Annotated in this window: 55 protein-coding genes, 1 tRNA gene and 2 pseudogenes (1 of these 58 only partly in view); 11 read left to right on the top strand and 47 right to left on the bottom strand. The window is 61.3% G+C overall.

Features of this window, described 5'->3' with window-relative positions:
- The 3 genes from ACMGGN_RS01310 to ACMGGN_RS01300 all read right to left on the bottom strand — a co-directional run.
- A protein-coding gene (locus ACMGGN_RS01310; RefSeq protein WP_414156399.1) for a TonB-dependent siderophore receptor crosses the window boundary here: on the bottom strand, positions 1 to 2,237 show its 5' portion. 193 nt of this gene lie to the left of the window's left edge; only the first 2,237 of its 2,430 coding nucleotides appear in the window; it begins with the start codon at positions 2,235 to 2,237; its stop codon lies off the left edge, out of view.
- Between the two features lie 108 nt (positions 2,238 to 2,345).
- On the bottom strand, positions 2,346 to 3,308 hold the full coding sequence (locus tag ACMGGN_RS01305) for a FecR family protein (protein WP_115273925.1): 963 nt from the start codon (positions 3,306 to 3,308) through the stop codon (positions 2,346 to 2,348).
- A 17-nt stretch (positions 3,309 to 3,325) separates the two neighbouring features.
- On the bottom strand, positions 3,326 to 3,814 hold the full coding sequence (locus tag ACMGGN_RS01300) for a sigma-70 family RNA polymerase sigma factor (RefSeq protein WP_115275494.1): 489 nt from the start codon (positions 3,812 to 3,814) through the stop codon (positions 3,326 to 3,328).
- Positions 3,815 to 4,321: 507 nt separating this feature from the next.
- On the opposite strand from ACMGGN_RS01300, the gene ACMGGN_RS01295 reads away from it, so the two are divergent.
- On the top strand, positions 4,322 to 5,485 hold the full coding sequence (locus ACMGGN_RS01295) for a type III PLP-dependent enzyme (protein WP_046784472.1): 1,164 nt from the start codon (positions 4,322 to 4,324) through the stop codon (positions 5,483 to 5,485).
- A 45-nt stretch (positions 5,486 to 5,530) separates the two neighbouring features.
- Here the strand turns inward: ACMGGN_RS01295 and ACMGGN_RS01290 are convergent, their stop codons facing one another.
- Both ACMGGN_RS01290 and ACMGGN_RS01285 read right to left on the bottom strand, forming a co-directional pair.
- A complete protein-coding gene (locus ACMGGN_RS01290) occupies positions 5,531 to 6,280 on the bottom strand; it encodes a tetratricopeptide repeat protein (RefSeq protein WP_119687739.1) in 750 nt (249 codons plus the stop codon).
- 3 nt (positions 6,281 to 6,283) lie between these two features.
- Entirely contained in the window at positions 6,284 to 6,964 is a 681-nt protein-coding gene (locus ACMGGN_RS01285; RefSeq protein ID WP_039602751.1) for a Fe2+-dependent dioxygenase, read from the bottom strand.
- Between the two features lie 221 nt (positions 6,965 to 7,185).
- Between ACMGGN_RS01285 and ACMGGN_RS01280 the strand changes: the two genes are divergently transcribed.
- Both ACMGGN_RS01280 and ACMGGN_RS01275 read left to right on the top strand, forming a co-directional pair.
- The gene (locus tag ACMGGN_RS01280) at positions 7,186 to 9,468 is read left to right on the top strand and encodes a TonB-dependent receptor (protein ID WP_414156398.1); all 2,283 of its coding nucleotides are present in this window, start codon (positions 7,186 to 7,188) and stop codon (positions 9,466 to 9,468) included.
- Positions 9,469 to 9,570: 102 nt separating this feature from the next.
- Positions 9,571 to 12,126, top strand: coding sequence for a sulfite reductase flavoprotein subunit alpha (locus tag ACMGGN_RS01275; protein WP_119687741.1), 2,556 nt, complete (start codon positions 9,571 to 9,573; stop codon positions 12,124 to 12,126).
- Between the two features lie 163 nt (positions 12,127 to 12,289).
- Here ACMGGN_RS01275 and ACMGGN_RS01270 read toward each other — a convergent pair whose 3' ends face one another.
- The 21 genes from ACMGGN_RS01270 to trmJ form a co-directional block, all read right to left on the bottom strand.
- Complete coding sequence (locus tag ACMGGN_RS01270; protein WP_046784476.1) at positions 12,290 to 13,081, bottom strand: amidohydrolase; 792 nt, start codon at positions 13,079 to 13,081, stop codon at positions 12,290 to 12,292.
- Entirely contained in the window at positions 13,069 to 14,217 is a 1,149-nt protein-coding gene (locus tag ACMGGN_RS01265; protein WP_119687742.1) for a pyridoxal phosphate-dependent aminotransferase, read from the bottom strand. The genes ACMGGN_RS01270 and ACMGGN_RS01265 overlap by 13 nt, the downstream gene beginning before the upstream one ends.
- A gap of 119 nt (positions 14,218 to 14,336) precedes the next feature.
- Complete coding sequence (gene der, locus ACMGGN_RS01260; RefSeq protein WP_012316132.1) at positions 14,337 to 15,800, bottom strand: ribosome biogenesis GTPase Der; 1,464 nt, start codon at positions 15,798 to 15,800, stop codon at positions 14,337 to 14,339.
- A gap of 117 nt (positions 15,801 to 15,917) precedes the next feature.
- Positions 15,918 to 17,060, bottom strand: a complete 1,143-nt coding sequence (gene bamB, locus ACMGGN_RS01255; protein ID WP_046784478.1) for an outer membrane protein assembly factor BamB — start codon at positions 17,058 to 17,060, stop codon at positions 15,918 to 15,920.
- Between the two features lies 1 nt (position 17,061).
- Positions 17,062 to 17,703 carry a tetratricopeptide repeat protein gene (locus ACMGGN_RS01250; protein ID WP_039602044.1) on the bottom strand — a complete coding sequence of 214 codons (642 nt, stop codon included), beginning with the start codon at positions 17,701 to 17,703 and terminating at the stop codon, positions 17,062 to 17,064.
- A gap of 39 nt (positions 17,704 to 17,742) precedes the next feature.
- Positions 17,743 to 19,032: a histidine--tRNA ligase gene (hisS, locus tag ACMGGN_RS01245; RefSeq protein ID WP_012316135.1), complete on the bottom strand. Its 1,290-nt coding sequence runs from the start codon at positions 19,030 to 19,032 to the stop codon at positions 17,743 to 17,745.
- A 24-nt stretch (positions 19,033 to 19,056) separates the two neighbouring features.
- Complete coding sequence (gene ispG / locus ACMGGN_RS01240) at positions 19,057 to 20,166, bottom strand: flavodoxin-dependent (E)-4-hydroxy-3-methylbut-2-enyl-diphosphate synthase (protein ID WP_012316136.1); 1,110 nt, start codon at positions 20,164 to 20,166, stop codon at positions 19,057 to 19,059.
- A 3-nt stretch (positions 20,167 to 20,169) separates the two neighbouring features.
- Positions 20,170 to 21,201: a RodZ domain-containing protein gene (locus ACMGGN_RS01235; RefSeq protein ID WP_115273920.1), complete on the bottom strand. Its 1,032-nt coding sequence runs from the start codon at positions 21,199 to 21,201 to the stop codon at positions 20,170 to 20,172.
- A complete protein-coding gene (gene pilW, locus ACMGGN_RS01230; RefSeq protein WP_046784481.1) occupies positions 21,198 to 21,959 on the bottom strand; it encodes a type IV pilus biogenesis/stability protein PilW in 762 nt (253 codons plus the stop codon). The genes ACMGGN_RS01235 and pilW overlap by 4 nt, the downstream gene beginning before the upstream one ends.
- 13 nt (positions 21,960 to 21,972) lie before the next feature.
- A complete protein-coding gene (gene rlmN, locus ACMGGN_RS01225) occupies positions 21,973 to 23,118 on the bottom strand; it encodes a 23S rRNA (adenine(2503)-C(2))-methyltransferase RlmN (RefSeq protein ID WP_012316139.1) in 1,146 nt (381 codons plus the stop codon).
- Positions 23,119 to 23,146: 28 nt separating this feature from the next.
- Entirely contained in the window at positions 23,147 to 23,572 is a 426-nt protein-coding gene (gene ndk, locus ACMGGN_RS01220; RefSeq protein WP_033701183.1) for a nucleoside-diphosphate kinase, read from the bottom strand.
- An 89-nt stretch (positions 23,573 to 23,661) separates the two neighbouring features.
- A complete protein-coding gene (iscX, locus tag ACMGGN_RS01215; protein ID WP_003248529.1) occupies positions 23,662 to 23,862 on the bottom strand; it encodes a Fe-S cluster assembly protein IscX in 201 nt (66 codons plus the stop codon).
- Positions 23,863 to 23,872: 10 nt separating this feature from the next.
- The gene (gene fdx, locus ACMGGN_RS01210; RefSeq protein WP_039604293.1) at positions 23,873 to 24,214 is read right to left on the bottom strand and encodes an ISC system 2Fe-2S type ferredoxin; all 342 of its coding nucleotides are present in this window, start codon (positions 24,212 to 24,214) and stop codon (positions 23,873 to 23,875) included.
- A gap of 3 nt (positions 24,215 to 24,217) precedes the next feature.
- Positions 24,218 to 26,080, bottom strand: coding sequence for a Fe-S protein assembly chaperone HscA (hscA, locus tag ACMGGN_RS01205; RefSeq protein ID WP_115273919.1), 1,863 nt, complete (start codon positions 26,078 to 26,080; stop codon positions 24,218 to 24,220).
- A gap of 42 nt (positions 26,081 to 26,122) precedes the next feature.
- Positions 26,123 to 26,644 carry a co-chaperone HscB gene (hscB, locus tag ACMGGN_RS01200; RefSeq protein WP_046784483.1) on the bottom strand — a complete coding sequence of 174 codons (522 nt, stop codon included), beginning with the start codon at positions 26,642 to 26,644 and terminating at the stop codon, positions 26,123 to 26,125.
- An 8-nt stretch (positions 26,645 to 26,652) separates the two neighbouring features.
- Positions 26,653 to 26,976 carry an iron-sulfur cluster assembly protein IscA gene (gene iscA, locus ACMGGN_RS01195; protein WP_008092567.1) on the bottom strand — a complete coding sequence of 108 codons (324 nt, stop codon included), beginning with the start codon at positions 26,974 to 26,976 and terminating at the stop codon, positions 26,653 to 26,655.
- A 42-nt stretch (positions 26,977 to 27,018) separates the two neighbouring features.
- Positions 27,019 to 27,405 (bottom strand): Fe-S cluster assembly scaffold IscU, encoded by a 387-nt coding sequence (gene iscU, locus ACMGGN_RS01190; protein ID WP_007929523.1) that lies wholly within the window; start codon positions 27,403 to 27,405, stop codon positions 27,019 to 27,021.
- A gap of 46 nt (positions 27,406 to 27,451) precedes the next feature.
- Positions 27,452 to 28,666, bottom strand: coding sequence for an IscS subfamily cysteine desulfurase (locus ACMGGN_RS01185; RefSeq protein WP_012316144.1), 1,215 nt, complete (start codon positions 28,664 to 28,666; stop codon positions 27,452 to 27,454).
- 51 nt (positions 28,667 to 28,717) lie between these two features.
- A complete protein-coding gene (iscR, locus tag ACMGGN_RS01180) occupies positions 28,718 to 29,209 on the bottom strand; it encodes a Fe-S cluster assembly transcriptional regulator IscR (RefSeq protein WP_046784484.1) in 492 nt (163 codons plus the stop codon).
- 179 nt (positions 29,210 to 29,388) lie between these two features.
- Positions 29,389 to 30,174, bottom strand: coding sequence for a serine O-acetyltransferase (gene cysE, locus ACMGGN_RS01175; RefSeq protein ID WP_046784485.1), 786 nt, complete (start codon positions 30,172 to 30,174; stop codon positions 29,389 to 29,391).
- 3 nt (positions 30,175 to 30,177) lie between these two features.
- Positions 30,178 to 30,933, bottom strand: coding sequence for a tRNA (cytosine(32)/uridine(32)-2'-O)-methyltransferase TrmJ (gene trmJ / locus ACMGGN_RS01170; RefSeq protein ID WP_115273918.1), 756 nt, complete (start codon positions 30,931 to 30,933; stop codon positions 30,178 to 30,180).
- A gap of 150 nt (positions 30,934 to 31,083) precedes the next feature.
- On the opposite strand from trmJ, the gene suhB reads away from it, so the two are divergent.
- Positions 31,084 to 31,902, top strand: a complete 819-nt coding sequence (suhB, locus tag ACMGGN_RS01165; RefSeq protein WP_012316148.1) for an inositol-phosphate phosphatase — start codon at positions 31,084 to 31,086, stop codon at positions 31,900 to 31,902.
- Between the two features lie 58 nt (positions 31,903 to 31,960).
- Here suhB and ACMGGN_RS01160 read toward each other — a convergent pair whose 3' ends face one another.
- The 6 genes from ACMGGN_RS01160 to queA form a co-directional block, all read right to left on the bottom strand.
- Positions 31,961 to 32,506 carry a glycine zipper 2TM domain-containing protein gene (locus ACMGGN_RS01160; protein ID WP_046784487.1) on the bottom strand — a complete coding sequence of 182 codons (546 nt, stop codon included), beginning with the start codon at positions 32,504 to 32,506 and terminating at the stop codon, positions 31,961 to 31,963.
- A 120-nt stretch (positions 32,507 to 32,626) separates the two neighbouring features.
- Entirely contained in the window at positions 32,627 to 33,535 is a 909-nt protein-coding gene (secF, locus tag ACMGGN_RS01155; protein ID WP_115273917.1) for a protein translocase subunit SecF, read from the bottom strand.
- A 10-nt stretch (positions 33,536 to 33,545) separates the two neighbouring features.
- Entirely contained in the window at positions 33,546 to 35,408 is a 1,863-nt protein-coding gene (gene secD / locus ACMGGN_RS01150; protein WP_115273916.1) for a protein translocase subunit SecD, read from the bottom strand.
- A gap of 62 nt (positions 35,409 to 35,470) precedes the next feature.
- Positions 35,471 to 35,806 (bottom strand): preprotein translocase subunit YajC, encoded by a 336-nt coding sequence (gene yajC, locus ACMGGN_RS01145; protein WP_008092587.1) that lies wholly within the window; start codon positions 35,804 to 35,806, stop codon positions 35,471 to 35,473.
- A 44-nt stretch (positions 35,807 to 35,850) separates the two neighbouring features.
- Positions 35,851 to 36,966, bottom strand: a complete 1,116-nt coding sequence (gene tgt, locus ACMGGN_RS01140; RefSeq protein WP_162144435.1) for a tRNA guanosine(34) transglycosylase Tgt — start codon at positions 36,964 to 36,966, stop codon at positions 35,851 to 35,853.
- A 14-nt stretch (positions 36,967 to 36,980) separates the two neighbouring features.
- Positions 36,981 to 38,030: a tRNA preQ1(34) S-adenosylmethionine ribosyltransferase-isomerase QueA gene (gene queA, locus ACMGGN_RS01135; RefSeq protein ID WP_039602792.1), complete on the bottom strand. Its 1,050-nt coding sequence runs from the start codon at positions 38,028 to 38,030 to the stop codon at positions 36,981 to 36,983.
- A gap of 108 nt (positions 38,031 to 38,138) precedes the next feature.
- On the opposite strand from queA, the gene ACMGGN_RS01130 reads away from it, so the two are divergent.
- A tRNA-Leu gene (locus ACMGGN_RS01130) sits at positions 38,139 to 38,223 on the top strand.
- A gap of 116 nt (positions 38,224 to 38,339) precedes the next feature.
- On the opposite strand, the gene ACMGGN_RS01125 is transcribed toward ACMGGN_RS01130, so the two are convergent.
- Positions 38,340 to 39,671, bottom strand: a complete 1,332-nt coding sequence (locus ACMGGN_RS01125; RefSeq protein WP_174141569.1) for a Fic family protein — start codon at positions 39,669 to 39,671, stop codon at positions 38,340 to 38,342.
- A gap of 325 nt (positions 39,672 to 39,996) precedes the next feature.
- Between ACMGGN_RS01125 and ACMGGN_RS01120 the strand changes: the two genes are divergently transcribed.
- Positions 39,997 to 40,644 (top strand): trypsin-like peptidase domain-containing protein, encoded by a 648-nt coding sequence (locus ACMGGN_RS01120; protein ID WP_042112114.1) that lies wholly within the window; start codon positions 39,997 to 39,999, stop codon positions 40,642 to 40,644.
- Between the two features lie 199 nt (positions 40,645 to 40,843).
- A complete protein-coding gene (locus ACMGGN_RS01115; protein ID WP_125923427.1) occupies positions 40,844 to 41,767 on the top strand; it encodes a bestrophin family protein in 924 nt (307 codons plus the stop codon).
- On the opposite strand, the gene phnE is transcribed toward ACMGGN_RS01115, so the two are convergent.
- The 4 genes from phnE to ACMGGN_RS01095 are packed head-to-tail and all read right to left on the bottom strand — an operon-like array spanning position 41,739 to position 44,969.
- Complete coding sequence (gene phnE, locus ACMGGN_RS01110; protein WP_204918842.1) at positions 41,739 to 42,506, bottom strand: phosphonate ABC transporter, permease protein PhnE; 768 nt, start codon at positions 42,504 to 42,506, stop codon at positions 41,739 to 41,741. The genes ACMGGN_RS01115 and phnE overlap by 29 nt on opposite strands.
- Entirely contained in the window at positions 42,503 to 43,330 is an 828-nt protein-coding gene (locus tag ACMGGN_RS01105; RefSeq protein WP_115273913.1) for a PhnE/PtxC family ABC transporter permease, read from the bottom strand. The genes phnE and ACMGGN_RS01105 overlap by 4 nt, the downstream gene beginning before the upstream one ends.
- Complete coding sequence (locus ACMGGN_RS01100) at positions 43,324 to 44,118, bottom strand: phosphonate ABC transporter ATP-binding protein (protein WP_115273912.1); 795 nt, start codon at positions 44,116 to 44,118, stop codon at positions 43,324 to 43,326. The genes ACMGGN_RS01105 and ACMGGN_RS01100 overlap by 7 nt, the downstream gene beginning before the upstream one ends.
- On the bottom strand, positions 44,115 to 44,969 hold the full coding sequence (locus ACMGGN_RS01095; protein ID WP_115273911.1) for a putative selenate ABC transporter substrate-binding protein: 855 nt from the start codon (positions 44,967 to 44,969) through the stop codon (positions 44,115 to 44,117). The genes ACMGGN_RS01100 and ACMGGN_RS01095 overlap by 4 nt, the downstream gene beginning before the upstream one ends.
- A gap of 123 nt (positions 44,970 to 45,092) precedes the next feature.
- On the opposite strand from ACMGGN_RS01095, the gene selD reads away from it, so the two are divergent.
- Together selD and mnmH are read left to right on the top strand one after the other, a co-directional pair.
- Positions 45,093 to 46,127, top strand: a complete 1,035-nt coding sequence (gene selD, locus ACMGGN_RS01090) for a selenide, water dikinase SelD (RefSeq protein WP_115273910.1) — start codon at positions 45,093 to 45,095, stop codon at positions 46,125 to 46,127.
- Positions 46,127 to 47,224 carry a tRNA 2-selenouridine(34) synthase MnmH gene (gene mnmH, locus ACMGGN_RS01085; protein ID WP_046784495.1) on the top strand — a complete coding sequence of 366 codons (1,098 nt, stop codon included), beginning with the start codon at positions 46,127 to 46,129 and terminating at the stop codon, positions 47,222 to 47,224. The genes selD and mnmH overlap by 1 nt, the downstream gene beginning before the upstream one ends.
- Before the next feature lie 117 nt (positions 47,225 to 47,341).
- Here the strand turns inward: mnmH and ACMGGN_RS01080 are convergent, their stop codons facing one another.
- The 6 genes and pseudogenes from ACMGGN_RS01080 to ACMGGN_RS01055 form a co-directional block, all read right to left on the bottom strand.
- Positions 47,342 to 47,728: a lysozyme inhibitor LprI family protein gene (locus ACMGGN_RS01080; protein WP_125923424.1), complete on the bottom strand. Its 387-nt coding sequence runs from the start codon at positions 47,726 to 47,728 to the stop codon at positions 47,342 to 47,344.
- Positions 47,729 to 47,747: 19 nt separating this feature from the next.
- Positions 47,748 to 48,287 carry a hypothetical protein gene (locus ACMGGN_RS01075; protein ID WP_414156397.1) on the bottom strand — a complete coding sequence of 180 codons (540 nt, stop codon included), beginning with the start codon at positions 48,285 to 48,287 and terminating at the stop codon, positions 47,748 to 47,750.
- Positions 48,284 to 48,847 (bottom strand): GNAT family N-acetyltransferase, encoded by a 564-nt coding sequence (locus ACMGGN_RS01070; RefSeq protein ID WP_012316174.1) that lies wholly within the window; start codon positions 48,845 to 48,847, stop codon positions 48,284 to 48,286. Before ACMGGN_RS01070 ends, ACMGGN_RS01075 begins: the two co-directional genes overlap by 4 nt.
- Before the next feature lie 143 nt (positions 48,848 to 48,990).
- On the bottom strand, positions 48,991 to 49,242 hold the full coding sequence (locus ACMGGN_RS01065; protein WP_012316175.1) for a DUF3077 domain-containing protein: 252 nt from the start codon (positions 49,240 to 49,242) through the stop codon (positions 48,991 to 48,993).
- Positions 49,235 to 49,489, bottom strand: a complete 255-nt coding sequence (locus tag ACMGGN_RS01060) for a hypothetical protein (RefSeq protein ID WP_125923423.1) — start codon at positions 49,487 to 49,489, stop codon at positions 49,235 to 49,237. Before ACMGGN_RS01060 ends, ACMGGN_RS01065 begins: the two co-directional genes overlap by 8 nt.
- Before the next feature lie 456 nt (positions 49,490 to 49,945).
- A pseudogene (locus ACMGGN_RS01055) lies at positions 49,946 to 50,041 on the bottom strand (YkgJ family cysteine cluster protein); the annotation flags it as partial.
- A gap of 87 nt (positions 50,042 to 50,128) precedes the next feature.
- On the opposite strand from ACMGGN_RS01055, the gene tnpB reads away from it, so the two are divergent.
- A complete protein-coding gene (gene tnpB / locus ACMGGN_RS01050) occupies positions 50,129 to 50,488 on the top strand; it encodes an IS66 family insertion sequence element accessory protein TnpB (protein WP_033697337.1) in 360 nt (119 codons plus the stop codon).
- An 18-nt stretch (positions 50,489 to 50,506) separates the two neighbouring features.
- Positions 50,507 to 52,087 (top strand): IS66 family transposase, encoded by a 1,581-nt coding sequence (gene tnpC, locus ACMGGN_RS01045; RefSeq protein WP_414156366.1) that lies wholly within the window; start codon positions 50,507 to 50,509, stop codon positions 52,085 to 52,087.
- Between the two features lie 30 nt (positions 52,088 to 52,117).
- Here tnpC and ACMGGN_RS01040 read toward each other — a convergent pair whose 3' ends face one another.
- The 4 genes and pseudogenes from ACMGGN_RS01040 to ACMGGN_RS01025 form a co-directional block, all read right to left on the bottom strand.
- Positions 52,118 to 52,426 carry a YkgJ family cysteine cluster protein gene (locus ACMGGN_RS01040; protein ID WP_414156396.1) on the bottom strand — a complete coding sequence of 103 codons (309 nt, stop codon included), beginning with the start codon at positions 52,424 to 52,426 and terminating at the stop codon, positions 52,118 to 52,120.
- A gap of 153 nt (positions 52,427 to 52,579) precedes the next feature.
- Positions 52,580 to 53,787: pseudogene (gene alaC, locus ACMGGN_RS01035) on the bottom strand (alanine transaminase).
- A gap of 249 nt (positions 53,788 to 54,036) precedes the next feature.
- Positions 54,037 to 55,245, bottom strand: coding sequence for an MFS transporter (locus tag ACMGGN_RS01030; protein WP_414156395.1), 1,209 nt, complete (start codon positions 55,243 to 55,245; stop codon positions 54,037 to 54,039).
- Positions 55,246 to 55,290: 45 nt separating this feature from the next.
- On the bottom strand, positions 55,291 to 56,262 hold the full coding sequence (locus ACMGGN_RS01025) for an amidinotransferase (protein ID WP_414156394.1): 972 nt from the start codon (positions 56,260 to 56,262) through the stop codon (positions 55,291 to 55,293).
- Positions 56,263 to 56,370: the final 108 nt, after the last annotated feature.

The following is a 56,370-nucleotide window of genomic DNA, read 5'->3' as shown; positions in this document are numbered from 1 at the left end:
TCGCCATACTGCCCATCAGCGCTCGGCTCGGTGATGTAGTCGCCATTGAAGCTCCCGTCGGCATTGATCCCCGTACCCGGCGCGCGCTGCTTGGATTGGGCGTAGGCGTCCAGGTTCCAGGTCCAGTGGTTGACCGCGTAGCGCAGGCCGGCGGTGGCCACTTGGCGTGAGTAGAACGGTAGGTCGCGCCCCTTGAAGCCGGGAATCTCCCCTTCATAAGTCGCGCGGGTGTAGGTGTAGCCACCATTCACCGACAGCCCTTCCAGGCGCGGGTCCAACCCGGCCAGGTCGTAGCGCACCGACGCCTCGATACCCTGGTGCTTGGTTGCACCCAGGTTGGTCCAGCCCACGTCGTTGCTGATGTATTGCAGCTCGTCGTCAAAGTCGATGTAGAAGGCCGTCAGCTCCCCGGCGAAAGCACCATTGTCATAGCGCGTACCCAGCTCGTAGGTCTTGGCCTTTTCCGGCTCCAGGCCGTTAGCCGTGCTGTTACCGGTACCGCCTTGGCCCAGCTGGAAGTACTGCAGGCTGCCGAACGACGTTTCGTAGTTGGCAAACACCTTCCAGGCATCGGAGATGTGATACATGACGCTCAGCGCAGGCAGCGGTTCATTGCTGGTGATGCTGCGCTTCTTCTCGGCCACCGGGCGGTTGTTGGCGCCCAGCACCGGGCGGTCGCGCCAGTCAGTGTTGATGTGCTCGAAGCGCACACCCGGGGTGATGGTCCAGTTGCCGACGTCGATCTTGTCATCGATGTAGTAGGCGCTGGCCTCGGTGCCGCCGCTGCGGTCCTGGAATACATGGCCGTCGGACGTCGGGGTAGGCGTCGGAACGTTGTCGATCAGCGCCAGGCGGGTCGACTGTTCGCGCATGGCTTCTTTGAGGTAGCGGTAACCGACACTGACTTCCTGGGTGGTGGGGCCGGCGAAGAAGATCCGCGAAACGCGCGGCTCGATGGCGAAGGTGTGGTAATTGCGCGGGTAGGACGACAGGGTCTTCATGTCACGCGAGGCAATGGTGCTGCCGCGGAAGCTGTCTGTGTAGTACGTCAGCACTTCGAACTGGGTGGCCTCGTCGAGTTGGCGCTGCCATTTGAACGACACGTCCTTGCGACGCCCGGCGAAGTAATCGTAATCACGCAGTGACTGGTACGGATTGCTGTCGTACTGGGCCTGGGTCAGGCCACCGGGCATGTCGGCACGGCCATCGTAGTAATGGAAGTTGAGCCAGAACTCGTCAACGTCGGTCGGTGCCCAGTGGGTCTTGAGGATGACGTCGTCGATGTCATTGCCGTTGTTGCTCTGCCGGTAGCCGTTGCCGTTCACCCCGGTGTACAGCAGCGCCACACCCATGCCGTTGTCGGCAGTGCCGCCGACGAAGGCCGACTCGGTGTGCTTCCAACCGCCGTGCTGCGAGGTCTCCAGGGTGGTGGAAAGCTCCGCCGAAGCCTGCTGCGGGATCGCCCGGGTGACGAAGTTGATCACCCCACCGACGTTCTGCGGGCCATAGCGCACCGAACCGGCACCACGCACCACATCGATGCTGTCGAGGTTGCCCGAGGAGATCGGCGCCATGGACAGCTGCGGCTGCCCATAAGGGGCGAAAGCGGCCGGGATGCCATCGATCAGCACGGTAGAGCGAGGCGACAGGCGCGACGTCAGGCCGCGTACACCTACGTTGAGCGACAGGTCGCTGCCACCTGTGCCGTTGGAGTCCTGCACTTGCACGCCCGGGATGCCACGCAGTGCGTCGCGCACGTTCATCGTGCCCTTTTCCACCATGGCCTCACGGCGCACCACGGTGCGCGCACCGGGGTGGTTCTGCACAACGGCCTGATCGGCATCACCCAGCCAGTCACCCACCACGTTGATATCGGTGGGCGCCAGTTCCAGGCTACCGCTGCCCAGGTCGAGGGTGGTCGGCAGCGGCTTTACCACCACGGTATCCTGGGACATTTCGAAGGTCAGCCCGCTGCCCTGCAGCAACTGTTGCAGGGCCTGCACCGGCGCCAGCTTGCCGGACACCGCCGGGGCCTGCTTGCCGGCCACAAGCTCAGGGTTGTAGAACAGCTGCAGGTGGGTTTGCTGGCCCAATTGGCTGAGCGCCGAAGCCAAAGGTTGAGCCTGGATCTGGATGGCGGTGTCGGCCTGTTCGGCATGGCTGTTGACGGCCACGGCACTGACCGCCAGGGCCAGCGCCATAACGCGCAAGCGTGGCAAAGGTTTGTTGTTGTTCACGTCGTCAAGACATCCTGAAGTTCGGGATAAACGCCAACTGCATGCAAATGGAAATGCTTGGCAGTTGCAGCTGGCGAGGAAGACGAACGAGCCGAAAAAAACCTGAATCTATTTCGCAATTATTTCGCGAGAGCCGTCTTCACGGGTTTTGATCGCCACCGGCAGGATGCTCGGCAAGGCGCGCAGCAGTGCATCGGTATCATCGATGCTGAAGGTGCTGGACAGGCGCATCTGCGCCACCTTGCCGGGGGCAACGCGCAATGGCTCGGTGCGATAGCGCGAGGCTTCGGCCACCACTTCAGCCAAGGTGGCGTTGTCGAAGACCAGTTTGCCCTGGCGCCACGCCGTCAGCGCCGCGGCGTCGACCGCATAGGGCGAAGCAAGCTTGCCTTGTGCATCTATATGTATGCCCAGGCCCGCCGTCAGTTGCGCCAGCGAAGCATCCTTGCCCTGCACGCGTACCGAGCCCTGCTCCACTGCAACACGGGTGGCGCCAGGGTCCAACCGCACATCGAAGCGGGTACCGGTGACGGTCACACGGCCCTGTGCGGTATCGACCACGAACGGCCGGTTGCTGTCGTGGGCGACAATGAACATCGCTTCGCCGGCATCAAGCCGAATTTGCCGTCGCCCCGGGCTGTAGTCGACCTGCAATTGCGTAGCGCCGTTGAGTTCCAGCTGTGATCCGTCCGGCAGTAATACCTGACGGCGCTCGGCAAAGGCGGTCTGCAATTGCGCCTGGTGATTCAGGCGCTGGTACTGCCAGCCACTGAAGCCCAGCCCCAGGGCAACTACCGCCACGCCGGCTGCCAGTGCCTGGCGCAGGAAACGCCGCCGAGGCAACTGCTGCACTGGCTCAGGTTGGCACAGCGCTTCGAGGCGCTGGCGCGGTATGAAGTCGGCGGCCCGCCACAGGCTGACGAGATGCTCATACTCCTCGCTGTGGTGCGGATCAGCCTCCAGCCAGGCATGCAGCTGTGCCAGCAGCACGGCATCGCCCGGTGCATCCTGCACGCGTGCGAACCACTCGGCCGCCTGCTGGCGGACGGTCTCGGTACCGTGCTGTTTCATGGACAAGGTCTCCTGACTCATCTTGCCGACACATCCAGGTGCTCACGCAAATGTCGGAGCGTGCGGATCATATACTTTTCGACCATGTTCTTGGTCACACCCATGCGCTCGGCGATCTCGGCCTGGGTCAGCCCCTCGAGCTTCTGCCAGATGAACACCCGTCGGCAATTGAGCGGCAGCTCGGCCAGCGCCCGCTCGACGCTGGCGGCCAGTTCCAGGGCATGGACATACGCCTCGGGGTCGCCCGTGCCGCCGGCCCCTTCATCGAAGGCTTCCAGCTCGAGCGCCTGGCGCCGGTCTTCGCGGCGAAAACCGTCCACCGCAATGTTGCGGGCGGTCTGGTGAAGGTAGGCGCGTGGCTGCTCGACCTGCTCGCGCGGGTTTTCCAGAACCCGTATGAAGGCGTCATGGGTGAGGTCCTCGGCCTGCTGACGACTGCGCAGCTTGCGCGTCCAGGTGCCGATCAGCTCTTGGTAATGGTCGAGGAAGCCTTTGTGTCCGGACACGGTCGGGGTCGTCAGCAAGGAGCCAGATAATGGCGCGAATAGTAATATTTCTCATAAAGCACAGCAAATCCGCCAGTCGGTAACAAAAAATTTATGCGTGATTTCAGGCACTGCACTGCCCATGAACGTGGCCATAAATATGAACACCTTCGCCTTTCTCGCGGGAAGGGCGCCGCTATAGAAACCGCACTATCCCTGTGGGGGCGGGCTTGCCCGTGACGGGCCCGAAACGGTCTATTCCACAATTTTTTACGCCTGCCAACGCGCGGGGAACATCTACCGGTCACACGAGTCGGTTATTCAAGTGGCAACGCGTCGATCTTGGGTCGACACGCCCGGATTACCTGTTGATCTTGCGTTCTTCACGCCCTAAAGTGCGCGCCGAACGTCCATGCTGGAAACGATCCATCCGGCTCAAGTACTGAGTAGGCGAACCAAAGTGGGGATACGGAGGACGTTCAGTTTGCAGCCACTTATCTTTTCAGTTTGCCCATGGAGTCCCTGAGCATGTCGATCCAGGTCGAAGACTATTTCGCGCGTGACACCTTCCAGAAAATGAAGGCGTTCGCCGACAAGCAGGAAACCCCGTTCGTACTCATCGATACCCAGATGATCAGCCAGGCCTACGACGACCTGCGCGCCGGTTTCGAGTTCGCCAAGGTCTACTACGCGGTCAAGGCCAACCCGGCGGTCGAGATCATCGACCTGCTCAAAGAGAAAGGTTCGAGCTTCGACATCGCCTCGATCTACGAACTGGACAAGGTGATGGACCGTGGCGTCAGCGCCGACCGTATCAGCTACGGCAACACCATCAAGAAGTCCAAGGACATCCGTTACTTCTTTGAAAAAGGTGTGCGCCTGTACGCCACCGACTCGGAAGCCGACCTGCGCAACATCGCCAAGGCCGCGCCGGGCTCCAAGGTCTACGTACGCATCCTCACCGAAGGCTCCACCACCGCCGACTGGCCACTGTCGCGCAAGTTCGGCTGCCAGACCGACATGGCCATGGACCTGCTGATCCTGGCCCGCGATCTGGGCCTGGTGCCATACGGCATTTCCTTCCACGTGGGTTCGCAACAGCGCGACATCAGCGTGTGGGACGCCGCCATCGCCAAGGTCAAGGTGATCTTCGAGCGCCTGAAGGAAGAAGACGGCATCGAGCTGAAGCTGATCAACATGGGTGGCGGCTTCCCGGCCAACTACATCACCCGCACCAACAGCCTGGAAACCTACGCTGAAGAGATCATCCGCTTCCTCAAGGAAGACTTCGGTGACGACCTGCCGGAAATCATCCTCGAGCCAGGCCGTTCGCTGATCGCCAACGCCGGTATCCTGGTCAGCGAAGTAGTGCTGGTTGCGCGCAAGTCGCGCACCGCCGTCGAGCGCTGGGTGTACACCGACGTGGGCAAATTCTCCGGCCTGATCGAAACCATGGACGAGTCCATCAAGTTCCCGATCTGGACCGAAAAGAAAGGCGAGATGGAAGAAGTGGTCATCGCCGGCCCGACCTGCGACAGCGCCGACATCATGTACGAGCACTACAAGTACGGCCTGCCGCTGAACCTGGCGATCGGTGACCGCCTCTACTGGCTGTCGACCGGTGCCTACACCACCAGCTACAGCGCGGTGGAATTCAACGGCTTCCCGCCGCTGAAGGCCTACTACCTGTAATGCAGAACGGGGCCGAAAGGCCCCGTTTCATTCAGGTTGACCCCATCACGCTTCGCGCTGTTCTATCTCTGCGGCATACCGCGCCGCAAAGGCCATCAACCCTGGCCCCGCCCCCTGCAAGGTCGCCAAAGCACTGCGCAGAAAATTCATGTTCCCCTCAACCCGCGCCTGCTCCAGCCACTGCCCTGCCTCGGCCATCTGCCCACGCTCTACCAGCACCAGCGCCAGGCTGAACATCCCACGAAAATCCCCCGCTTCGGCGGCACGCCTGTACCAGCGCACTGCCCGCGCCGGGCTGGGCGCCGTAGCGATACCCTGCTCCAGGTAACGCCCATACAGGTTCATCGACTTGGCATGCCCCAGCCGCGCAGCCTTCTCGTAGCACATCAATGCCTGCGCCTGATTGGCCGGTACCCCACGCCCGGTAGCCAGCAGGTTGCCCAGGTTATACAGCCCCCAATCCAACCCGGCATCGGCTGCGCGGGCATAGTGAACCGCAGCCTGCGCCACATTCACCTCGCCGCCCCAACCATGCTCCAGGCAACGCCCGAGCATGTTGTGCGCCATGGCGCTGCCACCCTGGGCAGCAATGCCGAACCAGCGCCGGGCCACTTCGGCATCCGCTTCGATGCCGCGGCCGTCGAGCAGGATCTGCCCGAGCAGCACCTGAGCTTCGATCACGCCCTGCCCTGCCGCCGCGAGAATCGCCTGGGCGGCCTTGCCCGGACTGTCTTCGAGCATGGCCTTGAGGCCTGCGACATCCAGCACTTCTTCACGGCGCAACTGATAGGACACGGCTCAGACCTCTGCCCAGCGGCGCAGCAGGTTATGGTAGGTGCCGGTCAATTGCAGCAACGAGGGGTGCTCGGGCACATCGGCGGTGAGTTGCTGGATGGCATTGTCCATCTCGAACAGCAACGCCCGCTGGCTGTCCTCCCGTACCAGGCTCTGGGTCCAGAAGAACGCCGCATAACGCACGCCGCGCGTCACCGGGTTGACCTTGTGCAGGCTGGTGCCCGGGTACAGCACAAGATCACCGGCAGCCAGCTTGACCTGCTGCTCGCCATAAGTGTCCTGGATCACCAGTTCGCCGCCGTCATAGCTGTCCGGGTCGCTCAGGAAAAGCGTCGAGGACAGGTCGGTGCGCACCCGCTCCGGGCTGCCTTTTGGCTGGCGCAAGGCATTGTCGATGTGGAAGCCGAAGTTGCCACCCTCGCGGTAGCAGTTGATCAGTGGCGGGAAGACCTTGTGCGGCAGGGCCGCCGACATGAACCGTGGGGTTTTCCACAGGCGGTCGATCAGCGCGCTGCCGATTTCCTTCGCCAGCGCGTGGCCTTCTGGCAGCTGCAAGTTGTGCTTGGCCTTGGCCGACTGATAGCCGGCCGTGACCTTGCCATCGGCCCAATCGGCCTGCTCCAGGGCCTCGCGAATGCGGGCAAGCTCATTGGCGTCGAACAGGCCGGGGATATGAAGCAGCATGGCGGCGGCACCGTTAAGGAGTGTAAAGGTGGCAATGATATTGATTCCCTTTTACGCCGTACAAGCTCTTTCTTCACCCGAGACGTTTCAGCTTGATTAAACCGTAAAGAGAATTTGTAAAGATTGTAAGTTCGAAGTGAATGGTAACGAATCTCAATTGTGACCTGCAATCACTTGCATTATGATCCGCGGCCTTCACACCTTGGGGAAGGTCCATAACAATGCGTCAATACGTGCCATCTGCAGTGAGTTCTCCACGTCTGATCGTGTCCGCCATCGGCGTCGCCCTGAGCGCTTCGTCCGCCTACGCCGCCGATCCGGCTACCAACAGCGCCATCACCCTCGATGCCACCAGCGTCAATGGCAAGGCTGAACAGGCCAGCACCGATTACAAGGTCGAAAAGGCCTCCTCGCAGAAGTACACCGCACCGTTGGTGGACACCCCACGCTCGGTTACCGTAATCCCCCAGCAAGTCATCAAGGACACCAATGCCCTGAGCCTGCAGGATGCCCTGCGCACTGTGCCAGGCATCACCTTTGGTGCAGGCGAAGGCGGCAACCCGCAAGGCGACCGTCCGTTCATTCGTGGTTTTGACGCCCAGGGTGACACCTACCTGGATGGTGTACGCGATACCGGTGCGCAGACCCGTGAAATCTTCGCCATCGAATCGGTGGAAGTGGCCAAAGGCCCCAACTCGGCCATCGGTGGCCGCGGCGCGGCAGGCGGCACCATCAACCTGGTGAGCAAGCGTGCACACCTGGGCAACTCGCTGGACGGTGCCTGGACCTGGGGCAGCGACCAGACCCAGCGCTACACCTTTGACGGCAACTACCAGTTCAGCGACACCGCTGCCGGCCGCCTCAACCTGATGACCCACGAGAGCAACGTTGCCGGCCGGGACAAGGTCAACTACGACCGCTGGGGTATCGCCCCGTCGCTGGCCTTTGGCCTGGGCACGCCAACCCGCGTCAACCTCGACTACTACCACCTGGAAAGCGACGACCTGCCGGATTCGGGCATCCCGTACAGCATCCCTACCGGTGGCAGCAGCGCACGCACCTCGGCGCACCCAAGCAAGCCGATCGACGGCGGCGACAGCGACAACTTCTACGGCCTGACCGGTCGCGACTTCCGCAAGACCCGTGTGGACATCGCTACTATCGCCGTGGAACACGACCTGAGCGACTCGTTGACCATCAAGAACACCCTGCGTCATGGCAACAGCATGCAGGACTACATCCTGACCCAGCCAGACGACAGCGCGGGCAACGTCAACAACAACGGCGTATGGCGTCGTGCCAATACCCGTGTGGGCAACACTGCCACCACCACCAACCAGACCGACCTGTTCGGTGAGTTCTTCGTGGGCGGTTTCAAGAACAGCTTCTCCACCGGGGTCGAGTTCAGCAAGGAAGACTCGGACCGCCAAAGCTACACGGTGTCGCCAAACAGCAAGCTCACCTGCACCGGCCCGGGCAATGGTGGCAGCTGTACTTCGCTGAGCGACCCGAACCCCGACGATGCCTGGGATGGCACGATCTCGCGCAACTACGCCGGCACCAAGACCAGCAGCAAGACCCGCGCAATCTACGCCTTCGACACCCTGGAGCTGACGCCTGAGTGGCTGTTGAACATGGGCCTGCGTTACGACCACTTCGATACCAAGTTCCGCACTTACGATGCCTCCGGCGCGACAGTGGTGAACAAGAACGGCGTCCCGACCAAAGGCCGCGACACCAGCGAGTTCTTCACCGGCCAATTGGGCCTGGTCTGGAAACCGGCCGAGAACGGTAGCATCTACGTGTCCTATGCCACTTCCGCCACCCCGCCCGGGGCGATGCTCGGCGAAGGTACCGAAGGCAACCCGCTGTCGGGCACCACCGACCGTGGTGGCAACATCCTGGCCAGCGACATGGAGCCGGAAGAAACCACCAACTACGAAATCGGCACCAAGTGGGACCTGCTCGACGAGCGCCTGTCGCTGGCCGCTGCGCTGTTCCGTACCGAGAAGGAAAACGCCCGTGTACAGGTGAACACCACCACCTACGAAAACGTCGGCGAAACCCGCGTGCAGGGCATCGAGCTCTCGGCCAGCGGCAAGCTCACCGACAAGTGGCAAGTGTTCGCCGGCTACACCTACCTGCAGGCCCGCCAGATCGACGGCGGCCCGCTGGGCAAGGCCAACGATGGCAACCAATTGCCAAACACGCCTAACAACAGCGCCAGCCTGTGGACCACATACTCGATCACCCCGAAGCTGACGGTCGGCGGCGGCGCCTTCTATGTGGATGACGTCTACGGCAACGTAGCCAACACCACCATGGTCGACAGCTATGTACGTTATGACGCCATGGCCGCCTACAAGCTGACCAAGAACGTCGACCTGCAACTTAACGTGCAGAACCTGACCAACGAGGTGTATTACGACAAAGCGTTCTCCACCCACTTCGCCAACCAGGCGGCGGGCAGGACTGCATTGCTGACCACCAGCGTCCACTTCTAAAGCAGCAACCCGGAGCCCCGTTCATTCCAGTGAGCGGGGCTTTTGCGTATCAAGGCATAATGCACCCCGCGCAGGGCGCGGCAGCAACACAAGGTGAACGATGTGGTGAAGAAGACGCTGTTCCAATTGCACTGGTTCTTTGGCATCACCGCTGGCCTGGTGCTGGCCTTGATGGGTATTACCGGTGCGCTCTATTCGTTCCAGGAAGAATTGCTGCGCGCCTTCAACGCTGATGTGTTGAAGGTCGAGGTACGCGCCGAGGGCGTGCTGCCTCCGGCTGAACTGGTGCGCAGGGTCGAGGCCGCCCAAGGCGACAAAGTGTCGATGCTGTGGGTCGATGTACGCGAAGGCAACGCCGCACGGGTCTTCTTCACACCGCCGCCGGGCGAGCGCCGCGGTGAGTTGCGCTATGCCGACCCCTATACCGGAGAGCTCAAGGGCCAGGCCGCCGGGCAAGACTTCTTCAAACTGATGCTCACCCTGCACCGGTTCCTGGCCATGGGTGACACCGGCCGGCAGATCACGGGCGCCTGCACCCTGATGCTGGTGTTCTTCTGCCTCTCCGGCCTGTACCTGCGCTGGCCGCGCAAAGCCCTGAACTGGCGCACCTGGCTGACCTTCGACTGGGCCAAGAAAGGCCGCGCCTTCAACTGGGACCTGCATGCCGTAGCCGGCACCTGGTGCCTGCTGTTCTACCTTCTGTTCGCGCTGACCGGCCTGTTCTGGTCCTACGAGTGGTACCGCGAAGGCCTGAACAGGTTACTTGCCGACGCGCCTGGCGCAGGACAGCAGCACAAGCGCGGCGAAGGCCGTGGCCGCCATGGGCCGCAGAAGGTGGACAAGAACGCACCGCCGCTGGTGGTCGACTACGACGCCATCTGGGCCAACCTCAAGGACGCTGCCGGGCCAGGGCTTGCCATGTACAACCTGCGCCTGCCACCTGCTGGCGGCCAGCCCGCCAGCCTGTTCTACCTGCTCGACAGCGCCGCGCACCCACGCGCCTTCAATACCCTGACCCTGGACCCGGCCACCGGCCAGGTGAAAAACCACGACCGCTATACCGACAAGTCCTTCAAGGCCCAGCTGCTGCAAAGTGTTTATGCCTTGCACGTGGGTGAATACTTCGGCCTGCCGGGGCGGATCATCGTCACCCTCGCCAGCCTGACCATGCCGCTGTTCTTCGTCACCGGCTGGCTTTTGTACCTCGACCGCCGCCGCAAGAAGCGCCAGGTGCGTGCCGCCCGCGGCCACGTCGCCAACGCCAGCGCCAGCGGCGACAGCTGGCTGATCGGCTTCGCCAGCCAGAGCGGTTTCGCCGAGCAACTGGCCTGGCAGAGCGCCGGACAATTGCAGGCCGCAGGCTTGCCGGTGCAAGTACGTGCACTTGCCGACCTTGGCGAAGAGGACCTACGCCAGACGCGCCGCGCGCTGTTCGTGGTCAGCACGTTCGGTGACGGCGAAGCGCCTGACAGCGCCCGCGCCTTCGAGCGCAAGGTGCTGGGCCAGCCTTGGGCCCTGAACGGGCTCAGCTATGCCGTGCTGGCGCTCGGTGATCGCCAGTACCCGCACTTCTGCGGCTTTGCCCGGCGCCTGCAGGCATGGCTCGGCGAGCGCGGTGCCAGCACGGCGTTCAGCCCGGTGGAAGTGGACAACGCCGACCCGGCGGCCCTGCAGCAATGGCAGCAGGAACTGGCGCAGCTGACTGGCGCCCAACCCGTCGCTGCCTGGCAACCGCCAAGTTTCGGCAACTGGAACCTGGTCAGCCGCGATCTGCTCAATCCGGGCAGTCAAGGCCAACCGGTCTACCTGATCGGCCTGCGCCCTGAAGAGCCCGCCAGCTGGGAGGCCGGTGACCTGGTAGAAGTTCTGCCGCTCAATGGCCAGCCACGCGTGGATGCATTCCTCAGCGGCATGGCCCTCGACGCCAACGCCACTGTGCAGCTTCACGGCCTGAGCGAGACCCTCGGCCAAGCCCTGGCAGGCCGCCAGCTACCAACCCGTCGGGACCACCTGATCGGCTTGCAGCCACAAGCGCTGATCGATGCGCTGGCACCGATCGGCAGCCGCGAATACTCCATCGCCTCGATCGCCAGCGATGGTGTGCTGGAGCTGATCGTGCGCCAGGAGCGTCACCCCGACGGCAACCTTGGCCTGGGCTCTGGCTGGCTGACCGAGTACCTGCCAGTCGATGGCACCCTTGGCCTGCGCCTGCGGCGCAACAGTGGCTTCCATCTGCCCGAAAGCGCCGCGCCGATGATCCTGATCGGCAACGGCACTGGCCTTGCGGGCCTGCGCTGCCTGCTGCGGGCGCGGATCAATGCCGGCGAGCAGCGCAACTGGCTGCTGTTCGGCGAGCGTAACCGCGCGCATGACCTGCTGTGTGGCGATGAGCTGCAAACCTGGCTGGAGAGCGGCGACCTGGCACGCCTGGACCTGGCGTTCTCGCGCGATCAGGCCAAGAAGGTATATGTGCAGGATGTATTGCTGCAGCAGGCTGAGGAGTTCAAGCGCTGGGTTGCCGATGGCGCTTATGTGTATGTCTGCGGCAGCCTGCACGGGATGGCGGCCGGAGTTGATGCGGCGCTCAAGGGCATGCTCGGTGAAGAAATGGTCGAGCAGTTGATCGAAGACGGGCGTTATCGGCGGGATGTTTACTGATCAGGGATTGAACTGACACAGCTGGCCGCTGTAGGAGCGGCCTTGTGTCGCGAACGGGCCGCAAAGCGGCCCTCGATGTTTCGGCATTGATGCAACAATTGCTGGGGCCGCTCTGCGACCCTTTCGCGACACAAGGCCGCTCCTACCGGGGGGCGGTGCTGGCTCAGTGCAGCTCGAAGGTATCGGCATCCAGGTTGGCCGGGAAGCGGGTACGGTAGTTGGCAAGCTCCGCCGCCCTCAGCACGACCGTGAACACCCCGTCTGCCTCGCCCGCACTGAGCAAGCTTTCACCCTGGAAATCCAGCACCTGGCTGTCGCCGGAATACGCGAAACCCTTGCCATCGGTGCCCACCCGGTTCACCGCCGCCACGAAGCACAGGTTCTCGATACCCCGCGCCGGCAGCAGCCGGTTCCAGTGCTGGCGGCGCGCCGCCGGCCAGTTCGCGGTGTACAACAGCAGGTCGGTATCCTGGGCATCGCGGCTCCACACCGGGAAACGCAGGTCATAGCAGATCAGCGGGCGTACCCGCCAGCCCTTGATCTCGAACTGCACCTGACGCTCACCCGGGGTGTAGTGCTTATGCTCACCGGCCATGCGGAACAGGTGGCGCTTGTCGTAGTGCAGGATCTCGCCGTCCGGGCGCGCCCACAGCAAGCGGTTGCGGTGGCTGCCATCGGCGGCCTGGATGATCACGCTACCGGTAACCACTGCGTTGATGCGCTTGGCCTGAGCCTTGAGCCATTTGTAGGTCGGGCCGTTCTCGGGCTCGGCCAAGCTTTCCGATTCCATCGAAAAACCAGTGGTGAACATCTCGGGGAGGATCACCAGGTCGGCATCTCCAGCCTGGTCGAGCAACACCTCGAAATGCGCGTAATTGGCCTCGCGGTCGTGCCAGGCCAGGGCCGTTTGCACCAGGGCGATTTTCAGGTTGGGCAGTGCACTCAGATCGCGCATAGTTTTTCCGCTGCCTGACGCAGCGTCTCCTCACGTTTGGCAAAGCACAGGCGTACCAGGCGTTGCTCGGGGATGGGTTGCTGGTAGAACACCGACACCGGAATGGTCGCCACGCCGTGTTCACGGGTGAGCCAAAGGGCCATTTCGACGTCGTTCAGGTCTGGCCGGATCTGCGAATAGTCCACCAGCTGGAAATAGGTGCCGGCCGTGCGGGTAAAGCTGAAACGCGAACCGTTGAGCAGGTCGCAGAACAGGTCGCGCTTGGCCTGATAGAAACCTGGCAGTTCGTCGACATGCTGAGGGTGTTCGGCCATGAAGTCCGCGAGTGCACACTGCAGCGGTGTAACTCCGCAAAAATTGACGTACTGATGCACTTTGCGCAGCTCCGCGCTCAAGGCAGGTGGCGCGACCACGTAGCCGGTCTTCCAGCCGGTCACGTGGTAAGTCTTGCCGAACGAACTGACCACGAACGCGCGGCGGTACAGCTCTGCATGGGCCAGAACGCTGGCATGAGGTACGCCATCGTAGACCAGGTGTTCATACACTTCGTCGCTGACCAGGTAGATATCGCGATCAGCTATCAGGCGCGCCAACTGGTCCAGGTCTTCAGCCGTGATCAGCGCACCACTGGGGTTATGCGGCGAATTGAGGATGACCATGCGTGTGCGCGGGCTCAGGGCATCGCTGAACCTCTGCCAGTCGATACCGAAGTCGCCATCACTGAGCTGTACGTGCACGCAGCGGCCGCCGGCAAGCGCCACGGAGGGCTCATAGCTGTCGTAACAGGGGTCGAAGACGATCACCTCGTCACCCGCGTGGATCACCGCCTGGATGGCACAGAAGATCGCCTCGGTGGCGCCCGGGGTGATGGTCACTTCCTGATCGGCATCGACCTTGGTCCCATACAGGCGCTCGACCTTGGCCGCCACCTGCTGGCGCAAGGCCGGCAAGCCGGTCATCGGCGCATACTGGTTATGCCCGGCGGACACATGGCGGCCAACCGCATCGAGCAAAGCCTGCGGGCCATTGAAGTCTGGGAAACCCTGGGAAAGGTTGAGCGCGCCCGTCTGCACGGCGAGCTGGGACATGGTGGTGAAGATGGTCGTGCCGACGTTCGGCAGTTTGCTGCGGATCATGAAGCCCTCTTTCCTGCGGGACGGAGAGCTATAAGCTACAAGCTCCAAGCCACAAGAAAAAGCGACATGTATCAGCGTCCGCTCATTCTTGCAGCTTGCGACTTGAAGTTTGCCGCTTGTCAGCGCTTGTCGCGGCGCTTCTTCTCGGCCTTCTTGTGGTGCGACATCAAGCGGCGCTTCTTGTTGACCTGGCGGTCGGTGAGGGTGTTCTTCTTGCCCTCGTACGGGTTCTCACCGCCTTTGTACTCGATGCGGATCGGCGTACCGACCAGTTTGAGCACCCGGCGGTAAGTGTTTTCCAGGTAACGCGAGTACGACTTGGGAATCTTCTCGGTCTGGTTGCCGTGGATCACGATCAGCGGCGGGTTGGCACCGCCGAGGTGGGCATAGCGCAGCTTGATGCGGCGGCCGTTGACCAGCGGTGGCTGGTGCTCACTGACGGCATCTTCGAGGATCTGCGTCAGACGGCTGGTTGGCCAGCGGGTGACCGCCGATTTGAACGCGGCCTGCACCGACTTGTACAAGTGGCCCACGCCGGTGCCGTGCAGCGCCGAGATGAAGTGGATGTCAGCAAAGTCGACGAAGAACAGCCGGCGCTCCAGCTCGGTCTTGACGTAGTCGCGCTCACCCGACTCCATGCCGTCCCACTTGTTCAGGGCGATGACGATGGCGCGGCCCGCTTCCAGGGCAAAGCCCAGCAGGTTGAGGTCGTGGTCGACCACACCCTCGCGGGCGTCCATGACGAAGATCACCACGTTGGCGTCCTTGATCGCCTGCAGCGTCTTCACCACCGAGAACTTTTCGACTTCCTCGTGGATCTTGCCGCGCTTGCGCACGCCAGCGGTGTCGATGAAGGTGTACTTCTCGTTATCGCGCTCGAACGGGATGTAGATACTGTCACGGGTGGTACCCGGCTGGTCGTAGACCACCACGCGCTCTTCGCCGAGCATGCGGTTGACCAGGGTCGACTTGCCCACGTTGGGGCGGCCGATGATGGCGATCTTGATGCCATCCTTTTCGCTCGGGCCGGGGATGCGTACCGCTTCCTCGCCTTCGGCAACCTCCTGGTCGAGGGCTTCTTCCTCAGCATCGCGAGGAATGTGGCCCAGCACCGACTCCATCAACTGATTGATGCCGCGGCCCTGCGAGCCGGCCACCGGAATGGCATTGCCCATGCCCAGCGGCGAAAACTCGGCGCGGGCGACGTCGGCGTCGATGTTGTCGATCTTGTTGGCCACCAGGATGGCCGACTTGTTCCGCTTGCGCAGGTGCTCGGCGATCATCTGGTCGGCGGCAGTCATGCCGGCGCGGGCGTCGACCAGGAACAGCACATAGTCGGCTTCTTCGATGGCCATCAGCGACTGCTCGGCCATCTTCTCATCCATGCCCACTTCGTCACCGGTGATACCACCGGTGTCGATCAGGATGAAGGAGCGACCCTGCCAGCTGGCATCACCATACTGGCGGTCACGGGTCAGACCCGACAGGTCACCCACGATGGCATCGCGGGTTTTGGTCAGGCGGTTGAACATGGTGGATTTGCCGACGTTCGGCCGTCCCACCAGGGCGATTACGGGAACCATGCGGCTCTCCACTCTTGAATTCTTGAAAATGCAAAGGCCGCTGCAAGGCAGCGGCCGGAGTTCGGGCGGCGTGTCCTACGCCGCAACTCAAGACCTGTAGTGGCCTTGAGCATAGCTTCAGCGGATGGTCAGTGCCTCGAGCTTGCCGCTGTTGCCAAAGACATAGATGGTGTCGCCGACCACCAGGGGCCGGGCGCGCAGGCCATCGCTGTCGATACGCTCACGGCCGACGAAACGGCCGTCGACCTGGCTGAGCAGGTGCAGGTAACCTTCGAAGTCACCTACAGCCACGTAGCTGGAGAACACTTCCGGTGCCGACAATTGGCGGCGCGCCATCGAGTCGTTGGTCCACAGTGCGCTGGAAGAGCGCTCGTCGACACCCTCGACACTGCCCGAAGCTTCGCTGACATAGACGTTGCCGAAACCTTGGGCGACACCCACGTAGCTCGAGGCATCACGCTGCCACAGCACACGGCCGCTTTCCAGGTCCAGGCCCGCTACGCGGCCCTGGTAGGTGCTGACGTACAGCGTACCACCGGACAGCAGCAGGCCGCCGTCGATGTCGACCACACGGTCCAGCTCGGAACGGCCCTGCGGGATCGCCACACGGCTCTCCCACACCGGCACGCCGTTGTTGATGTCGACCGCGACCACTTTGCCGGTGGACAGGCCGGCTACAGCCAGACGGTTGGTGACGATCGGCGCACCGGTGCCCCGCAGGGTCAGTACAGCCGGGGTGCTCTCGTAGATCCAGCGGCGGTCGCCGGTAGCGGCATCGAGGCCGATCAGACGGTCGTCCTGAGTCTGCACCACCACAACGTCACCGTTGTTGGCAGGCGGCGCCAGGACTTCGCTGGTTACGCGCGAGCGCCAGCGCTCTTCACCGGTGCTGGAGTCCAGGGCAATCACTTCACCCTTGAGGGTGCCGAGCATGACCAGGCCATAGCCAACGCCGACGGCGCCGGAAACCGGCAGCTCCAGATCCTGCTTCCACACCACGTCGCCGGTAATGCGGTCGAGGGCGAAGACTTCGCCATTGACGTCGCTGGCGTAGATGCGGTCGTTCTCGATGGCTGGCACCAGGGTATTGTAAGTCTCGCCCTGGCCGTCACCGATCGAACGGCTCCACTGCTTTTTCAGTACCACTTCTTCGGTGAACTTGGTCAGCTCGGCCGGAGGCAGTTCCTTCTTGCTGTTGCTGCTGCAACCTGCGGCCAGTACGGCCAGGGTCAGCACTGCTGCTTGTTTCCAACCGATCACGTCACGCGTCCCCTTTGGCCAAGTCATCCAGCTTCAGTTGCAAGCCACCGACCGCCGCCTCATCGGACAGCGCGGCCTTGGCTTTTTCATAAGCGCTGTGGGCATCGTCGGCACGACCCAACTGCACCAGCAGGTCGCCCTTCAATTCTTCACGGCTGGCCAAAAACGCCTTGTCGGCGTCGCCGTCGAGCAGCTTGAGCGCATCTTCAGCTTTGTCCTGGGCCGCGAGCACGCGTGCCAGGCGCTGGCGCGAAATTTCGCCCAGGGTGTCGTCAGCAGGCTTGTCGAGCACATTCTTGAGCTCGGCAGCGGCGTCGTCGAGCTTGCCGCTCTCTACCGCGACCTTGGCCACGAACAGGCTGCCGTACTGGGCGTAGGCGGTACCACCGAACTCGCTCTTGAGCTTGCCGGACAGCTCCGCGACCTTGGTCGCATCCGGCTGCCCGCTCGGCGTCAGGCTGGTTTCAAGCAGGGCCTGATACAGCTGCGATGCGCCTTGCGACTGGTTGTCCTGGTACTTGTGCCACGTGTTCCAGCCCAACACCACTACGCCAGCCAGCAGCGCACCGGTCAGCAGTGGCTTGCCGTTACGGTTCCACCAGTCCTTGACCCCTGCCAGGTCATCATCATCGGTACTCGACACCCCAATACTCCTTTTCGCCTATTCGCTTGTTGAACCGCGTTACGCCTGAGCGATCGCGGTTTCCAGGTGCTCAGCCAGAGCATCCCAGGCAATGTTCTGTTGTTCGCCCTGACCACGCAGGGGCTTGAGGCCAATCTCTTGCTTGGCCAGCTCATCGTCACCCAGGATCAGGGCGAACAACGCGCCGCTCTTGTCGGCTTTCTTGAACTGGCTCTTGAAGCTGCCGCCACCGGCGTTGACCGCCAGGCGCAGGCCCGGCAGCCGGTCGCGCAGGCTCTCGGACAAGCGCAGGCCAGCCAGCTCCGCCTGCTCGCCGAAGGCGCACAGGTAGACATCGATCTGACGGTTGATGGACGCCGGTACCTTGCCCAGGGTCTCCAGCAGCAGGATCAGGCGCTCGATACCCATGGCGAAACCAACGCCTGTGGTCGGTTTGCCACCCATCTGCTCGACCAGGCCATCGTAGCGGCCGCCTGCACAGACGGTGCCCTGGGCGCCGAGCTTGTCGGTGACCCACTCGAACACGGTCTTGCTGTAGTAGTCCAGGCCACGCACCAGCTTGGTGTTGATCACAAACGGAATGCCGGCGGCATCCAGACGGGCCTTGAGGCCCTCGAAGTGCACGCGGGAGTCTTCGTCGAGGTAGTCTTCCAGCTTCGGCGCGCCGACCAGCACCGCCTGGGTGTTCGGGTCCTTGCTGTCGAGGATGCGCAGCGGATTGCTCTTGAGGCGGCGCTGGCTGTCTTCGTCGAGTTGTTCCAGGCGCGCCGAGAGGAACTCGACCAGCGCGTCGCGGTAGCGGGCGCGGGCCTCGCTGGTGCCCAGGCTGTTCAGCTCGAGCTTGACCGCATCCTGGATGCCCAGCAGGCCCCACAGACGCCAGGTCAGCATGATCAGCTCGGCATCGATGTCCGGGCCGTCCAGGTTGAACACCTCGACGCCAATCTGGTGGAACTGACGGTAGCGGCCCTTCTGCGGGCGCTCGTGGCGGAACATCTGGCCGATGTACCACAGCTTCTGCACCTGGCCGTTGCCAGTGATGCCGTGCTCGAGCACTGCACGTACGCAGGCAGCGGTGCCTTCAGGGCGCAGGGTCAGCGAATCGCCGTTGCGGTCCTCGAAGGTGTACATCTCTTTTTCGACGATGTCGGTGACTTCACCGATGGAGCGCTTGAACAGCTCGGTGAACTCGACGATCGGCGTGCGGATCTGGCTGTACCCATAGGTGTCCAGCAGCCCAGCGACGGTGCCTTCGAAGTAGCGCCACAGCGGCGACTGCTCTGGCAGGATGTCGTTCATGCCACGGATGGCTTGCAGCGATTTGCTCACGAAAAGTCCTTACGAATCTGTGTGTCAGCCGCGGGCGATCAGCGCCGCGTCGGCCTCGACCTTTTCGGCCGCTTTCTGGCGGATGAGCTTTTCCAGCTCATCGACCAGGTTGTCATTGGTCAGTTTCTGCGCCGGCTTGCCGTCGATGTAGATCAGGTTCGGCGTGCCGCCGGTCAGGCCAACGTGGGCTTCCTTCGCTTCGCCAGGGCCGTTGACCACACAACCGATCACCGCCACGTCCAGCGGTACCAGCAGGTCTTCCAGGCGCCCTTCCAGTTCGTTCATGGTCTTGACCACATCGAAGTTCTGCCGCGAGCAGCTCGGGCAGGCGATGAAGTTGATGCCACGCGAACGCAGGTGCAGCGACTTGAGGATGTCGTAGCCGACCTTCACTTCTTCGACCGGGTCGGCCGCCAGCGAAATGCGGATGGTATCGCCGATGCCTTCGGCCAGCAGCATACCGAGGCCGACGGCGGATTTCACCGTGCCGGAGCGCAGCCCACCGGCCTCGGTGATGCCCAGGTGCAGCGGCTGGATGATCTGCTTGGCCAGCAAGCGATAGGCTTCGACGGCCATGAACACGTCGGAGGCCTTGACGCTGACCTTGAAGTCCTGGAAATCCAGGCGGTCCAGGTGCTCGACATGGCGCAGTGCAGATTCGACCAGCGCCGCCGGGGTCGGCTCGCCATATTTCTTCTGCAGGTCCTTTTCCAGGGAGCCTGCGTTGACACCGATACGGATCGGGATGCCACGGTCACGAGCGGCATCGACCACAGCACGAACACGGTCCTCACGGCCGATGTTGCCCGGGTTGATACGCAGGCAGTCGACGCCCAGTTCGGCCACGCGCAACGCGATCTTGTAGTCGAAGTGGATGTCGGCGACCAGCGGTACGCTGACCAGTTGCTTGATTTTGCCGAACGCCTCGGCGGCGTCCATGTCCGGTACCGAAACACGGACGATGTCGACCCCCGCATCGACCAGGCGCTGGATCTGGCCAACGGTGGCGGCGACATCATTGGTGTCGGTGTTGGTCATGCTCTGCACCGCGATGGGGGCATCACCACCCACCGGCACATTGCCGACCCAGATTTTGCGGGATTCGCGACGTTTGATCGGAGATTCGCCGTGCATGACTTACTGTCCCAACTTCAGGCGAGCGGTTTCGCCACTGGTGAACGGGGCAACATCGACGGCCTGGCCGTTGTAGCTGACCTGGGCGCCGCGGGCAAAGCCCAGGCGCACCGCGAACGGCGGCTTGCCGGTCAGCTCGAGGTTGTCGCCCTTGCGCTTGATGGCGCTGAACAGCACCTTGCCGTTGCCATCGGACACCTGGGTCCAGCAATCGGCGGTGAACTGGATTGCAACCTTGGCGCTGCCGGCCGGCACGGCGGCAGGCTCGGTGGCAATGGCCGGCACGCTGGCGGCAGGCGCCACAGGGGCGGCCTGGGCTACGGTGGCGGCTGGCGTGGCTGGTGCAGCAGGTGCTGCCGTTGTCGGCGCAGGCGCTTCAGCCTGTGCAGGCGCCTGCTGGACCGGCGCGGCTGCTGCGGCAGCCGGGGCGGCCTCGCTGCTGGCCTCGGCAACCGGCTCGGCAGGTGCCTGCTCCAGCGGCAGCGGCGCGCTTTCGCCCTGCTGGCCTAAGGTAACAGCCTGGTCTTCAGGCTCATCCAGCGGGTGGATCTGGGTGGTACCGTCGGCGCTTTCGACCTCGACATGCTCCAGGGCGATATTGGCCAGGTCCTTGCCGCGCAGGCTGCCCTGGTCCTGCCACCACAGGAAGCTGCCACCGACCACCGCAACCAGCAGCAACAGGCTGACACCGCGCAGGATGTTGTGCGAAAGGCGCACCGGCTCTTCGATGCGGCCCAGTGAATGTACGTCGCTGCCCTTGGCATGGGTGCCGGTGTACTGGTCGAAGGCCTCGACCAGCGGCGCCTGGTCCATGTCCATCAGCTTGGCATAGGCACGGATGTAGCCACGGGCGAAGGTATGCCCTGGCAGCTTGTCGAAGGCACCGGTTTCCACGTGGTTCAGCGAACTTACGGTGAGGTTGAGCTTGCGGGCCACCTCGGCTTGCGACCACTCCCGTCTTTCGCGGGCCTGGCGCAACAATTCACCGGGGTTCTGGCCAGTCGCTGCTGCTACTTCGGGATGCGCGGCTTTCATCGTTGCTCCGACAGGTATTGCTGATATTCCGGCGTACCGGGATAAAGTCGTTGTAATTGCTGGCCCAGTTCGGCCTGTGTGCCTTGCTCGTCGAACACCCGGGCAAGACGGCTACCCAGCAGGAGGCTACGGGCATTGTGATCGCTCAACTGGCTGAAACGATCGTAGAAACCCCGTGCCGGCACATAATGCCTGTTTTCGTAGGACAACTCAGCCATTTCCAGCAACGCCCTGGGTTGCCGCTGGTTGAGTTGCAGGGCCTTGCTCAGATACGCCTGCGCCTGGTCACGGTTGCCGAGTTTCAGGGCTGTCAGGCCAAGGTTCTCGTAGACGCGCGAACGTTCAGGATACAGGGTATCGGCGCTGGCCAGGCGAAACATCTGCTCGGCTTCGGCAAAACGCTGCTGAGCATATAGGAAACTGCCGTAATTGTTGCGAATTCGCGTGTCGCCGGGGCTTGCCGACAACGCTTTCTTGAAGTGTTCCTCAGCCAGCGCAGCTTCACCTTCGGCCTGAAACACCAGGGCCAAGGCTGCGTGAGCATCGCCATCCTTGGCATCGAGCACCAGTGCCTTGCCCAACGGAGCCTTGGCCTGCTCGGTCAAACCTTGTTGCAAATAGCCAAGCCCAAGCTGCACATAGGCACGCCCCGCCTCCACTCGCCCCTGTCGAGTTGCCAGTGGGTCATTCGCACCACCCGACACGCAGCCGGCCAGCAGCGAAAGCGCAAGGATCGACAGCGCGGCGCGCAGGCTCATGGCGGGCCCGGACTCAGTGGCGCACGGCGCTGTCTTGCAGCTCGGCGTCGGCAGACAGCTGACGTACGGCGATGTAGCGCTCGCTGCGGCGGGTACGGTCATTGACCTGGCCGACCAGCTGGCCACAGGCGGCATCGATGTCATCGCCACGGGTGGTACGGGTGGTGACGTTGAAGCCACCGTGGTGCAGCAAGTCCTGGAAGCGGCGAATAGCGTTGTTGCTAGGGCGCTCGTAACCGGAATGCGGGAACGGGTTGAACGGGATCAGGTTGATCTTGCACGGTACATCGCGCAGCAGTTCGATCATCTGCGCGGCATGCTCGGGCTGGTCGTTGACGTCCTTGAGCAGGGTGTACTCGACCGTCAGCACGCGCTTGCCACCCAAGGTGGCCATGTAGCCCATGCACGACTCCAGCAACATCTTCAGCGGGTACTTCTTGTTGATCGGCACCAGCTGGTTGCGCAGCTCGTCGTTCGGCGCATGCAGCGACAGGGCCAGGGACACGTCGATGTGCTTGGCCAGTTCGTCGATCATCGGTACCACGCCGGAGGTGGACAAGGTGACGCGACGCTTGGAAATGCCATAGCCCAGATCATCCATCATGATCTTCATGGCAGCGATGACATTGTCGAAATTCAGCAGAGGCTCGCCCATGCCCATCATGACCACGTTGGTAATCGCGCGGTCGATCTTGGCCGGGACGGTCCCGAAGGATTTGTTGGCAAGCCACACCTGGCCGATCACTTCGGCGGCGGTGAGGTTGCTGTTGAAGCCTTGCTTGCCGGTGGAGCAGAAACTGCAGTCCAGGGCGCAGCCGGCTTGCGACGAAACGCAGAGAGTGCCGCGATCGTCGGTTGGGATGTAGACGGTCTCGACGCAGCTGCCGGAGGCAACGCGGATCACCCATTTGCGGGTGCCGTCTGCGGAAATGTCTTCACTGACCACTTCCGGAGGACGAATTTCGGCAACAGCCTCGAGCTTTTCGCGCAAGGCCTTGCCGACGTTCGTCATGGCGGCGAAATCATCGACGCCAAAATGGTGAATCCATTTCATCACCTGGCCGGCACGGAAGCGCTTCTCCCCGATAGAGTCGAAGAATTGTTCCATTTCCGGCTGGGTCAGGCCCAACAGGTTGATTTTGCCAGTAGATGTCGTCATGGATTCACCCTCACCCGTAAGCTTTCGCTTAGCGAGTGGTTACCTCGGTAGCAGCGAAGAAGTAAGCGATTTCGCGAGCAGCAGCAGCTTCGGAGTCCGAACCGTGAACGGCGTTGGCGTCGATCGACTCGGCGAAGTCAGCACGGATGGTGCCGGCAGCAGCTTCTTTAGGGTTGGTGGCGCCCATCAGCTCACGGTTCAGAGCGATGGCGTTTTCGCCTTCCAGAACCTGAACGACAACCGGGCCGGAAGTCATGAAGGCAACCAGGTCACCGAAGAAGCCGCGCTCGCTGTGCTCAGCGTAGAAACCTTCGGCTTCGGCTTTGGACAGTTGCTTGATTTTCGAAGCAACGATTTTCAGGCCGGCGTCTTCGAAGCGAGTGGTGATCTTGCCGATGACATTTTTGGCAACTGCGTCAGGCTTGATGATCGAGAAAGTACGTTGAACAGCCATGGAAAACTCCAGAATATGAGTGTTGCGAAAAATTAAACCCGCGAATTATACGCGGGTTCCAGGGGATTGCCTAACCTGCAGCGCCACGCTTAGTCGGCTTCGTCTATCCAGGCCGCCTGGATGGCCTCGAGCACTTTCTCACCGCCGCGTGACGGATCGTCGCTGAATTCTGGCAAGGCCAGCACCCAGCGATGCAGATCGACGAAATTCACATAACGAGGATCGACTTCCGGCTTGCTTTCTGCAAGCTGGATAGCGATCTCAAGTACATCAACCCATTTCAGACTCATTGAAAAATCCTCAGTGGGGCGCTTCGGCAGCGTGGTTGAGCGAGTATTTGGGGATCTCGATGGTCAGGTCCTGATCACCGACGACCACCTGGCAGCCGAGACGCGATTGCGCCTCCAGGCCCCAGGCCTTGTCCAGCATGTCCTCTTCGAGTTCGTCCGCTTCTTCAAGCGAGTCGAAACCCTTGCGCACGATGCAGTGGCAGGTGGTGCAGGCCTTTACGCCACCGCAGGCGCTTTCCATCTCGATGTGATGGTCGTGGGCCAGCTCCAGGATATTGGTCCCGGGCTCGACCTCCACGCTCAGCCCCTCTGGGCAGAACTTCTCATGCGGCAGGAATGTCACCAGCGGCATCGGTTACTCCTCGATCTCATTCAGGTTGCGCCCGGCCAGTGCGGCTTTGACCGTCGAATCAAGGCGACGGGCGGCAAATGCATCGGTCACCTGCGACAGACGCTTGGTCTGTTGCTCGATGGCAGGGCCATCGGTGCCGGTCAGCAAATCACGTAGTTCTTGCATCTGGAACTCGATGGCTTCGCGCTCTTCACTGCTGAGCAGTCGCTCGCCATCAGCATCCAGGGCTCCCTGGACAGCTTCAAGCAGGCGCTCGCCGTCGACCTGGTGTTCACGAAGCTGACGCGCCTGCTTGTCGGAGCCTGCGTGCTCGAAGGAGTCCTTGAGCATGCGTGCGATCTCACCGTCGGTCAGGCCGTAGGACGGCTTGACCTGGATACTGGCTTCTACGCCGGAACCCAGCTCACGGGCCGCGACGCTGAGCAAACCGTCGGCATCGACCTGGAAGGTCACGCGGATTTTCGCAGCACCGGCAACCATGGCCGGAATACCACGCAGCTCGAAACGCGCCAGCGAACGGCAGTCGCTGATCAGCTCGCGCTCACCCTGCAGAACGTGAATCATCATGGCCGACTGGCCATCTTTATATGTGGTGAATTCCTGCGCGCGGGCCACCGGAATGGTGGTGTTGCGCGGGATCACCTTTTCCATCAACCCCCCCATGGTCTCAAGACCAAGGGACAGCGGAATGACGTCGAGCAGCAGCAGTTCACCGCCTTCGCGGCGGTTGCCGGCCAGGGTGTCAGCCTGGATGGCGGCGCCGATGGCTACCACCTGGTCGGGGTCGATCGAGGTCAGCGGGGTACGGCCGAACAGCGTACCTACTGCTTCACGCACACGCGGTACGCGGGTCGAACCACCCACCATGACCACCGCACCCACTTCATCCAGCTCGACGCCACTGTCGCGCACGGCGCGGCGGCAGGCCTTGAGGCTACGGGCAATCAGCGGCTCGATCATGGCCTCGAAAGCGGCGCGGCTGAGCTCGCCCTGCCAGGCGCCATGGCGAACACTGACCACGTCGGTGTCGGTCAGGGCCTCCTTGGCGGCGCAGGCGGCCTGGAGCAGCTGGCGCTGGGTAGCAGGGTCGAGGTCGGCGGACAGGCCGGCCTGCTCGATGATCCAGCTGGCAATGGCGTGATCGAAGTCATCGCCCCCCAGGGCGGTGTCACCACCGGTGGCAAGCACTTCGAACACACCTGCAGTCAGGCGCAGGATGGAAATATCGAACGTACCGCCGCCCAGGTCATAGATGGCCACCAGGCCTTCGGCATTCTGGTCCAGGCCATAGGCCACGGCAGCAGCGGTCGGCTCATTGAGCAGGCGCAGTACGCTCAGCCCAGCCAGTTTGGCTGCGTCCTTGGTCGCCTGACGCTGGGCATCGTCGAAATAGGCCGGCACGGTGATCACCGCGCCCACCAGCTCGCCGCCCAAGGTCGCCTCGGCGCGCTCGCGCAGCACCTTGAGGATATCGGCGGACACTTCCACCGGGCTCTTCGGCCCCTGGACAGTATCGATGAACGGCATGTGCGACTCGCCGCCAATGAAGCGATACGGCAGCTGTTCACCCAGTTGCTTGACGTCGGCCAGGCCACGCCCCATCAGGCGCTTGACCGACAGCACGGTGTTCAGCGGGTCGCTGGCGGCAGCTTCACGCGCTGCCAGGCCGACCTCATTGTGGCCCGCCAGATAGCGCACTGCGGAGGGCAGAATGACGTTGCCCTGCGCATCGGGCAGGGGTTCACTGCGACCGCTGCGCAGGGCAGCGACCAGAGAATTGGTAGTACCCAAGTCAATGCCCACCGCCAGGCGACGCTGGTGCGGCTGGGGGGTTTGACCGGGTTCGGCGATCTGCAGTAGGGCCATGCTTATCTGAATACCTTAGGCGTCATCACGGGCAACGCCGGGTTAATCGTCGAGGCGCTCTTCTAGTTGGCGCACTTCCTGGGCGAGCTTGTCGAGGAACTGCATGCGGCGCATCAGGCGCTCGGCCTTGTCGCGCTCGGCAGGCACATCCCAGCAGGCGGCAAAATCCTCGTTGAGCTGTTCCTGAGCAGCCCTCAGGCGCTTCTTGAACACGGCGACACCGTCGAGGTCGGCTTCGTCCTGCAGCTCTTCGAGTTCCTCGCGCCACTGCATTTGCTGCAGCAGGAAGTCAGGGTCGTGGACCGTGACTTCCTGAGGCACCTCGTGGCCACCGATGGCCAGCAAATAGCGTGCACGGCGCGGGGCACTGCGCAGGGTCTGGTAGGCGTCGTTGAGGGCGGCGGATTTTTCCAGCGCTACCCGCTGCTCACGCTCGGAAGCGTCGGCGAAGCGGTCAGGATGAACCTCGCGGGCCAGCTCGCGATAGCGAGTGGCCAGCTTGTCGAGGTCCAACCGGAAGCACGGCTGGAGGTCGAACAGAGCGAAATGACAAGGAGTACCCACAGCCAGCCTCAGACGTTGAAGCTTTCGCCGCAGCCACACTCACCGCGTACGTTGGGGTTGTTGAACTTGAAGCCTTCGTTCAACCCTTCCTTGACGAAATCCAGCTCAGTGCCGTCAAGGTAAACCAGGCTCTTGGGATCGATGATCACCTTGACGCCATGGTTCTCGAACACGGTGTCCTCGTCCGCCAGTTCATCGACGAACTCCAGCACGTAGGCCAGGCCCGAGCAACCGGTGGTGCGCACGCCCAGGCGGATGCCCTCGCCCTTGCCGCGCCCTTCGAGGGAACGCCGCACGTGGTTGGCGGCGGCTTCTGTCATGCTGATAGCCATCGGTACTTTTTCCTCAACGTCGGTTACTTCGCAACAGGCGACTTAGATCAAGCCTTTCTTCTGCTTGTAATCGCGAACGGCTGCCTTGATGGCATCCTCGGCGAGTACCGAGCAGTGGATCTTGACCGGCGGCAACGCCAGTTCTTCCGCCAGCTGAGTGTTCTTGATGGTTTCAGCTTCGTCCAGGGTCTTGCCCTTCATCCACTCGGTGGCGAGGGAGCTGGAAGCGATGGCCGAACCGCAGCCGTAAGTCTTGAACTTGGCATCTTCGATGATGCCTTGCTCGTTGACCTTGATCTGCAGACGCATCACGTCACCGCACGCCGGGGCGCCGACCATGCCGGTACCGACATCCGGGTCCTCGGCATTCATCTTGCCGACGTTACGTGGGTTTTCGTAGTGGTCGATGACCTTTTCACTGTATGCCATGGTGCAATTCCTTCCTCATCAGGGAGCCGCTCTTGCCGGCGACTGCTTAGTGGGCGGCCCACTCGATCTTGGAGATGTCAACGCCGTCTTTGTACATGTCCCACAGCGGCGACAGCTCACGCAGTTTGTTTACAGCCTCGCAGACTTTCTGCGCGGCGTAGTCGACTTCTTCTTCGGTGGTGAAGCGGCCGAAGGAGAAGCGGATCGAGCTGTGCGCCAGCTCGTCGTTACGGCCCAGAGCGCGCAGTACATACGACGGCTCGAGCGAAGCGGAGGTGCAGGCCGAACCGGACGATACCGCGATGTCCTTGAGCGACATCAGCAGCGACTCGCCTTCGACATAGTTGAAGCTCAGGTTCAGGTTGTGCGGTACGCGGGCAGTCTGGCTACCGTTGACATACAGCTCTTCGAGGTCCGAGACCTGCTTGAAGAAGCGGTCGCTCAGGGCCTTGATGCGCTGGTTTTCAGCGGCCATTTCCTGCTTGGCAATGGCGAATGCTTCGCCCATGCCGACGATCTGGTGGGTCGGCAGGGTGCCCGAACGCATGCCGCGCTCATGGCCACCGCCATGGATGATCGCTTCCAGACGCACGCGAGGCTTGCGGCTGACGTACAGCGCGCCAATGCCTTTCGGGCCGTAGGCCTTGTGCGCGGAGAACGACATCAGGTCGACTTTCAGCTTTTGCAGGTCGATTTCCACCTTGCCGGCCGACTGGGCGGCGTCAACGTGGAACAACACGCCGCGCGAACGGGTCAGTTCACCGATGGCGGCGATGTCGTTGATCGAGCCGACTTCGTTGTTGACGTGCATCAGCGAGACCAGAATGGTGTCGTCACGCAGCACCGCCTCGACCTGGGCCGGAGTGACGATGCCGTCTTCGCCTGGCTCGAGGTAGGTGACTTCGAAACCTTCACGCTCGAGCTGGCGAGCGGTATCCAGGACCGCCTTGTGCTCGATCTTGGAGGTGATGATGTGCTTGCCTTTGGACTGATAGAAGTGCGCCACGCCTTTGATGGCGAGGTTGTCGGACTCGGTAGCACCGCTGGTCCAGACGATCTCGCGCGGGTCGGCGTTGATCAGCTCGGCAACCTGGCGACGGCCGTTTTCGACCGCTTCCTCGGCTTTCCAGCCAAACACGTGGGAGCGCGAAGCCGGGTTACCGAAGTTACCGTCGACCAGCAGGCAGTCGGCCATCTTCTGGGCGACACGGGGATCGACCGGCGTGGTCGCGGAGTAATCGAGGTAGATCGGCAACTTCATTGAGTATCTCCTATCAGGCGGTGGCGTCGCTCGTCGCACTGTTAATAAAGGTCAGTCGACGGCGGACGTCTCAATCTTGTCCAGCTGGGCAGAACGGCCTGCGACACGACGCAGGTCCTGGCGTTGGGCAACTTCCTGCACCTCACGGCGCATGACGAGGTCGGCCAGGCTGATGCCGTTGAGGAATTCGTGGATCTGCTGGCTGAGGTCGCACCACAGGTGGTGGGTCAGGCAGGTGTCACCGGCATGGCAATCCCCAAGGCCCTGGCAACGGGTGGCATCGACCGACTCGTTGACCGCGTCGATGACTTGGGCCACCTGGATGGTTTCCATGCCACGGGACAGCTGGTAACCACCGCCTGGGCCGCGCACGCTGGATACCAGGCTGCTGCGGCGCAGCTTGGCGAACAGCTGCTCCAGATAAGAGAGGGAAATGCCCTGGCGCTCGGAAATGTCGGCCAAAGACACAGGCCCATGCTGCGCGTGCAAGGCCAGGTCAAGCATGGCTGTCACGGCGTATCGGCCTTTGGTAGTCAGTCGCATGGCTAATGGTTACCACGGGAGTTACAGGATGTGAGCGAGTATGCTATTCCCGAGCATTTAAGTCAACTATTAGACCTACTGCTTTAGTCGGGTTTGCATCTGGGAGGCGGGCGCGATTGTAGCAGCAAAGGGGCGTGAGCACACGCCCCACATGCCAGTATGACCTCCCTGCGGCGCGATCAATGCGACCGAGCGTCGCGCGGGGCAACTGCCGAGATCTCGCTGAAGTCATCTTCGGGCAGGGCCGGCAGCTCTTTGGCGCAGTAGTCACTGCCCATTTTGGTCAATGCGCCACACATGCCTTCCAGCCGCTCGTCGACAGCCTGCAGGTGGTCGAGCATCTGGCCGATGGCACGCGCCACCGGGTCAGGCATGTCGCCACTGACGCCGTAGGCATCGAAGCCGATCTTTTCGGCCATGGCCTTGCGCCTGGCCTCGACTTCGCTGTCTTCGCTCTTGACGATGATCCGCCCCGGAATGCCGACCGCCGTGGCACCTGCCGGCACCGCCTTGGTCACCACTGCATTGGAACCGATCTTGGCCCCGGCACCGACGGTGAACGGGCCGAGCACTTTGGCCCCTGCCCCCACCACTACGCCGTTTTCCAGGGTCGGGTGACGCTTGCCCTTGTTCCAGCTGGTGCCACCCAGGGTCACGCCTTGGTAAAGAGTGACGTCGTCGCCGATCTCGGCGGTTTCGCCGATGACGATACCCATGCCGTGATCGATGAAGAAGCGCCTGCCGATGGTCGCACCGGGATGGATCTCGATACCGGTCATCCAGCGGCCAAAATTCGACACCAGGCGAGCCAGCCATTTGAAATCGCGCTTCCACAAGGCATTGCCCAGGCGATGCAGCCAGATGGCATGCATGCCCGGGTAGCAGGTCAGCACCTCGAAGGCATTGCGTGCCGCCGGGTCCCGATGGAAAACGCTCTGGATATCTTCACGCAGACGTTCGAACATCTGTCAGTCCTTCCTTTTATGCGGCTCGCCCCGTGCGACCTTCTGGGTCTCGGTGAGGATACCGCGCAAAATGCTCATTTCCGGACGTTCCACCGAGCTGCGCCCATACAGCCGGCGCAGGCGCGCCATCAGGTGCTTGGGCTTTTCGGGGTCAAGGAAGCCGATGTCCACCAGGGTTTTTTCCAGGTGTTCATAGAACAGCTCCATTTCGTCCATGGTCGCCAGCTCGCTGGCGTCGACCTTTTCGACTCTCTGCGCCGTACCTTCAACCGCCAGCCAGGCCATGCGCACCTCATAGGCGAGCACCTGGACCGCAGCGGCCAGGTTCAACGAGCTGAAGTCGGGGTTCGAGGGAATGTGCACGTGAAAGTGACATCGCTGCAGTTCTTCGTTGGTCAGGCCGGCGTGCTCACGCCCGAACACCAAGGCGATCTCCTCACCGCCGACGGCATGCTCCACAGCCTTGGCCCCGCATTCACGGGGGTCGATCAACGGCCAGGGAATACTGCGCTCACGGGCACTGGTGCCCATGACCAGGCTGCAGCCGACCAACGCCTGCTCGAGGCTGTCGACCACCTGGGCACCGGCCAGCACATCGTCGGCACCGGAAGCACGCGCACTGGCGTCAGCGGCGGGGAACTCTTTTGGCTGCACCAGCACCAGACGCGACAAGCCCATGTTTTTCATGGCTCGCGCAGCGCCGCCGATGTTGCCGGGGTGGCTGGTATTGACCAGAACAACACGAATATTTTGCAGCAAGGTGTTGTGCTCACAGATGCGGGTTTTGGGGGTTCGATCTTACAGAACCGACCAGCGTAACGCCATGAAAGCAAATGTGACACTTCTGCCGCCAAACTTTTCTGCTAGAATGTTCGGCTTTCTTCTTTAACATCTCCAGGTGACCCGCCCATGCAGCCTATGCTGAATATCGCCCTGCGCGCCGCTCGCAGCGCCAGTGAACTGATTTTCCGCTCCATCGAACGCCTGGATAGCATCAAGGTGGACGAGAAAGAGGCTAAGGACTACGTTTCCGAGGTTGATCGCGCCGCCGAGCAGAAGATCGTCGACGCACTGCGCAAGGCCTACCCGAACCACTCCATTCAGGGTGAAGAGACGGGCATGCACGCGGGCACCGGCGAAGAAGGCAAGGACTACCTGTGGATCATCGACCCACTGGACGGTACCACCAACTTCCTGCGCGGCATCCCGCACTTCGCCGTCAGCATTGCCTGCAAATACCGTGGCCGCATTGAACACGCCGTCGTTCTCGACCCGGTGCGCCAGGAAGAATTCACCGCCAGCCGTGGCCGTGGCGCCCAGCTCAATGGCCGTCGCCTGCGCGTCAGCTCGCGCACCAGCCTGGACGGCGCCCTGCTGGGCACCGGCTTCCCGTTCCGTGACAGCCAGATGGCTGACCTGGACAACTACCTGGGCATGTTCCGCGCCCTGACTGGCCAGACTGCCGGCATCCGCCGCGCCGGCTCCGCCAGCCTGGACCTGGCCTACGTGGCCGCCGGCCGCTTCGACGCCTTCTGGGAGTCGGGCCTGTCCGAGTGGGACATGGCAGCCGGTGTGCTGCTGATCCAGGAAGCAGGCGGCCTGGTGAGCGACTTCAACGGTGGCCACGACTTCCTCGACAAAGGCCACATCGTTGCCGGCAACATCAAGTGCTTCAAGGCCGTGCTGACCGCTATCCAGCCGCACCTGCCAGAGCACATGAAGCGCTAAGCGCAGATTGCAGGCACAAAAAAAGCACCGGCGAGGTGCTTTTTTTGTGCCTGCAGGATTATTGCTGCCCGGCTTCACTCAGGATCAGCTTGCCGTTCTTGTCCAGCGGGATGGTCGAGCCCGGCTCGCGGTCCATCTTCACCTTGCCGACCTGGTCACCGATCGAGTAGGTCACGTTGTAACCAACGACCTTCTCACTGACATCGTTGACCGTGTTGCAACGGGTCTGCGTAGTGGTATAGGTATCACGCTCCTGCATGCCCTCCTGCACCTTGTTGCCGGCATAACCACCACCGACCGCACCGGCCACGGTGGCGATCTTCTTGCCAGTGCCACCACCGATCTGGTTACCCAGCAAGCCGCCCGCCAAAGCGCCAACAACGGTACCGGCAATCTGATGCTGGTCCTTGACCGGCGCCTGACGCGTCACGGCCACGTCCTTGCACACTTCGCGAGGGGTTTTCACCTGCTGCTTGATCGGCTGCACGTCGGTGACCTGGGCGTATTCGGGGCCTTTGTTCACCAAGCTGTAGGTCGCCACAGCACCTCCGGCAGTAACACCGACAGCACCCAGTACCGCACCCACCAGCATTGATTTATTCACTTGAACCTCCTGATTCATACCCGCGGGGTAAACCCGCCTGCTCCCAGCCTTGGAGCAAAAAAAAAGGCGCGAGTTCAACACTCGCGCCTTTTTGATCGCCGAACGGCGTAGGGCTATGCCTTAAGGGCGATCATCCACACCGTCGGTCTTGGCCGGTGGGATCAGGTCTTCGCTGTTCAGGTTCAGCCAGATCAGCACCACGTTGGCGATGTAGATCGAGGAGTAGGTACCCGCCATGACACCGATGAACAGGGCCAGGGAGAAGCCGAACAGGTTGTCACCGCCGAAGAACAGCAGCGCAGCGATTGCCAGCAGGGTCGAAACGGAAGTGGCTACGGTGCGCAGCAGGGTCTGCGTGGTCGAGATGTTGATGTTCTCGATCAGCGAGGCCTTGCGCATCACGCGGAAGTTCTCACGCACCCGGTCGAACACCACGATGGTGTCGTTGAGCGAGTAACCGATGATCGCCAGCACCGCAGCCAGCACCGTCAGGTCGAAGGTGATCTGGAAGAACGACAGGATACCCAGCGTCACCACCACGTCGTGGATCAGCGAGATGATCGCGCCCACGGCGAACTTCCACTGGAAGCGGAAGGCCAGGTAGATGAGGATGCCGCCCAGCGCCAGGAGCATGCCGAGGCCCCCCTGGTCACGCAGTTCTTCACCCACCTGCGGGCCGACGAACTCGACGCGCTTGACCGTCGCCGGGTTGTCACCGCCAATCTTCTGCAGGGCTTCGGCCACCTTGTTACCCAGCATCGGGTCATCGCCAGGCATGCGCACCAGCAGGTCGGTGGTAGCACCGAAGCTCTGTACCACGGCTTCGTTGAAGCCGGATTCGACCAGCTCGGCGCGCACTGCATTCAGGTCGGCCGGGCGCTCGTAGGTCAGCTCGATCAGCGTACCGCCGGTGAAGTCCAGGCCGAAGTTCAGGCCCTTCTGCCACCAGCTGAACAATGCCAGCACGGTAAGGAGCACGGTTACGGCGAACGCAACATTGCGAACGCCCATGAAATTGATGGTTTTCATCGTCGCTCCCTCAAACCCACAGCTTCTTGATGTCACGCCCGCCACAGGTCAGGTTGACCAGCGCACGGGTCATCATGATGGCGGTGAACATCGAGGTGAAAATCCCGAGGGACATGGTGACGGCAAAGCCCTTGACCGGCCCGGTACCCATGGCAAAGAGGATGCCGCCGACCAGCAGTGTGGTCAGGTTGGCATCGACGATCGCCGAATACGCGCGGTTGAAGCCTTCATGAATCGCGCGCTGCACCGACATGCCGGCAGCGATCTCTTCACGGATACGCGAGAAGATCAGTACGTTGGCGTCCACCGCCATACCCATGGTCAGCACGATACCGGCGATACCCGGCAAGGTGAGGGTGGCACCCAACAGCGACATCAATGCCAGCAGCAAGACCATGTTGCCCGCCAGGGCGATGGTGGCCAGCACACCGAACGCGCGGTAGATGGCGATGATGAACAGCGAGACGAACAGCATGCCCCACAGCGACGCATCGATACCCTTGGTGATGTTGTCGGCACCCAGGCTTGGGCCGATGGTACGTTCCTCAGCGAAGTACATCGGCGCGGCCAGGCCACCGGCACGCAGCAGCAGGGCCAGTTCGGACGATTCACCCTGGCCGTCAAGGCCGGTGATGCGGAACTGGCTGCCCAGCGGCGACTGGATGGTCGCCAGGCTGATGATCTTCTTCTCTTCAAGGAAGCTCTGCACCGGCACGTCTTTCTCGACGCCGTTGACCGTCTGCTTGACGTAGCGGGTGACCGGCTTCTGCTCGATGAAGATCACCGCCATGCTGCGCCCGACGTTGCTGCGGGTCGCGCGGCTCATCAGCTCGCCACCGTGGCCGTCGAGGCGAATGTTCACCTGCGGACGACCATGCTCGTCGAAGCTGGCCTGGGCGTCGGTGACCTGGTCACCGGTGATGATCAGGCCACGCTCGACCTGGGCGGAACGGCCACCCTCACGGAACTCGAAGACCTCGGTAGTGGCCCTGGACGCACCCGGCTCGGCACCGAAGCGGAACTCCAGGTTGGCCGTCTTGCCGAGGATACGTTTGGCTTCGGCAGTGTCCTGCACGCCTGGCAGTTCGACCACGATGCGGTTGGCGCCCTGGCGCTGAACCAGCGGCTCGGCGACGCCCAGCTCGTTGACGCGGTTGCGCACGGTGGTGAGGTTCTGCTTGATCGAGTATTCGCGGATCTCGGCGACTTTCGCCTGAGTCAGCGCCAGACGCAGCACGGCGGTTTCATTACGCTCGCTGGTGGTCAGGTCGAAATCACTGAAATTCTTGCGGATCAGGGCCCGTGCCTGTTCGCGGGTGGCATCGTCGGCGAAGCCCAGCATGATGCCGCCATCCTGCTGAGGCAGGCTGCGGTAGCGGACGCGCTCTTTGCGCAGCAAGGTCTTGACCTCGCCTTCGTAGACTTTCATGCGGGCACTCATGGCCTTGTCCATGTCCACTTCCAGCAGGAAGTGCACACCACCGGACAGGTCCAGGCCCAGCTTCATCGGGCTTGCACCCAGGTTACGCAGCCATTGCGGAGTGGTCTGGGCCAGATTCAGGGCCACGACATAATCATCGCCCAGTGCCTTGCGCACTACATCCTTGGCTGGCAGCTGGTCTTCCTGATTGGTCAGGCGCACCAGCGCACTGCCCTTGTCACCCAGGCTTGCACCCTTGACGGTGATACCGGCTTCGGTCAGCGCCTTGCTGACGCGGTCGAGGTCGGACTGGTTCACCTGCAGCGCCGAGCTGGCACCGCTGATCTGCACCGCCGGGTCATCCGGGTAGAGGTTGGGAGCGGAATAAATAAAACCGATCGCCAGTACCAACACGATCAGTGCGTATTTCCACAGAGGGTATTTGTTCAGCATCACGCCGCCCGTTCAAGACGCGGGGCGCGTTGCGCGCCCCGACTGGAAAAAAAACCGGTAACTCAGATAGCCTTGAGCGTACCTTTTGGCAGGGTCGCGGCAATGGCGCCCTTCTGGAACTTCAGCTCGACAGTGTCGGACACTTCCAGAACCACGAAATCATCGGAAACCTTGACGATCTTGCCAGCGATGCCGCCGTTGGTGACAACTTCATCACCTTTTTGCAAGTTGCTCAGCAGGTTCTTCTGCTCTTTGGCACGCTTGGCCTGCGGGCGCCAGATCATCAGGTAGAAGATGACCAGGAAACCGACCAGGAAAATCCACTCAAAGCCGGTGCCGGCTGGGCCAGCGGCGGGTGCAGCAGCGTCCGCATAGGCGGCGGGGATCAAGAAGCTCATTAGGCACTCCAGTTGCTTAAGTTTTAATTAGATGGTGCGAACAATCAGTCCAAAGGCGGCACAGGCAGCCCGCGCTTGGCATAGAAGGCGTCGACGAAGGCGGCCAATTTACCCTGTTGAATAGCCTCGCGTAAACCGGCCATCAAGCGCTGGTAATGGCGCAAGTTGTGGATGGTATTCAGCATGCTGCTCAACATTTCGCCGCACTTGTCCAGGTGATGGAGATAAGCGCGGGAGAAGTTCGTGCAGGTGTAGCAATCACAGGTCGGATCCAGCGGCGAATCATCGTGGCGATGGAACGCGTTGCGGATCTTGATCACCCCTGTATCGACGAACAGATGGCCGTTGCGCGCGTTACGCGTCGGCATCACACAGTCGAACATGTCGACGCCGCGGCGCACACCCTCAACGAGATCTTCCGGTTTGCCTACCCCCATAAGGTAACGAGGTTTGTCAGCAGGCATCTGGGCCGGCAGGTAATCCAGCACCTTGATCATTTCGTGCTTGGGCTCGCCCACCGACAGGCCACCGATGGCCAGGCCATCGAAGTCGATATTGACCAGCGCTTCCAGCGAGCGCATGCGCAGGTCCTGGTACATGCCGCCCTGGACGATGCCGAACAGCGCCGCGGTGTTGTCCCCGTGGGCGTTCTTCGAGCGTTGCGCCCAACGCAGCGACAGCTCCATGGAGGTGCGCGCCACGTCGTGCTCTGCCGGGTACGGTGTGCACTCGTCGAAGATCATCACGATGTCCGAACCCAGGTCGCGCTGCACCTGCATGGACTCTTCCGGGCCCATGAACACCTTGGAGCCATCGACCGGGGAGGCGAAGGTCACGCCCTCCTCCTTGATCTTGCGCATGGCGCCCAGGCTGAACACCTGGAAACCACCCGAATCAGTCAGGATCGGGCCTTTCCACTGCATGAAATCGTGCAGGCCGTTGTGCTTCTTGATCACCTCGGTACCTGGGCGCAGCCACAGGTGGAAGGTGTTGCCAAGGATGATCTCGGCACCAATGGCCTCGATGTCACGCGGCAGCATGCCCTTGACCGTGCCATAGGTACCCACCGGCATGAACGCCGGGGTTTCGACCGTGCCACGGGGGAAGGTCAGGCGGCCACGACGGGCCTTGCCGTCGGTGGCCAGCAGTTCGAAGGACATTCGACAGGTGCGACTCATGCTTGATCCTCTGGGCCGCGTGGCGCCGGATTGCGGGTGATGAACATGGCATCACCGTAACTGAAGAAGCGGTACCCCTGCTCGACCGCCGCCGCGTAGGCAGCCATGGTCTCGGGGTAACCGGCGAATGCCGAGACCAGCATCAGCAGCGTGGACTCCGGCAGGTGGAAGTTGGTGACCAGGGCATCGACCACATGGAACGGCCGGCCTGGGTAGATGAAGATGTCGGTATCGCCGCTGAAGGCCTTGAGCACGCCATCGCGCGCAGCGCTTTCCAGCGAGCGTACGCTGGTGGTGCCAACCGCGACCACACGGCCTCCCCGGGCCCGGCAGGCCTCGATGGCATCGACCACATCCTGGCTCACTTCGAGCCACTCTTTATGCATGTGGTGGTCTTCGATCTTGTCGACCCGCACCGGCTGGAAGGTGCCAGCACCCACATGCAGGGTGACGAAGGCGCGCTCAACGCCCTTGGCGGCGATCTTGTCCAGCAGCGCCTGGTCGAAGTGAAGGCCAGCGGTTGGCGCGGCTACGGCACCTGCACGTTCGGCGTACACGGTCTGGTAGCGCTCACGGTCGGCGCCCTCGTCCGGGCGGTCGATGTAGGGCGGCAGCGGCATGTGCCCGACACGTTCGAGCAACGGCAGCACCTCTTCGGTGAAGCGCAGTTCGAACAGCGTGTCGTGGCGCGCAACCATTTCGGCCTCGCCACCGCCGTCGATAAGGATCACCGCGCCTTCTTTAGGCGCCTTGCTGGCACGCACATGGGCGAGCACGCGGTGGCTGTCGAGCACACGCTCGACCAGCACTTCCAGCTTGCCGCCGGAGGCTTTCTGGCCAAACAACCGCGCCGGGATCACCCGGGTGTTGTTGAACACCATCAGGTCGCCGGGGCGCAGGTAGTCGAGCAGATCGGTGAATTGCTTGTGCGCCAGCGCCCCGCTCGGCCCATCGAGGACCAGCAGTCGGCTGCCATGGCGCTCGGCCAGAGGGTGGCGGGCGATCAGGGAATCGGGGAGTTCGAAGGAAAAATCGGCGACGCGCATGATGATGTTCGGGTTCGGCAGGGCCGGGAAGTTTAGCCCAATGCGTGAAAATTGACCATGAAAGCCGATTGACCGACCTGAAGCACCTCTCTATACTGCGCGCCACACGCCCTGATGGCGGAATTGGTAGACGCGGCGGATTCAAAATCCGTTTTCGAAAGGAGTGGGAGTTCGAGTCTCCCTCGGGGCACCAAGATCCGGAAAAAACCGACCTTATGGTCGGTTTTTTTATGCCTGCCGTTTGACCAGAGGGCTCTCCCTACCATCTTGCAAAAACGGGGCGAGGGTTCAATAACCAGGCACGTGAAATCATGAGGGTCGCCCTGCCTTGATCCACTCAGTTACTTGCCTCATGGTCAGCCGATACCTGGCGCAGTTGTGCAGCGCCAGGATATCCAGTTCAGCCTGCAACAAAGGCTGAAACTGCCTTTTCTCGTCCTCTGAAAGAGGCAGCCCCGCTACCACTGAACCGGCTGTCAGCCTGTCACGTACGATGGCACCAATCGCCTCGTTCAACACCTCTCGATACTGCAGGCGAACAGGGTCGGGAACCCCCATTGCTTCAAGCATCACGCCATACTTGCTGATCGACCTGCGATAGACCCAGACAAACAGATCCGCCGCCATCGCCATGTCACGCTGCTCGTACACCCCCATCATCGCCAGAGCATAGTCCTGCGGGTTTACGTCAAGGAACGACAAAGGCGAGCAGTTGTAGAGCATCAGCGGTATGTTCGCCGCCAATCGACTTGTGCGTTTGTTGCCATCTTCGAACGGTTGCAGGTAGGCCAGGTTTATCCACAAGAAGAATGCCGCCTCGATGGGATTCTTGATCTGACGCGCCTTGTCGAGTATCAACTCGAACATCTCTTCCAGCAGTGAGGGCACCTGGGTTGGGAAATAGGTCGTACCGCTGATGTTCACTACTGTCTGGCGAATACTGCCCAGGGCATTGCTGTCTGCCAGCAGATCCTGCATCAGCAAGCCATGCAAGTTGCGGATCACGGCTGAGTTGAGCCCGTATTCCGGCACTGCATCGACCATGAATTCGATGGCCGCCTTGTGATTGAGCAACATGACCGCATCCAGATCCCCCTGCGTCACACCACTTTCGAACAGCCTCTGGGTGTCGTGCAGCGTATAGCGGTTGCCTTCCAAGCGTGACGAGGACCATGACAGGTCAATCAACAAAGGTTCGAGTACTTTGCGCGCGTAGGTGCCGGCTGGCTGCTGCCCCCTCATCCGCCCTTCAGCCTCGAGTACAACCGTCAAGCTGGGTGACAGCCAGGCAGTCTGGTTCGGCTGGTAGCTGTCTACAAGGTCGCGGTGATAGGTGACGACTTCGCGCATTGCCAATGGACGAGTCAAAGACTTGCGCAGGGCGAGACTCGCAGGCGACCAAGGCAGCTCAGCAGAAAGAGGCTGCGCAGGCGCACTATCTGGTAATTGGGCAACTGCTGTGACCAGGCGATAACGCGTGATGCGTCCGTCCTTCTCCCGCTGAACCTGACCTGCCTCCAACAACGCATCGAGGTGACGCTTGACTGTGGACCAACTCGCATCGAGACGCTCGGCGATCTCGCGCGATCTTAGGCTCTGATCGTTCTGAAGCACTCTCAGAATCTTGTTTGGCAATGTCATGGCGTCTCCGGATATAGCTCAATGCAGCTCAATGCAGCTCAATGCAGCTCAATGCAGCTCAATGCAGCTCAATGAGCTGTGGCCAGTTCACCCATCAATGCAAGCCCTTTTCAGCCTGCCGATTTTGACGCCACCCCAATGGCCACAGGCCCTCCAGCCATGTCTGGAATCTATTGGCTAGCACCGTCACCCCCACCTAAGATGTCATTCGTCGGATATACACAGAAAGTATTGATAGCGTAATAGCACTTAGCCATAGTCGCGCTCCCATTTCTCAATACCCGTGCAAATCATGAAATCAACTGTGCCCTGCCTGGCAGCAATGATGCTGCTCAGTGGGTGCAATGGAGTGCCAACGTCCTACGTGTCAGACCCCGTCTACGATCAGGCTTTCGTGGTCACCTCCGGTGCACCGCTGCCGATGTTGCTGATGGCCACTGCCATCCAGTGGAACGAAGACTATGCGGTAACCGCCAAGCACACCCCCTTCCTGCGCAACGTGGTTCATGAAGGCCTGGGTGATGTGGTGTTCTTCAAGCACAAGGCTGCCCGGGTGCCGCTCTGGCGCCAGTATGTGCCGGGCGAGTCCGTGACAGCGGTCGGCTTCAACAGCCTGATGATGCCGGTGCAGGGCAAAGGCCAAACCCTGGCTTCACTGGTACGCCTGGAAGGCACGCCAGGCAGCGTGTTCTATTCGGTGCACGATGGCCCGATGGTCAAAGGCATGTCCGGTGGCCCGGTGTTCGCCGATGACGGCAAGGTCGTTGGGATCAATGTCGCGTTCATCGCCAAAGATGAAATCGATGCGCGCAACCGCCCGGACCTTGCCGACAAAGAACGTATCAGCGTGTTCATGTCGTTTAGCGAAATCGACAAGGAATGGCGCAGGTTCCAGTATCTGGCCAATAAAACGAAGCCCAAGGCCGCGCCTGCCGCAGTCAAGGGGTATGTCGTGGTCGCCGCCAAGCCTTGAATTGAACCTGAGCTCAGGCACAGCGCTGAGCCTGGCATATGATGAGGCCAGCACGACTCATGCAAAGGGACCTGCCATGGCAGGCGCCGGATGGCAAAAGGGTCGCGTTGGCGGAATCAAAACTTCTTGCAACATCCACCACCGAACCTTATTCGACCCTCGACGTCCGATCCTGCATCCCCCTGTCGAGGTTCCCCGCGTGAAAGAAATCATCGCCCGCAAGTATCGCCTGGTGGTGAAGACCTTCGGCTACATCGGCTGGTCGCTGTTCTGGCTGCTGATCTGGGACGTGCTGGTCACCATCGATTTCATGCTGTTCCTCAACAGCAAGTTCACCCTGCCGCTGATCCCGCTGACATTGCTGGGTTCGGCGCTGGTGGTGCTGGTGAGTTTTCGTAACAGCAGCGCCTACAACCGCTGGTGGGAGGCGCGCACCTTGTGGGGCGCGCTGGTGAACAGTTCACGCAGCTTCGCTCGGCAGACGCTGACGCTGATCGACGACCCGGATGACGGCTTGAACCCGGTCAAGGCCACCTTGTTGCGCCGGCATATCGCCTATGTGAATTGCCTGGCGGCGCACCTCAAAGGCCAAGCCTGCCCCGACGAACTGATGGCGTTCATCCCGCCCGGGGAGTTCGAGCGGCGCAACCGTTCGAACAATTTCGCCAACGATATCCTCAGCGGTTCGGCAGCCCTGCTCGCCCGCGAATACAAGGCCGGGCGGCTGGACAGCATTCGCCTGGCGCGGCTGGAGTCGACGCTGGTGGACCTGTCCAACGCCCAAGGCGGCATGGAACGTATCGCCAATACACCACTGCCCTACCCTTACGTGTACTTTCCGCGGCTGTTCATCTCGTTGTTCTGCCTGATCGTGCCCGTGGGCCTGGTCGAATCGCTGGGCTGGTTCACGCCACTGGCGTCTACCGTGGTCGGGTTCATGCTGCTAGCCATCGAGCGGATCGGCACCGACCTGCAAAGCCCGTTCCGCTTCAGTGAACACCAGATCCAGATGGACACCATTTGCGAGACCATCGAGCGCAACCTGGAGTCGATGCAGCGTGAAGCGCAGTGCGGGGAGTTAGGGGCTGATGCATTCAGGCCCGCACATAGCGCTGGCGCATGACATCACTGAACACGTCCACCAACAGTACCAGCACCAGCATGGCCAAGATCACCGTGCTGGCCTGGGCCTCCTGGAACAGGCTCAGGGTGGTATAGAGCATCTGCCCCAGCCCCCCTGCGCCAACGAGCCCAAGCACACTGGCCATCCGGATGTTGTTTTCCCAGCGGTACAAGCTGTAGGCCAGCAACTGCGGCCACAGGTTGGGCAAGGTGCCGAAGCAGAACGCCGCCAGTTGCCCGCCACCTTGCAGGCGGATCGCCGCCGCTGGCTCGGCCGGGGTATTTTCCAGCGCCTCGGCGTACAACCGGCCAAGCACACCTGCCGTATGCAGTGCCAACGCGAGCGTCCCGGCGTTGGGGCCAAGCCCTGCCGCCAGCACCATCAACGCGGCCCACACCAGCTCGGGAATGGCACGCAGGGCATTGAGCAGCAGGCGCGCCGCAGCCTGCAGCGGCCAACCGAAACGCCCCGCTGCGGGTAATGCCAGCAGCATGCCCAGCACCATTGCCAGCAGCGTACCCAGCCCGGACATGGCAAGGGTTTCCAGGGCACCGCGCCCCACCGCTTGCAGGTGTTCGGCGGTAACGTCCGGATGCAGAAAACGCCCGGCATACTCGGCCATCTGCCCCAGCCCGCCGTTACCCACCAGCGCCTGCAGGTCCAGGTCCAGATAGCTGAACGAGGCGATTACCGCAGCAACCAGGGCAGCCATCACCAGCAGATTGATCACCCGGTTCATGCCAAGCGTCCCCGCAAGAAGCGGCTGAGCAGGTCCGCCAGCAGCACCAGGCCAAAGAAGGCGAGCAGCATGCTTGCCACCTCACCGCCTGCGAACATGCGCATCGACAGGTCGATCTGCTGCCCCAAGCCCCCGGCACCAACGAAACCCATCACCACCGAGGCGCGCACCGCGCACTCCCAGCGGTAGACGGTGTACGACACAAGCTCCGTGCCGGCACTGGGCAGGATGCCGTAGAAGAACGCCGTTAGCCGGCCACTGCCCGCTTGCAGCAGGGCATGCGCCGGGCGCTGGTCGACCGATTCGAAAATTTCGGCATAGACCTTGCCGAGCATGCCGCTGTAGGTGATGGCGATGGCCAGCACCCCCGCCGTCGGCCCCAGCCCTACCGCACGCACGAACAGCAACGCCCAGACGATCTCGGGCACACTGCGCAGGAAAATCAACAGCCCGCGCACCGGCATCCTTAGCAGGCGGGACCAGGCGCCGGAACGGCCACCACGAGAGGCTGCGCGCAACGACAAGGCCCGGCTGGCCAGCAGGCTCGCCGGGACCGCCAGCAGCAGCGCCAGTACCATGCCGGCAGTGGCTACAGCCAAAGTCTGCAGGGTCGCCTCATACAGCAGTTCGAGAAATTCGCCACCATGCGCCGGCGGCCAGAAGGCGCTGGTGAAGCTGGCAATCTGCTGGCGGTTTTCCGCTTGCAGCAGCACGCCCGGGTTCAGCTCGCTCAACTGCGCCCCTGGCCACAGCAGGGCCAGCGCAACCAGGGCGACCAACAGGCGCGGCACAAACGCCGGATCGCGGGCGCTGGCCTTCAGCATCGCGGAATCTGCACAGCCAGGGTCGGGGCCTGGGGCAGTGGCGACCCCAACTGCTCGTTGGCGTAGAGCGCATCGAGCATCTGCTCGGTCACAGCCTCGGCAGAGCAGTCGAACGCCACCCGGCCCTCACGAATGCCGATAACCCGCGGGAAATGTGCCAAGGCCAGGTCCACTGCATGCAGGCTGGCTACCAGCGTCACGCCGTAGGCTTGGGCATGGCGGTTGAGCAGGGCCAGGCTGTGTTCGGCCAGCACGGGGTCCATTGCTGAAACCGGTTCATCGGTCAGCAGTACCTCGGGCCGCTGATACAACGCGCGGGCGATGCCGACGCGCTGCAACTGGCCGCCGGAAAGCTGCCCGCACTGGACGAACAGCTTTTCCGCCAGGCCCAGCTCGGCCAGCACCTGGCGTGCGCCCTGCACATCGGTGGGGTACACCAGGTTGAGCAACGAACGCAGCGTACCCCACTGGCCCAGACGGCCGGCCAGCACAGCAGTCACCACCCGCTGGCGAGGCGGCAGGGGCGGTGCCTGATGTACCAGGCCGACCCTGGCGCGCAGACGCTGGCGAGCCTTTGCCGACAACGCCCAGGGCTGCTCACCCAACACGTCCAGGCGCCCTGCGCTGGGCTGTACGGCAGTGGCCATCAGGTGCAGGAGGCTGGATTTGCCAGCCCCCGAAGGGCCGATGATCGCGACCCGCTCACCTTGGGTGATACGCAAAGAGACGGAGTCGAGCGCGCGAACCTGGCCGTGGCGCAGGCCCGCGTCGAGCAGCGTGATAGTCACTTGAGCAGGCCGGCCTCACGTGCCGCCTGCTCGGTGCCCTGATAGTTCTCAGGCTTGGTTTCGATGAAACGGCTGGCGGCCTGCAGGTCGAGGATCTTCTTGTGTTCCGGGTTCGAAGGGTCCAGGGCGAGGAAGGCTTGCTTGATCTTCTCTTTGAGCGCCGGGTCCATGTTGCCGCGCACGGTCCAGTTGTAGTCATAGTAGGTCGGGGTGGTGGCAAACACCTTGACCTTGCTGGTATCGACCTTGCCAGCGTCGACCAGCTTCTGCCAGACGCTGGCGTTGAGCACGCCACCATCGACCTTGCCGGCCTGGACCCAGGCCACCGTTGCGTCGTGGGCGCCGGAATAGGCCACGCGGCTGAAGTAGCCCTCAGGCTTGATGTTGTCTTCCTTGAGCATGAAGTAGCGCGGCATCAGGCTGCCAGAGGTGGACGAAATCGAACCGAAGGCGAAGGACTTGCCCTTGAGGTCGGCCAGGCTCTTTACATCCGGGTTGGCGGTGATGAACTTGGAGGTGAACTGGGCGTCCTGCTCACGCTGCACCAACGGTGTGGCGGTCGGGTCTTTGAGGTGTACCTGAACGAAGGTGAAACCACCCAGCCAGGCCAGATCCAGGCGGTCGCTGGCCAGCGATTCAACCACTGCCGGGTAGTCGGCCACCGGCACGAACTTCACCTGCATGCCCAGTTGCTGGGACAGGTATTTGCCCAGCGGCTCGAATTTGCGCAGCAGTTCGGTTGGCGCTTCGTCGGGGATGGCACTGACCCGCAAGGTATCAGCGGCCTGGGCGACAACGGCACAGCAGGACAGCACGAGGCCGGCGGCGAGCGCCAGAGGGCGTTTGAGCATGGGATTCTCCGGTTCAATAGCGGGGAAAGTGTCGGCGATAGGCAGACGGTGATGGATTATAAGTGGCACAGACGCAAAGGCCAGCTTTGCTACAATCGCGCATCACGAAAAATGAGGTGCGTAATGAGCGAGCCGATTCGCCTGACCCAGTACAGCCATGGTGCTGGCTGTGGCTGCAAGATCTCCCCCAAGGTGCTGGATGTGATCCTGGCCGAAAGTGGCGCCCAGGCCCTGGACCCGAACCTGTGGGTCGGCAACGCCTCGCGCGATGACGCCGCCGTGTACGCCCTGGACGATGAGCGCGGCGTGGTGTCCACCACCGACTTCTTCATGCCCATCGTCGATGACCCCTACGACTTCGGCCGCATCGCCGCCACCAACGCCATCAGCGACATCTACGCCATGGGCGGCGACCCGCTGATGGCCATCGCCATCCTCGGCTGGCCGGTCAACGTACTGCCACCAGAAGTGGCCCGTGAAGTGATCCGCGGTGGCCGCGCCGTGTGCGCCGAAGCCGGCATCCCACTGGCCGGCGGGCACTCGATCGATGCCCCCGAGCCGATCTTCGGCCTGGCCGTCACCGGCGTGGTCAGCAAGCGCCACCTCAAGCGCAATGACACCGCGACAGTGGGTTGCCGCCTGTACCTGACCAAGCCATTGGGCATCGGCATCCTCACCACCGCCGAGAAAAAGGCCAAGCTGCGTGAGCAGGACCAAGGCCTGGCCCGTGACTGGATGTGCACCCTCAACACCCCCGGCAGCCGCTTTGGCAAGCTCGACGGGGTCAAGGCGATGACCGACGTGACCGGTTTCGGCCTGCTCGGCCACCTGGTCGAGCTGGCCGAGGGCAGCGGGCTGACCGCGCACCTGGACTACGCGGCCGTCCCGCGGCTGCCGAGCATCGAGCACTACATGGCCGAGGGCTGCATCCCCGGCGGTACCCTGCGCAACTTCGACAGCTACGGGCACAAGATCGGCGCGCTGACCGACGATCAGAAGCACCTGCTGTGCGACCCGCAGACCAGCGGCGGCCTGCTGGTGGCGGTCACCCCCGAAGGTGAGCAGGCGTTCCTTGCCGTTGCCGCCGACCTTGGCCTGGACCTTGCGCCGATCGGCCTGCTGGCCGAGCGACAGAGCCACGCAGTCGAGGTGAACTGATGCGCCACGACTGCACCGACTTTCGCCAGCTGTTCCTCGACGACGTGCCGATGATGGACATGCGTGCGCCCGTCGAATTTGCCAAGGGCGCCTTCCCTGGCGTCGTCAACCTGCCGCTGATGACCGACCAGGAGCGGCAAAAGGTCGGTACCTGCTACAAGCAGCAGGGCCAGGCCGCAGCCATCACCCTTGGCCACCAACTGGTCAGCGGCACCATCAAGCGCGAGCGCCTGCATGCCTGGGCCAGCTTTGCCAAGGCCCACCCTGATGGATACCTGTACTGCGCCCGCGGCGGCCTGCGCTCGCTGATCGTCCAGCAGTGGCTGCGCGACGAAGCGGGCATCGCCTACCCGCGTATCAAGGGTGGCTATAAAGCCCTGCGCACTTTCCTGCTGGATACAACCCAGCAGGCCGTGGAGCAATGCGATTTCGTTTTGGTCGGCGGCCTCACCGGCACCGGCAAGACCGATGTGCTGCACCAACTGAACAACGTGATCGACCTTGAAGGCCATGCCAACCACCGCGGTTCGAGCTTCGGCAAACGCGCCACCGCACAGCCGGCGCAGATCGACTTCGAGAACAAGCTGGCCATCGACGTGCTGAAGAAACGCGCACGTGGTATCGAGCAGTTCGTGCTGGAGGACGAGGGCCGTATTGTCGGCAGCTGCACCGTGCCGCTGGAGCTGTACCAGGGCATGCAGCAATACCCGCTGGTGTGGCTGGAAGACAGCTTCGAAAACCGTGTCGAACGCATTCTGCGTGACTACGTGGTCAACCTGTGCGCCGAGTTCGTCGCGCTACATGGCGAAGAACTCGGGCGCCGGCTGTTCACTGAGCGCCTGCTGCAGAGCATGAGCAACATTCACAAGCGCCTGGGTGGCGAGCGCTACCAGCGCCTGTCCGAGATCATGCGCCTGGCGCTGGATGAGCAGCAGCGCAGCGGTGGCATCGATCTGCACCGGGGGTGGATCGAGGGCTTGCTGAAGGAATACTACGACCCGATGTATGCCTACCAGCGTGATGCCAAGGCGGACCGGGTGGAGTTTGCAGGGGATGCTGTGCAGGTGCGCGAGTACCTCAAGGCTCGCAAGCGCTAGGGGCCGCTTGCGGCCCATCGCCGGCAAGCCAGCTCCTACAGGGGCCGCGCAGTTCTTGAGTTCTGCGCTGTACCTGTGGGAGCTGGCTTGCCAGCGATGGCGCCCGCACAGGCAACATCACTGCCCAGGGCTGAGCACCCGCTCCAGCTCTGCCGCCCGCTCGCGGGTCATGTCCAGCCCACACATCCCGCCTTCGAGCTGGGCCATCGTCCCGCCGCTGGCTTGCACGTGGAACTTGCAGTTGCCATCACGGTAAGCGATCCACTGGCGCTGAACATCGCGCAAGCTCTTCTTCGGCTCCGCTTCGAGCTTGCCCATCAGTTGCTTGTAAACCCGGTTCAACCGCGCATCCTGCAGCTGGGTTTCGGCCTGGATGCAACTGCTCATGGCCAGCGTACTGGAAGCCTTGTCCATGCACTGGGTATAGCTCGGCGAGTTGTCCTCGGCCATTGCCACAGGCATGCAACATGCCAAGGCCAACCCCATCAGATACTGCTTGCTCATCGCCATCTCCTGGTCCATATCAAAACGCCTGCGGCTGCTCCGCAGGCATCAGTACCTTGCCGGGCACAAAGCGCAGCGACGGCATTTGCGTGGCGGCATACAACGCCAGCGCCAGTGCCGCGATCAGCGCCACGTCGAGCCAGCGCCAGCCCGGCATGTCCTGTGCACTGCGCGCCTTCCAGACATGCCATGCCTGCCCTGCGCAGAACACCACGATAGACGCCAGCCAAAAGTAAAAACCGGCACCAAAGCCCGTACGGTCCTGAAACGCGTAGCTGATGTTATCCGGCAGCCGTTCGATGCCAAAGCTGCTGGCCGCCAGGTACAACGCAGCCAACCCGGCTAGCAGCGCCAGGCGGCGGAAACGCCGGTGGGCAAGGACTGCGATTGCCAGCAGCGGGTTGGCAAACCACTGAAACAGCCCGAACGGAACGCCCCATGGCCCGTACAGCAACATCTGCAAGGCCGGCATGTGCCTGCCGGCGCTCATCAGCGCGCCATCGAAACACAGGCCGAGCAAATACAGGGCAAGGCTGAAGGTGAGGTAAAAAGCCGTCATGCAACGGGTGGCTCGAGCAACAAGCCGTAGATGCCCGAGTCGGACAACTCACCCGCCACGCACCAGCGTGCGCGCAACGTGCCTTCAAGGACGAAGCCCTGGCGCTCCAGCGTACGTGCCGAGCCATTGTTGCGCGGGTCGATCTCGGCCTCCAGGCGGCGCATGTGCAGGGTATGGGCGAGGTAGTCGATGAAGCAGGTCAGTGCCTCGTCCATGTAGCCCCTGCCCTGCACTGCGCTGGCCAGGCAATAGCCGATCTCGCCACGGCGTGAGGTGTCATCGATGTTGAACAGCTGGACCATGCCGATCAGTTCGCCAGTGTCACGGCGGTACATGCCCAGCTTGAGCTGGTCACCATTGGCATAGGCCTCGCGGTCGGCAGCCAGGGCGCTTTGTGCCTCGGCCAGGTCTTGCCAGGGGGCATGGTGCCAATAGCGCATGACCTCGGGGTCGGCCATGATCGTCAGCCATTGCTGGGCATCGGCGTGGCGCATCGGGCGCAACTGCAGGCGCGGGCTGTCGAGGCAGAGGTCGGTGGGGAAACTTCGGGGTGGGGTCACGCCGCATCTCCTGTCCATTGCTGGGGAAATGACAGTTTAACGTCATGTGGGAGGGCTGGGGCATGCCTGGTGTTTCAGGGGGTATTGAAGACTGAGCGCCGCGCGGGCGGCGCTCGATCTCAAATGCGCTGGGCGAACACGCTTCAGGCCCCGCGGTTCAAGCCCATTTCCATGTCATTGATCAGCGCCTTGGCCATGGCACTTAGAATGCGCGCGGCGCTGCCGGCAACGAGGTTGCCCTCCATCTCGGCTTCCTCACTCAAGTGCCGAATGCACCCAAGCAGAACGGAAAGTTCGTCAAACGCGTGATCGAGCGGCACTCCCGGCTGGATGGCATACAGATCGAGAAACGTCTCTTGGCCAACCGTGGTTCGCGCTTTCAGGTCATCACTCATGCGCCCTCTCCAACGTGCTCATATGGCCGAAAAGGGCCCGCAGGAGCTCGGTGTGGATGCCCATGTTATCCAGCACCACCTTGCGTTGGTCTTCGCCCACGGTGCTGAGGTACAGCTCGATGGTGCGCGAAAGGCTGTCCATTAGCGCGGCGGCATGGGCCTTGGCGTCTTCAAGGGAAAGGTCGGCGATTATCGAGATGTAGGGAATGGGGAAGCTGTCGGGTGGATCGGGTACGATTTTTTTCATGGTGAACTCCAATGACATTTCTAGGAGCAACCACCCTGGTCCTTCTCACAGATTGGGGTGGCAGCCGTGCGCGAGGTGAGAAGCCCGTGTTGGAGTCACCACGGTCAGGCCTAAGCCTGCACGCGCACAGCTGCCATAAAAACGGCCGACTACCAACAACGAGTTCTCACACTCGCTCGCCATATGGACGAACCGTGAAGTTATCGCTGTAGTCCTTCCCCGCCTATCAGGCGGCATCCGACACGCATCGTAGGATAATTCGCCAAGCCCGTCTTTCTGAAGCATTTGGTTTCAGGTTCAGAAACTTCTTACACATGACTGGCGATGCGATTGTTGTAGTCGCGAAAGGGCCGCAAAGCGGCCCCAGCGATACCTGTGGCGACGCTAAAATCCTGAGGGCGCTTCGCACCCTTTCGCGACACAAGGCCGCTCCTACGATGACCGTGTCGGCGGTGGTCAAGCCACTTCAGCCCCGTCATCCGGCCAATGCGGCTCGTTGGCCCCCGGTGGCGTCAGCGGCGGCAAACCATAAGCAGCACGTGCATCGTCGCAACGTATCCGCTCCATGAAGCCCACATTCCAAGCGACTACCTGATGCCCGATGCTGCGCTCCCGATTTCTTTCTGGAGCCCGCCCGCCATGATGCGACCCGACAGCAAAGTCGAAAAGGTTTACCTCTATCCCAAGCCCGTAGACTTCCGAAAGTCCATCGACGGCCTCACCGCGCTGGTCGAGTTGGATATCAAGGTCGCCGTGTTCGACCCCGTACTGTTCGTTTTCCTCAATAAAGCTCGCAATCGCATCAAGGTGTTGTATTGGGAGCGCAACGGCTTCTGTCTTTGGCTCAAACGCCTCGAAGCCGAACGTTTCAAAACCTCCCCCGACGCCAGCGACGAAGCGATTGTCCTGACCGTCCAAGAACTGAACTGGCTACTCGACGGTTTCGACCTCTGGCGCAACCGTCCGCATCAGGTTCTGACGCCCCGTTTCGTCGCCTGACCCGGTATAATCCGGGCCATGATTTCAGTGCCCGACAACCTCCCGGATGACCCTGTTCTGCTCAAGCAAATGCTGCTTGAGAGTTACGCTGCTCGTGCGTGTGAGCAATCGGCTGCCCGTGTGCGCGAGCAGGAGGTCAAGGAGGCTTATACGACACACATCGACGACCTGAAAGAGCAGATCAAGTTATGGCGTGACCGTTTCTTTGGCCGTAAGTCTGAGCAAACTGTCGATCCCAACACGCCGCAACTGGCGATGTTCAACGAACCCGAAAGCGACCCGCTACTGGCGGTGGTTGACGATGCCGACGAAGAAGTCGTTGCGCCTGCCAAACGTCGCGGCAAACGCAAACCACTGTCGGCCGATCTGCCTCGGGTCGAAGTCATCCACGACCTGCCCGAGCACGAACTGACCTGCGCCTGTGGTTGCCGCAAGCATGTCATTGGCGAGGAAACCAGCGAGCAGCTCGACATCGTGCCGATGCAGATCCGCGTACTCAAACACGTGCGCAAGGTTTACGGGTGCCGGGGCTGCGAAACCGCGCCGGTTACCGCTGACAAGCCAGCCCAGTTGATCGAAAAGAGCATGGCCAGCCCCAGCGTGCTGGCCATGCTGCTGACCACCAAGTATGTCGATGGTCTGCCGCTACACCGTTTTGAAAGCGTACTGTCCCGGCATGGCATCGAAATCCCCCGGCAAACCTTGGCCCGCTGGGTAATCCAGTGCAGCGAACACTTCCAGCCGCTGCTGAATCTGATGCGTGAGCGGTTGTTGGAAAGCCCGGTGATTCACTGCGATGAAACGCGGGTGCAGGTGCTCAAGGAACCGGATCGCGACCCGACCAGCCAGTCCTGGATGTGGGTGCAGGCCAGCGGGCCACCTGATCGACAAGTCGTGTTGTTCGACTACACCACCAGCCGTGCGCAGGAGATACCGTTGCGCCTGCTGGAGGGCTATCGCGGTTATGTCATGACCGATGATTACGCCGGTTACAACGCGTTGGCATTACAGCCCGGTGTCGAACGGTTGGCGTGCATGGTTCATGCACGCCGCAAGTTTGTCGAGGCGCAAAAGATGCAGCCCAAAGGCAAGACGGGACGTGCCGATGTGGCGCTGGCGATGATCAACAAGCTGTATGGCATCGAGCGTGAACTCAAGGATGTCAGCGATGAGCAGCGGTTCATCGGTCGCCAGGAACGAAGCCTGCCGATCCTCGGCCAATTGAAAAGCTGGCTGGACAAGACGTACTCCCAGGTCACACCGCAAAGTGTGCTGGGCAAGGCCGTGCACTATCTGGCTAACAACTGGAGTCGGTTGGAACGCTATGTCGAGGCCGGCCATTTGCCGATCGACAACAACCTTGCGGAGCGTGCGATCAAGCCATTTGTCATCGGGCGCAAGGCTTGGCTGTTCAGCGACACCGTGAACGGCGCCAGTGCCAGCGCAAAGATCTACAGCTTGGTTGAGACCGCCAAGGTCAACGGCCAGGAGCCCTATACGTGGCTGCGCCACGTACTTGAGCACCTGCCGTATGCATCGTCGGTGGCCGACTACGAAGCTCTTCTGCCGTGGAACTGCTCGCCAGAGATGCCACGGTAACCTGCTGCCCCATCATGTGATAGGAGGGGTTCATGGATCGCACTCGTCGCAACTGGGGTTGTGTACGCCACCCTCCCACGACGCTTCGAACTCACGGCAAGGGCTGGAACGGTTGGCGTAAATGGTGCACGCCACCTCGGTGCCGATCTCGCCCTTGAGGCTGACGCAGCGGCAAGGCTTGGCATCGGTGCCGATCATGGCTACCCGGGTCGGGTTGATCTGCACCACCAGGTCATCGGGCACAACGCCACCGGCTGACTGGCATTCGCCCCAGAAGAAGGACACACGGAAGTACCCGCAGCAGGCGCCGCAGTCAAGGCAAGGGTTGTATTCGGACATGATGGCACGGAAGGGGAAGGTTATTGTTATCGGGGCTGGCCCGCGGCGCCATTTGTAATCGAAGCCAGGTCGGCTGAGAAGAGGGGCAACGAAAAATAGTTTGCCGTCGATCCGGCAAACATCAGGGGCCGCATGGCGGCCCCTGAAACTGCACTATTTGCGGCTCAGGCCATCAGCCCGGAACATCTGCCGGATGCCCCGTATCGCCTGGCGAATCCGGTCCTGGTTTTCGATCAGGGCGAAGCGCACGTGGTCATCACCGTAATCGCCAAAACCGATGCCCGGCGAGACACACACCTTGGCTTCAGCCAGCAGCTTCTTGGCAAATTCCAACGACCCCAGGTGGGCGTACTGCTCGGGTATCTTGGCCCAGACATACATCGACGCCTTGGGGTTCTCGACCATCCAGCCCAGCTCGTGCAGGCCTTTGACCAACAGGTTGCGGCGCTGGCGGTACTGCTCGGCGATGTCGCGCACACACTGCTGGTCACCTTCGAGCGCCGCGATCGCCGCGACCTGCAAGGGGGTGAAAGTGCCGTAGTCGTGGTAGCTCTTGATTCGCGCCAGGGCGCTGACCAGCTCAGGGTTGCCGACCATGAAACCGATCCGCCAGCCGGCCATGTTGTAGCTCTTGGACAGCGTGAAAAACTCCACGGCAATGTCCTTGGCACCCGGTACCTGCATGATCGACGGTGCCTTCCAGCCGTCGTAGACGATATCGGCGTAGGCCAGGTCGTGCACCACCAGCACGTCATACTGCTTGGCCAAGGCCACCACGCGCTCGAAGAAGTCCAGCTCCACGCATTGGGCAGTAGGGTTGGACGGGAAGCCGAGGATCATCATCTTCGGCTTGGGGATGGACTCGCGGATCGCGCGCTCGAGTTCATTGAAGAAGTCGACACCGGGCACCAGCGGCACCGAACGCACCTGGGCACCGGCGATCACTGCGCCGTAGATGTGGATCGGGTAGCTCGGGTTGGGCACCAGCACGGTGTCACCATGGTCGAGGGTACCGAGCATCAGGTGCGCCAGGCCCTCTTTGGAGCCGATGGTGACGATGGCTTCGCTTTCCGGGTCGATGTCGACCTCATAGCGCTCCTTGTACCAGTTGGAAATGGCACGGCGCAGCCGCGGGATGCCGCGAGAGGTTGAGTAGCCATGGGTGTCATCACGCTGGGCGACTTGCACCAGCTTCTCGACGATGTGCGGCGGGGTAGCGCCATCGGGGTTGCCCATGCTCAGGTCGATGATGTCCTCGCCACGGCGGCGGGCAGCCATCTTGAGCTCGGCAGTGATGTTGAAGACGTAGGGGGGAGACGATCGATGCGCGCAAAGCGGCGCGGCGAACCTTGGTCGGCCATGGTTTCCTCTGAGTACGTAAGCGCCCGGAACCGTCCGAGCGACGCTGGCCGATGTGGCGGCCTGGATCAGAAGATAATGCCGAAACAGGATACCTGTAAAGGGCAATTTCCTGTTTTTACTTTTTTTTTAGGTTTATTGCCTGATATATCCAAGTCTCCATTGGACAGCAGCCAGATCACCAGATCCGCAGTAGCCGTCGAACGCTAGACCCCCTGATGCTTGCCTGTAGTATGCAAGCACGCCCTCAGCTATTTTTCGAATTCAGAACCAACTGTCTCAACTTTGGTATTTGAAAAAATTGAAAGGTAGGAAATACCAAATAGCACAATTAAGGCAACAACAGATAACACCAAAGAGACAGTAGGCAGCCTATAATGGTCCGCAGCAAGTGCCATTGACAAACCCGAAATAGTCAACCCTCCAAAAGAGAGTCCGTAAAACAGCCCCATGACCGAAGCCACTTTGTGCTGTGGACAGACGGCGAGCAAGCCGTTCATAGAAACCATCAACCCAATCTCAAACAAAACCATATAAACGAAATAGAGAGTGAGTGATACTACCGGGCTGACTGTTACAAAAGGCGTACTTACAAATAAGCAAGTGATAAATATCGACAAGAAAGCCAACCTTTTAGGTTGTTTTGACCTTGACAAGAAAAAATTTACAATCAAAAGCCCTGCAATAATCCCCATGCAACCAATAACTTCCCCAATAATGCCTTTCCCCAATCCCAAATCAAGCCATGCTAGAGGAATCCATGTGCGCGCAACTTGATTGTAGGACTGGAAAACAATTACAACAAGCGAGAAATACATGAAATAAACCATAAGATCTTTATTTTGCCTAATCTCTGCAAGCCCTGCCCAACCAGAGTGAAATACAAACGAACGCGACTCCCTTTTAACATTAACTAAGGCTAACTTTAGGCAGCAAAGCGCTGATAGAAAATAAGTAAATCCATTTACAATAGCTATATGCATAAGAGAAATATGAGATACCAAAAAAAAACCGGCAAGAGCACCCAACGCTTGCCCAATGAAGCTGCCACCCATGACAAGGTTATTGGCTTTGTCAAGACTAACAGGATCAGCAAAGATCTTAACACCTATGCTTCTGAATGTTTTCGTTGTCAGCTCTATAAACCCTCGTACGGCTAATATCAGATAAAGAGGTGTTAGCCAATCAGCCTGAATACACAACCCCATCAGGACTGTAATGAGAGCAGATACGACTTCAACAGAAATCAAACCAGTACGCACAGCATAGCTGTCACATATCTTAACTGCTAACGGCAAGAAGAAAATTGCCGGTAGAAACTGCGCGATGTAGACGCCTGAAGCCTTGACCGCTGAAGAATCCATACTGAACAAGCTCAAAGCCAAAGCTGAAACAAACAATGTAGTACCGGCAGAGTTAATCAATGTAGATAAAGCCAGATATAATATCGGAGCATTCATAATCAATACCAATGCCCCTCTATGGGATAGAGGGGGCGACAAAGGTTAATTAAAATATGACAGCAAATCACCTCTCCTACGCACGTCGCATGTCACACAATGAAATGCTCCTCCAAACCTCATGACATTCCGAAATGGCACCGGAACCACCTCAAATCCCCAATCCGCCAACATTTCAATCAGCGGAGCCTCTTGCTCCTCGACCACGACTGTCTTCGGGTCAAGCATCAATACATTCATGCTCGTCCAGGTACTGGACATATACATAGCATGGCTGTCTGGAATGGTAGACTTAGGAGCATATTTAATATCCCAGCCTTTAAGTACTTCGGGCACGACTGGCATGCGTTCCGGATTCAAAAGAATTTTGCCTGGAGCCAGAGGCATGAAAGTTGCGTCAATATGCATCGGCGCCGAGTCCACCGGCTTTATTACATGGATTTTATACTTGCTATCAATATGGCGCCTTACCCATTCGATACCCATAGCATTTGTTACGTGACTAAGCTGAGCAAAAATATCGTAGCCACACTTGATGAAGTCTGCCGCATCAAATACGGGTTCAAATTCATTGACCACGAATTTATTATTACTCAATGGATCTATCTTATCGTAATCCCATTGATATAATTCATCCAGGAGCTGAGGCTTGGGCGCACTAATCCACTTGGCACCGTGGTTAAAATAGTCTTTGAGCAAAGGACGATAGGCTTCAATTTCGAAATACCTTGAACGCCACGACATAGGTGACTCGATTATAGTGTCTCCTACTACTAGAAGGATGTCTCTGGGCATAGCAGCGTATAGCCCGCTTGGAGCACTCCAGTTGGGCGTACTAAATGGTCTGGCTTGCTCGAGCCTATCTGGACGCGTGACTTCAATTCCTCGACTCGCAATTACTTCCGCTAATCCATCAAGCTCTGCACATGCAGCATCATAATGGGATTGCGGTAATCTATTGCCAACATGGCGAATAAAGAACTCCTTACTGTCCTCTGGCATAGTAGCCTCAAGCATTATGTCCCACTTTGGAACTGCGGCGCCCTGCATAACCCCAACTATAACCTCCTCTAGAGGATCCCATTCGTTATGAGAGCTCACCCGAACAATCTTACCTCCATTCAT

Source organism: Pseudomonas sp. BNK-30 (genome assembly GCF_047456185.1).
Classification (GTDB): Bacteria; Pseudomonadota; Gammaproteobacteria; order Pseudomonadales; family Pseudomonadaceae; genus Aquipseudomonas; species Aquipseudomonas putida_E.
The sequence above is the reverse complement of the archived record's forward strand: the minus strand, read 5'-3'. Positions and strand labels throughout refer to the sequence as shown.

Bases quoted from the DNA above. Each gene is read 5' to 3' on its own strand.
- tnpC (WP_414156366.1), top strand. From the start codon at position 50,507: ATGATTTCAGTGCCCGACAACCTCCCGGATGACCCTGTTCTGCTCAAG.
- ACMGGN_RS01265 (WP_119687742.1), bottom strand. From the start codon at position 14,217: ATGATCCGCAGCAAACTGCCGAACGTCGGCACGACCATCTTCACCACC.
- ACMGGN_RS01125 (WP_174141569.1), bottom strand. From the start codon at position 39,671: ATGACATTGCCAAACAAGATTCTGAGAGTGCTTCAGAACGATCAGAGC.
- ACMGGN_RS01295 (WP_046784472.1), top strand. From the start codon at position 4,322: ATGTCGATCCAGGTCGAAGACTATTTCGCGCGTGACACCTTCCAGAAA.
- ACMGGN_RS01095 (WP_115273911.1), bottom strand. From the start codon at position 44,969: ATGCTCAAACGCCCTCTGGCGCTCGCCGCCGGCCTCGTGCTGTCCTGC.
- ACMGGN_RS01030 (WP_414156395.1), bottom strand. From the start codon at position 55,245: ATGAATGCTCCGATATTATATCTGGCTTTATCTACATTGATTAACTCT.
- tgt (WP_162144435.1), bottom strand. From the start codon at position 36,966: ATGTCCTTCGAACTGCTGGCCACCGACGGCAAGGCCCGTCGTGGCCGC.
- ACMGGN_RS01235 (WP_115273920.1), bottom strand. From the start codon at position 21,201: ATGAAAGCCGCGCATCCCGAAGTAGCAGCAGCGACTGGCCAGAACCCC.
- ACMGGN_RS01060 (WP_125923423.1), bottom strand. From the start codon at position 49,489: ATGAAAAAAATCGTACCCGATCCACCCGACAGCTTCCCCATTCCCTAC.
- queA (WP_039602792.1), bottom strand. From the start codon at position 38,030: ATGCGCGTCGCCGATTTTTCCTTCGAACTCCCCGATTCCCTGATCGCC.
- ACMGGN_RS01270 (WP_046784476.1), bottom strand. From the start codon at position 13,081: ATGCGCGATCTGAGTGCACTGCCCAACCTGAAAATCGCCCTGGTGCAA.
- ACMGGN_RS01080 (WP_125923424.1), bottom strand. From the start codon at position 47,728: ATGAGCAAGCAGTATCTGATGGGGTTGGCCTTGGCATGTTGCATGCCT.
- suhB (WP_012316148.1), top strand. From the start codon at position 31,084: ATGCAGCCTATGCTGAATATCGCCCTGCGCGCCGCTCGCAGCGCCAGT.
- secF (WP_115273917.1), bottom strand. From the start codon at position 33,535: ATGAAAACCATCAATTTCATGGGCGTTCGCAATGTTGCGTTCGCCGTA.
- fdx (WP_039604293.1), bottom strand. From the start codon at position 24,214: ATGCCGCTGGTGACATTCCTGCCGCATGAGAAGTTCTGCCCAGAGGGG.
- ACMGGN_RS01065 (WP_012316175.1), bottom strand. From the start codon at position 49,242: ATGAGTGATGACCTGAAAGCGCGAACCACGGTTGGCCAAGAGACGTTT.
- mnmH (WP_046784495.1), top strand. From the start codon at position 46,127: ATGCGCCACGACTGCACCGACTTTCGCCAGCTGTTCCTCGACGACGTG.
- ndk (WP_033701183.1), bottom strand. From the start codon at position 23,572: ATGGCTGTTCAACGTACTTTCTCGATCATCAAGCCTGACGCAGTTGCC.
- yajC (WP_008092587.1), bottom strand. From the start codon at position 35,806: ATGAGCTTCTTGATCCCCGCCGCCTATGCGGACGCTGCTGCACCCGCC.
- tnpB (WP_033697337.1), top strand. From the start codon at position 50,129: ATGATGCGACCCGACAGCAAAGTCGAAAAGGTTTACCTCTATCCCAAG.
- rlmN (WP_012316139.1), bottom strand. From the start codon at position 23,118: ATGACGACATCTACTGGCAAAATCAACCTGTTGGGCCTGACCCAGCCG.
- ACMGGN_RS01120 (WP_042112114.1), top strand. From the start codon at position 39,997: ATGCTGCTCAGTGGGTGCAATGGAGTGCCAACGTCCTACGTGTCAGAC.
- selD (WP_115273910.1), top strand. From the start codon at position 45,093: ATGAGCGAGCCGATTCGCCTGACCCAGTACAGCCATGGTGCTGGCTGT.
- ACMGGN_RS01285 (WP_039602751.1), bottom strand. From the start codon at position 6,964: ATGCTGCTTCATATCCCCGGCCTGTTCGACGCCAATGAGCTTGCCCGC.
- pilW (WP_046784481.1), bottom strand. From the start codon at position 21,959: ATGAGCCTGCGCGCCGCGCTGTCGATCCTTGCGCTTTCGCTGCTGGCC.
- ACMGGN_RS01040 (WP_414156396.1), bottom strand. From the start codon at position 52,426: ATGTCCGAATACAACCCTTGCCTTGACTGCGGCGCCTGCTGCGGGTAC.
- iscA (WP_008092567.1), bottom strand. From the start codon at position 26,976: ATGGCTATCAGCATGACAGAAGCCGCCGCCAACCACGTGCGGCGTTCC.
- ACMGGN_RS01185 (WP_012316144.1), bottom strand. From the start codon at position 28,666: ATGAAGTTGCCGATCTACCTCGATTACTCCGCGACCACGCCGGTCGAT.
- der (WP_012316132.1), bottom strand. From the start codon at position 15,800: ATGGTTCCCGTAATCGCCCTGGTGGGACGGCCGAACGTCGGCAAATCC.
- ACMGGN_RS01280 (WP_414156398.1), top strand. From the start codon at position 7,186: ATGCGTCAATACGTGCCATCTGCAGTGAGTTCTCCACGTCTGATCGTG.
- iscX (WP_003248529.1), bottom strand. From the start codon at position 23,862: ATGAGTCTGAAATGGGTTGATGTACTTGAGATCGCTATCCAGCTTGCA.
- ACMGGN_RS01305 (WP_115273925.1), bottom strand. From the start codon at position 3,308: ATGAAACAGCACGGTACCGAGACCGTCCGCCAGCAGGCGGCCGAGTGG.
- ACMGGN_RS01105 (WP_115273913.1), bottom strand. From the start codon at position 43,330: ATGCTGAAGGCCAGCGCCCGCGATCCGGCGTTTGTGCCGCGCCTGTTG.
- hscA (WP_115273919.1), bottom strand. From the start codon at position 26,080: ATGGCCCTACTGCAGATCGCCGAACCCGGTCAAACCCCCCAGCCGCAC.
- iscU (WP_007929523.1), bottom strand. From the start codon at position 27,405: ATGGCATACAGTGAAAAGGTCATCGACCACTACGAAAACCCACGTAAC.
- secD (WP_115273916.1), bottom strand. From the start codon at position 35,408: ATGCTGAACAAATACCCTCTGTGGAAATACGCACTGATCGTGTTGGTA.
- cysE (WP_046784485.1), bottom strand. From the start codon at position 30,174: ATGTTCGAACGTCTGCGTGAAGATATCCAGAGCGTTTTCCATCGGGAC.
- iscR (WP_046784484.1), bottom strand. From the start codon at position 29,209: ATGCGACTGACTACCAAAGGCCGATACGCCGTGACAGCCATGCTTGAC.
- ACMGGN_RS01025 (WP_414156394.1), bottom strand. From the start codon at position 56,262: ATGCTTGAGGCTACTATGCCAGAGGACAGTAAGGAGTTCTTTATTCGC.
- ACMGGN_RS01075 (WP_414156397.1), bottom strand. From the start codon at position 48,287: ATGACGGCTTTTTACCTCACCTTCAGCCTTGCCCTGTATTTGCTCGGC.
- phnE (WP_204918842.1), bottom strand. From the start codon at position 42,506: ATGAACCGGGTGATCAATCTGCTGGTGATGGCTGCCCTGGTTGCTGCG.
- ispG (WP_012316136.1), bottom strand. From the start codon at position 20,166: ATGCACGGCGAATCTCCGATCAAACGTCGCGAATCCCGCAAAATCTGG.